This is a genomic window from Streptomyces sp. NPDC053076, assembly GCF_044546845.1.
GTDB lineage: Bacteria > Actinomycetota > Actinomycetes > Streptomycetales > Streptomycetaceae > Streptomyces.
The window spans coordinates 1-57,671 of sequence record NZ_JBITZL010000016.1 but is presented as its reverse complement, the minus strand read 5'-3'; the positions used below and the strand labels follow the sequence as shown (position 1 = coordinate 57,671).

The following is a 57,671-nucleotide window of genomic DNA, read 5'->3' as shown; positions in this document are numbered from 1 at the left end:
TCGGGCGCGATCCGGCCGACGGGGTCGACGGTGATGAGCTCGGCAGGGTCGGCGCGGGCCGGGCCGACGGCGGTGCACAGCAGGGCCACGGCTCCGAGGACCGTGGCGGCGACGGGGCGTACGGGCATGGAGCGCCTCCCGGTTCCGGGGGATCGAGGGCTTCCACTGGTACTCGCCGTCCGGGCCGGCGGGCGTGACCGTCACCCCATCGGTGGCGCGTCATGCCCCCGTCCGGGCCGGACTACGGCAGTACGGCGAACCCGTCCAGTTCCACCAGCGCCCGCTCGTCCCACAGCCGTACGACCTCCACGACGGCCATCGCGGGATAGTCGCGGCCCGCCGAATCCCGCCAGATCCGGCCGAGTTCGCGCGCGTGCACGCGGTAGGCGGCGACGTCCGTGGCGTAGACGGTGACCCGGGCGAGGTCGGCGGGGGTGCCGCCGGCCGCGCGCAGGGCGGTGAGGAGGTTGCCGAGGGCCTTCTCGAACTGCTCGGGCAGGGTGTCCCCGACGATCTTGCCGTCGGTGTCCAGGGCGGTCTGTCCGGCGAGGAACACCACGCGGGAGCCGGCCGCGACGACGGCGTGCGTGAAGCCCGTGGGCGGGGCCAGCCCGGGCGGGTTGACGCGCTCGCTGCTCACCGGTCCTCCTTCTGCGCCGTGGCGTACAACTCCTTGGCGATGATGCCCCGTTGGACCTCGCTGGCACCTTCGTAGATGCGGGGCGCGCGCACCTCGCGGTAGAGGTGTTCGAGGAGGTGGCCGCGGCGCAGGGCGCGCGCGCCGTGCAGCTGGACGGCGGTGTCGACGACGTACTGCGCGGTCTCGGTGGCGAGCAGTTTGGCCATCGCGGCGCGCCGGGGGACGTCGCCGGCTCCCGCGTCGTACGCCGAGGCCGCCGCGTACACCATCAGCCGGGCCGCCTCGGTGCGCAGGGCCATCTCGGCGACCTGGTGGGAGACGGCCTGAAGGTCCATCAGCCTGCCGTCGAACGCCTCGCGCCGGCGGGTGTGGGCGACGGTGGCGTCCAGCGCCGCCTGGGCCATGCCGACCGCGAAGGCGCCGACGCTGGGCCGGAAGAGGTTGAGGGTGCCCATGGCGACGGCGAAGCCGCGGTCGGCCTCGCCGAGCACATCGGCGGCGGTGACGGGCACGGCGTCGAAGTCCAGGGCGCCGATGGGGTGCGGTGAGAGCATCTCCAGGGGGCTGCCGGTGAGTCCTGGCCGGTCGGCGGGGACGAGGAAGGCGGTCACCCCGCGGGCGCCGGCGCCGGGCGTGGTGCGGGCGAAGACGGTGTAGACGTCGGCCTCGGGAGCGTTGGAGATCCAGCACTTGGCGCCGGTGAGCCGCCAGCCGTCACCGTCGGGCTCGGCAGCGAGGGCCAGCGCCGCCGCGTCCGAGCCGGCTCCGGGCTCGCTCAGCGCGAAGGCGGCGACCGCGCTGCCGTCGGCGACCGGGGGCAGCCAGCGCTCGCGCTGGGCCGGGGTGCCGTGGGCGTGCACCGGATGGGCGCCCAGACCCTGAAGGGCGAGGGCGGTCTCGGCCTCGGTGCAGGACCGGGCGAGGGACTCCCGCATCAGACACAGCTCCAGCGCGCCGGAGTCGAACAGACGTGCGAGCAGGCCCTGTCGCCCGAGTTCGGCGAGGAGCGGCCGGTTGACGCGGCCGGGCTCGCCCCGGTCGGCGAGCGGGAGCAGCCGCCCGGCGGCCAGCTCGCGCAGTTCGGCACACCAGGCGGTCTGCTCCGGTGCGAGTGAGAATGCGGACACGGCCGTCCTCCCTCCGGGGCGGCCGGACCGGCCCTCCCGTCGCCTTCGAGGCGGGCCCCTCCCCACCTGCCCTTCCGACGTTATCGCGCACAGTTGACTGCCGTCACCAACGCGATACGCTGGAGGTCCCCCCTTTGGGGGAGCGCGAGCCCACCAGGAAGCCCGTCCGGACGTCTGTCACGGCAAGGGGGCGGACCGCCATGCATCTCTCGGCCCATGTCGACACCTTCGCGCGCGACCATCTGCCCCCGCCGCACGAGTGGCCCGAGCTGCGGTTCGACCTGCCGGAGCTGCGTTACCCCGATCGGCTGAACAGTGCGGCGGAACTCCTGGACCGGGCCGACCCGGCCCGTCCGGTGTTCCACACCCAGGCGGGCCCCACCTGGACGTACGGCGAGCTGCGCGCACGGGTCGACCGGATCGCCCACGTGCTCACCGGCACCCTGGGCGTCGTCCCGGGCAACCGGGTGCTGCTGCGCGGCCCCACCACCCCCTGGCTCGCCGCCTGCTGGCTGGCCGTGCTGAAGGCGGGAGCCGTCGCGGTCACCGTGCTGGCCCAGCAGCGTCCGCACGAGCTGGTCACCCTGTGCGAGATCGCCCGGGTCGGCCACGCGCTGTGCGACATCCGGGCGGTGGACGACCTGGCGAAGGCCGGGATACCCGGGCTGCGGATCACGACGTACGGCGGTGACACACCCGACGACCTGCTGCGCCGCCCGGCTCCCGACAAACCCTTCCCGGCAGTGGACACCGCGGCCGACGACGTGGCCCTGATCGCGTTCACCTCCGGCACCACGGGTCGCCCGAAAGGGTGCATGCACTTCCACCGGGATGTGCTCGCGACAGCCGACACCTTCTCACGGCATGTGTTGCGCCCCCACGAGGACGACGTCTTCGCCGGCACTCCCCCGCTCGGCTTCACCTTCGGCCTCGGCGGGCTGGTGATCTTCCCGATGCGGGCCGGAGCCAGCTCCCTCCTCCTCGAACAGGCCGGACCCCGCCAGCTGCTGCCCGCGATCACCGAGCACCGCGTCTCGGTCCTGTTCACCGCGCCGACCGCCTACCGCGCCATGCTGGAGGACCTGGACGGCCACGACGTCTCGTCCCTGCGGCGCTGTGTGTCGGCCGGCGAGAACCTGCCCGCGGCCACCTGGCGGGCCTGGCACGACCGCACGGGCGTGCGCATCATCAACGGCATCGGCGCGACCGAGCTGCTGCACATCTTCATCTCCGCCGCCGACGAGCACATACGGCCCGGCAGTACGGGCGTGCCGGTGCCCGGCTGGCAGGCGCGCGTCCAGGACGCCGACGGCAAGCCCGTGCCCGACGGTGAGCCCGGCCTGCTGGCCGTCCGCGGCCCGGTCGGCTGCCGCTACCTCGCCGATCCGCGGCAGCGGCAGTACGTCCGGGGCGGCTGGAACGTCACCGGTGACGCCTACGTCCGCGAGGCCGACGGCTACTTCCGCTACGTCGCTCGCGCCGACGACATGATCATCTCCGCCGGGTACAACATCGCGGGCACGGAGGTGGAGGACACCCTGCTGCGCCATCCGGACGTCACCGAGACGGCGGTCGTCGGCCGCCCGGACGAGGTCCGCGGGCAGGTGGTCGTGGCCTACACGGTGCTGCGCGCCGGGGCCCGGCGCGACCCGGAGGCGCTGCGCGCGTTCCTCATCTCCGAACTGGCGCCCTACAAGTGCCCGCGCGAGTTCGTCTTCCTGGACGCGCTGCCCCGCACGGCCACCGGCAAGCTCCAGCGGTTCCGCCTGCGCACCGGAGGTGACCGGCAGTGATGCCGACGACCTAAAATGATCAACGTGTCCGAGCAGCACGCCCCCAGGTCCCTCATCGTCACGCTCTACGGCGCGTACGGCCGCTACATGCCCGGCCCGGTGCCCGTCGCCGAGCTGATCCGGCTGCTGGCCGCGGTCGGCGTGGACGCGCCCTCCGTACGCTCCTCCGTCTCCCGTCTCAAGCGGCGCGGCCTGCTGCTGCCGGCCCGCACGGAGTCCGGCGCGGCAGGGTACGAACCCTCCGCCGAGGCACGGCAGTTGCTGGAGGACGGCGACCGGCGCATCTACGCCGGCGCGCCCGTGGCGGACGAGGGCTGGGTGCTCGCGGTGTTCTCGGTCCCCGAGTCGGAGCGGCAGAAGCGGCATGTGCTGCGCTCCCGGCTGGCGGGTCTCGGCTTCGGCACCGCGGCCCCCGGGGTGTGGATCGCCCCGGCCCGCCTGTACGAGGAGACCGAGCACACCCTGCGCCGGCTCCGCCTCGATCCGTACGTGGACTTCTTCCGCGGCGAGCACCTGGGCTTCGCGCCCACGGCCGACGCGGTGGCCCGCTGGTGGGACCTCGCCGCCATCGCCAAGGAGCACGAGCGCTTCCTCGATGTGCACGCGCCCGTGCTGCACGCCTGGCAGCACCGTCCGGACACCCCGCCCGAGGAGGCGTACGGCGACTACCTCCTCGCCCTCGACTCCTGGCGCCATCTCCCCTACACCGACCCGGGCCTGCCCACCCACCTGCTCCCGGCCGGCTGGCCGGGCGTCCGCTCGGCGGAGGTCTTCCGGGAACTGCACGCGCGGCTGCGGGACGCGGGGGCGGCGTTCGCGGGTCTGTGACCGCCTGCCGGACGGTGCCGCCCCGGGCGCCGGGAGGGTGGATCTCAGCCGCTGAGCGTGAGCCGGGGCTTGGGGGCGTCGGTGCGCCCGGTCCGCGGGCGTCGGCTGCCCGCACGGTAGGGCGCGGGCCAGACCGCCCCCGGGCCCGTGTAGCCCTGCTCGACCGCCGCGTGCAGGGTCCAGTGCGGGTCGTACAGATGCGGTCTGGCCAGCGCGCACAGATCCGTACGGCCCGCGAGGATCAGCGAGTTGACGTCGTCCCAGGAGGAGATGGCGCCGACCGCGATCACCGGGATGCGGGCCTCGTGGCGGATCCGGTCGGCGAACGGGGTCTGGTACGACCGCCCGAACTCCGGCCGCTCCTCGGCCACCACCTGACCGGTGGAGACGCCGATGGCGTCGGCGCCGTGCGCGGCGAAGGCCCGGGCGATCCCGACGGCGTCCTCGACGGTCGTCCCGCCCTCCGCCCAGTCCGTGGCCGAGATCCGGACGGTCATCGGCCGCTCGGCCGGCCACACCGTGCGGACGGCGTCGAAGACCTCCAGCGGGAACCGCAGCCGCCTCTCGAACGAGCCGCCGTAGGCGTCGGTGCGCAGATTGGTGAGCGGGGAGAGGAAGCCGGAGAGCAGATAGCCGTGGGCGCAGTGCAGTTCGAGCAGGTCGAAGCCGGCCCGGGCGGCTCGCCAGGCGGCGGCGGCGAACTGCTCGCGGATGTCGGTGAGCTGGGCGCGGGAGAGCCGGCGCGGAACCTGGCTGGCCGGCTTGTACGGCAGCGGGGAGGCGGCGACGAGGGGCCAGTTGCTGGTGTCCAGCGGCTCGTCCATGCCCTCCCACATCAGCTTCGTGGATCCCTTGCGGCCGGAGTGGCCGAGCTGTACACCGATCGCGCTGCCCGGCGCCTGGCGGTGCACGAAGTCGGTGACACGCCGCCACGCCTCGGCCTGCCGGCCGGTGTAGAGACCGGCGCAGCCGGGGGTGATCCGGCCCTCCTCGCTGACGCACACCATCTCGGTCATCACGAGGCCCGCCCCGCCGAGGGCGCGGGCGCCGAGGTGGACGAGGTGGAAGTCGCCGGGGACGCCGTCGGTGGCGGAGTACATGTCCATCGGTGACACGACCACCCGGTTGCGCAGGGTCAGGCCGCGCAGCCGGAACGGCGTGAACATCGGGGGTGTGCCGGGCGAGCAGCCGAACTCGCGCTCCACGGCCCCGGTGAAGTGGGCGTCGCGCAGCCGGAGGTTGTCGTGGGTGACGCGACGGCTGCGGGTGAGCAGGTTGAAGGCGAACTGCCGGGGCGACTGGCCGAGGTACAGCCCCAGGTTCTCGAACCACTCCAGGCTGGCCCGGGCGGCCCGCTGGGTGGAGGCGACGACGGGCTTGCGCTCCTCCTCGTAGGCCGCCAGCGCCTCGCGCACGTCCGGATGTTCCTGGAGGCAGGCGGCCAGGGCGAGGGCGTCCTCCACGGCGAGCTTGGTGCCGGAGCCGATGGAGAAGTGGGCGGTGTGCGCGGCGTCGCCGAGGAGGACGACGTTGCCGTGCGACCAGCGGTCGTTGACCACCGTGCGGAAGCTGGTCCAGGCCGAGTTGTTGGAGCGCAGGGGGCGTCCGCGCAGGGCGTCGGCGAAGATCTTGGCGCAGCGCTCGACGGATTCCCGCGGGGTGATGTCGTCGAACCCCGCCGCCCGCCAGACCTCCTCGCGCATCTCCACGATGACGGTGGAGGCGCCGGATCGGTCCTGTGGCCCGGCGGGCCCCGTCGAGGGGTGGTCGTCGGCGGACGGGCGGGCATAGGGATAGCCGTGCAGCTGCATCACGCCGTGCTCGGTCTCGGCGATCTCGAAACGGAAGGCGTCGAAGGGGAAGTCGGCGGCGAGCCAGATGTAGCGGCAGCCGTGTTCGGTCACCTGGGGGCGGAACACCTGGGCGTATGTCCCACGGGTGGTGCTGTGGACCCCGTCGGCGGCGATGACGAGGTCGTACTCGGCGGAGAGGACGTCCGGGTGGGGGGCCTCGGTGCGGAAGTCGATCCGTACGCCGAGGGAGCGACAACGGTCGTGCAGGATCTCCAGGAGGCGACGGCGGCCGAGGGCGGCGAATCCGTGGCCGCCGGACCGGTGCGTGGCACCCCGGTGCACTATGTCGATGTCGTCCCAGCTGACGAAGTCGCGCCGCAGGGCGGCGTAGACGACGGGGTCCGCGTGCTCGATGCCGCCGAGGGTCTCGTCCGACAGGACGACTCCGAAGCCGAAGGTGTCGTCCGGGGCGTTGCGCTCCCAGACGGTGATGTCCCTCGCCGGGTCGAGTCGCTTCAGCAGGGCGGCCGCGTACAGCCCGCCGGGGCCGCCGCCGATGACGGCGATGCGCTGCGGCCGGCTGCTCGTGTGCGGCGGCTGCGGACGCCCTGTGGGCCCCCGCGCGGGTTCCGGCGCTCCTGAGGTCGGCATGGAAGCTCACCTCCCCCGCCACTTCGGCGGGCGTTTCTCCGTGAAGGCCGCGTGGAACTCCGCGTAGTCCTCGCCGTTCATCAGCAGGGCCTGGGTGGAGGCGTCCAGTTCCACCGATGCCGCCAGGGGCATGTCCAGCTCCGCGGTCAGCAGGGCCTTCGTCTGGGCGTGGGCCAGGGCGGGGCCGTCGGCCAGCCGGCGGGCCAGGGCCTGGGCGGCCTCGTCGGCCCCGCCCTCCTCCGTCAGCTCGCTGATCAGGCCGATGCGCTCGGCCTCGGGGGCCCGCACCGGGTCGCCGAGCATGAGCAGACGGGTCGCGTGGCCGAGGCCGACGACCCGGGGCAGCAGATAGGCCGCGCCCATGTCGCCGCCGGACAGTCCGACCCGGGTGAAGAGGAAGGCGAAGCGGGCCGAGGGGTCCGCGATCCGGAAGTCGGCGGCGAGGGCGAGCACCGCCCCCGCGCCGGCCGCCACCCCGTGCACCGCGGCGATCACCGGGAACGGACATTCGCGGATCGCCCGGACGACCTGCCCGGTCATCCGGTTGAAGTCGAGCAGCTGGGCGGTGTCCATGGACAGCGTGGCGCCGATGATCTCGTCGACGTCGCCGCCCGAGCAGAAGCCGCGCCCCTCGCCGGCCAGCACCAGGGCCCGTACCGAGCGCTCGCGGGTCAGTTCGGCGAGCAGGTCGCGCAGGTCGGCGTAGGCGCCGAAGGTGAGGGCGTTGAGTTTCTCGGGGCGGGCGAGGGTGACGGTGGCGACCCCGTCGTCGAGCCGCACCCGCAGGTGTGCCCAGTCGGCGGTGCGGGCGGCCGAGCCGGTGAAGGGACTCATGACGTGCGGACTCCTTGGGGGACGTGCCGTACGTTGCTCTGCCTCACGAAGTTATCACTTGTTTGTGACTGTCGTCACGGGCACGCGACATGCCGCCCCGGCCGGCCGGTCCGGGTCACATGGTCACCGGTCGTCGACAGGGCGGTAACAAGGGGCCCGGAGCGGCGAGGCGGGCGGCCGGGCGGGGTAAGCCGCCGGTACCGGGGCCGAGGGGGTCCCGGGCGAAGCCCGCCGACGGCCCTGAGGGGCGGGCCCGTACCATTCCTGTAGTCGAAAGCAGGACAGCCTGCTCCATGAACGGACTCGCCTTGCACGAACGCCCCGCCGACTCGGCCTCCTGGCGCATCGCGCTGCCGCACACCGCAGCGGCGGTGCCCGTGGCGCGTGCCCTGGTGCGCACGGCCCTCACCGAGGTGGAGCACCTGGCCGACTGCGACACGGCGGAGCTGCTCACCGCCGAGCTGGTGGCCAACGCGGTGGAGCACACCGCCGGGCGCGGCCCGATAGAGCTGGTGGTGGAGCTGCTGCCGACCGGCTGCCAGGTCGAGGTGCACGACCCGGACCCGGCGCCGCCCGGCCATCTGACCCGGCCGGTGATCGAGGAGCCGGACCCGTGGCAGGAGGGCGGGCGCGGTCTGCTGCTGATCCGCGCCCTCAGTTCCTCCTGCGGTCACCGCCCCACCCCGTCGGGCAAGGCGGTGTGGTTCAGACTGCCTGTGATTCCCGCTCAACGGCGTCCGGCGTGACGTCGACGGCCGGCGTGGCCTCGGCGGCCGGCCGCGCCAGCGTGGAGTGCCGGCGGCCGTAGGCGCCGTAGACCAGCAGGCCCACCACGAGGAACACGGCGAACTGCAGCCAGGTCTGCCAGCCGGTCTCGTACATCAGGTACAGGCAGAAGCCGACGCCCAGCAGCGGGGCCACCGGATAGAGCGGCACCCGGAAGCTGCGGGCGAGGCCCGGCTCGCGGCGGCGCAGCGCGATCACCGTGATGTTGACGACGGCCATGATGGCGAGCGTGCCGATGGTGCACAGGTTCATCACGGCGTCGAGGGAGGCGAAGGCCGCCGGGACCGCGAAGACGACGGCGACGATCAGCGTGCCGGCGACCGGCGTGGACGTCTTCGGGGACACCTTCTCGAAGACGCGCGGGATCAGGCCGTCCCGGGACATCGACATCAGGATGCGGGTCTGGCCGTACATCACGGCGAGGACCACGGAGGCGATGGCGACGACCGCGCCGAAGGCGATGACACCGCCGCCCACGGCGGAGCCGGTGACCTCGTTGACGACGTAGGAGAGGGCGGCGGGGCGGCCGGCGACCTGGTCGCCGCCGATGGCGCCGATCGCGGCGAGCGCGACCGCGCAGTAGAGCAGGGTGACCAGGCCCATGCAGACCAGGATCGCGATCGGGATGTCCCGGCGCGGGTTCTTGGCCTCCTCACCGGCGGTGGTGATCGCGTCGAAGCCGATGTAGGAGAAGAACGCGGCGGTGGTGCCCGCGCCGATGCCGCCGAGGCCGGCCGGGGAGAACGGGGTGAGGTTGCCGTCCTTGAAGGCGCTGTAGCCGATCACGCAGAAGGCGAGCAGGATCACGAGCTTCACCGCGGCCATGGCGGCCGTCGCCCGGGCGCTCTCCCGCACCCCGCGCACCAGCAGCAGCGAGGCCATGGCGATGACGATCACGGCCGGGAGGTTGACGATGCCGCCGTCGCCGGGGCCCGCGGACAGGGCGGCCGGGAGCTGCCAGCCGGTGAGGCTGTGCAGCAGCTCGTTGACGTACTGGCTCCAGCCGACCGCGACGGCCGAGATCGAGATGCCGTACTCCAGCAGCAGGCACCAGCCGACGAGGAAGGCGGTGGACTCGCCGAGGCCGGCGTAGGCGAAGGAGTACGAGGAGCCGGAGACCGGGATCGCGCCCCCCAGCTCGGCGAAGGAGAGGGCGGTGAAGACGCAGGTGAGCGCGGCGAGGACGAAGGAGACGACGACGGCGGGGCCGGCCTGGGCGACCGAGTCGGAGAGGCCGACGAAGATGCCGGTGCCGACGATGGCGCCGACGCCGAAGCAGATGAGCTGGAAGAGGCCCATGGTGCGCTTCAGGCCGTGGCCCTCGCGGTCGGCGCCTGATTCGGCGACGAGCAGATGCGGGGACTTGATGCGGGGAGCGGGCATGCGGGTGGTGCTCGTTTCTGGTGGTGCGGGCGCCTGTCGTGGTGGCGCGGCGACGGCTTCGGAATGGGTGGTTCCGGGCCGCCGGTCAGGATACGGCCTGGTGAGGCGGGTCAGGCAAGGATTTCCCGGCCGAGTGTGGCCACCAGCACCGCCTTGATGGTGTGCAGGCGGTTCTCGGCCTCGTCGAAGACGACCGAGTGGGCGGACTCGAAGACCTCGTCCGTGACCTCCAGCGACCGCAGGCCGTGTGTCTCGTGGATCCGCTGCCCCACCACGGTGCCGAGGTCATGGAAGGCCGGCAGGCAGTGCAGGAACTTCACGTCCGGGTTGCCGGTGGCGCGCAGGACGTCCATGGTCACGGCGTAGGGGCTGAGGGCGGCGATCCGCTCGTCCCACACCTGCGTGGGCTCGCCCATGGAGACCCAGACGTCGGTGGCGACGAAGTCGGCGCCCGCGACGCCTTCGGCGACGTCCTCGGTGAGGGTGACGCGGGCCCCGCTCGTGGCGGCGAGCGCCTGGGCGCGGTCGACGATCGCCTGGTCGGGCCAGTAGGACTTCGGGGCGACGATCCGGACGTCCATGCCGAGCAGGGCGCCGGTGACCAGGTAGGAGTTGCCCATGTTGAAGCGGGCGTCGCCGAGGTAGGCGAAGGTGATCTTCCGCAGCGGCTTGGCGCTGTGCTCGGTCATGGTGAGCACGTCGGCGAGCATCTGGGTGGGGTGCCAGTCGTCGGTGAGGCCGTTGTAGACGGGCACACCCGCGTACGCGGCCAGCTCCTCGACCTTGGCCTGACTGTCGCCGCGGTACTCGATGGCGTCGTACATCCGGCCCAGCACGCGGGCGGTGTCCTTCACGGACTCCTTGTGCCCGATCTGCGAACCGGACGGGTCGAGACAGGTCGTGTGGGCCCCCTGGTCGGCCGCGGCGACCTCGAACGCGCAGCGGGTGCGCGTCGAGGTCTTCTCGAAGATCAGCGCGATGTTCCGCCCGCGCAGATACCGGTTCTCGGTCCCGGCCTTCTTGGCGGCCTTCAGCTCGGCGGCCAGCTCCACCAGGCCGCGGAACTCCTCCTCGGTGAAGTCCAGCTCCTTGAGGAAGTGGCGGCCGGCGAGGGCGGTCGGGACTGTCGCCATGGCGGGCGCTCCCTATGTCGACTACAGCGGACCTTGGAAGTCTATACGATCCTTCACATTTCTATACAGCGTCTCGTTCCACGGGACAGCTCATGCACCGGGGACCGCCCCGGCCCCGGCCCAGCTCACTGCCCGGGATCTCGATCACCTCGATGCCCTGCTTGCGCAGGTGGGTGTTGGTGGTGGAGTTGCGCTCATAGGCGACGACGACACCCGGTTCGACGGCCAGGACGTTGCAGCCGTCGTCCCACTGCTCGCGTTCGGCGGCGTGCACGTCCTGGGTGGCGGTCAGCACCCGGATCTCCCCGAGGCCGAGCGCGGCGGCGATCGCCCGGTGCATGTGCTCCGGAGGGTGGTCGGTGACCTTCAGCTCCTGTTCACCGGCCCCCGGCTCGATGGTGTACGAGCGGAGCATGCCGAGCCCGGCGTACTGGGTGAAGGTGTCACCGTCGACCATGGTCATCACCGTGTCGAGGTGCATGAACGCACGCCGCTTGGGCATGTCGAGCGCGACGATGGTGCGCGCGGAGCCGGCCGCGAACAGCTTGTGCGCCAGCATCTCCACGGCCTGCGGCGTGGTGCGCTCACTCATTCCGATCAGCACAGCGCCGCCACCGATGACCAGGACGTCACCGCCCTCGATCGTGGAAGGGTAGTCGGCCTGCCCCCGGGACCAGACACGGAACGTTTCCGCACGGAAGAGCGGGTGGTGGCGGTAGATCGCCTCGAAGTGGACGGTCTCCCGCTGCCGGGCGGGCCAGCGCATGGCGTTGATGGAGACACCGTCGTAGATCCAGGCCGAGGTGTCACGGGTGAACAGGTGGTTGGGCAGCGGGCGGAGGAGGAAGTCGTCCAGGTCCATGACGTGGAAGCGGACGGAGGCCGGTTCCGCGTGGGCGTCCAGGAACTCCCGCTTGGTCATGCCGCCGACCAGGGCCTCGGCCAGCTCTTCCGGGGTCAGCCGGTCGAAGGCGGCGCGCAGGTGGTCGGTGGCGAGGGGGCCGTACTCCTTCTCGTCGAAGACCCGGTCCAGGACGAGCGTGCGGGCCTCGGGGAACGCCAGGGTCTCGGCGAGCAGCTCCCCGAAGAGATGGACGACCACCCCGCGGTCGCGCAGTACGTCGGCGAACCCGTCGTGCTCGGCGCGCGCCCGGCGCACCCAGAGCACATCGTCGAAGAGCAGGGCGTCCTTGTTGCTGGGGGTGAGCCTTTTGAGCTCAAGATCCGGCCGGTGCAGGATGACGCGGCGCAGCCGCCCGGCCTCGGAGTCGACATGGAATCCCATGCCTCCATCCTGACCATCGAGGCCCCGCTTCACCCTCCGCTCGGCCGTTTCCGCGCCCTCCGATTCTCGTCCCCATGACGACAAGTGGCCGCACGGGCACGGCCCACGGCCCACGGACGGCTCCGCCGCGCACAGCAGCGGAACGGAAGCGCTCCGGAAGCGGGCGGTGGCTGTCCGCGGAAGCGGGAGCCGATCTTTGCTGGAGACATGCCCAGTTCAGCCGACACCGGTCGGCCCGAGTGCCGGCCCGCGCTCGTCCACGCCGCGCAGGAACCCCTCGACCGCCGACAGGTCGGAACGCTCCAGGTCGTCGGCGCGCAGGACGACGCGCAGCTCGGGGCAGACCGCGGGGTCCTGGCCGAGGCTGCGGGTGAAGGTCTCGACGATCAGCAGCAGCAGCTGGGTGCGGTCGAGTTCGACGAGGCGGGACAGGCCCGCGCCGATCAGCGGTATGGCCACCGGTTTGAACAGGCCGTGCAGGGCGACCGACGGCCACAGGCGTTCCAGGCTCACCCGGAGGTCCGCCGGGGCGGACCGGGCGCGCAGGTCGTTGCCGAGCCGGGAGTAGGCGAGGGCGAAGACCCGGCGTTTGCCGACGGGCACCGCCACCGCCGTACCGATCGGGTAGCGGGTGCGCCGGCCGCGCCGCTTGTCCCGGACGCTCTCCGTGGCCAGCGGCACGAACTCCCTCAGCCCACGGCGCAGTTTGTCGTCCAGGAGCCGGTGCCGGCCCTCGAAGAGGCGGTCGACGAGCTGGCCCTGCACGCTCTCCCGGCTGATCACGACGTCGTCGGCGAAGGTGTCGAAGGTGTCGGAGAACCCGATGACCAGGTTGGCGTCCTCCTGGTCGAACAGGTCACCGCGCACCACGACGACGTCCACCCGCAGCCCGCGCAGGGTGTGGCGCAGCAGTTCGTCCCCGTGCCGCTCGCGCAGCCGGGCGTTCAGCCGGGCGAGGGTGGCGGCGGCCTCGGGGTCCTCGGGCCGTTCCCGCGCCGTCTGTTCGGCCACCGGCAGGGCGAGGTCGTAGCGGCCCAGCGCGGTGTGCCCGGCGATCAGTTCCCGCAGCGCGGTCTCCCTGAGCTGGGTGAGCCGTCGCACCGGTACGGTCGCGAACTCCTCGCCCTGCGCCTCGGCCAGCGGCGGGCCGCACCAGAGCCGCAGGGCGTCGCCCAGCAGCCGGACGGCCGAGGCCGGTGCCGCGCGCAGCGCGTCGCCCACCAGACGGGCGAACTCGAGGCTGTCCAGTTCGCCGTCGTCCAGGTCCAGTCGGTAGGTGCTCTCGGCTCCGCGCGCGGTCGGCAGCTGTCCGGTGCGCACGATCCGGGCACCGTGCCCCGGCCCGGCGAGGTCGAACGCGCGCCGCAGCTCCAGTATCCGCTTCTGCACCTCGTTGCGGTTGCGCAGATCCTGGTGCGGCAGCTGAACGGTCTGCTGCCAGACGTCCCGGTACAGCCGGCGCGCGGTCACGGCCTCGCCCTCGGCGGCGACCAGGCGGACCAGCAGCCGTGCCGTCAGCGGGGTGAGGCGTACCGGGGCGCCGTTGACGTCCAGCCGGAGCGGACCCAGGACGCTCACGCGTATGCGCGGGGTACGGGTCTGCACGCGCCTCGCCCCCTCCGCCGCGTGACGTCCCGTCAACAATGGTGTCAGGGTAGCAAGATGTCCTGGAGGCAATCATGCGATTGACCGGTCCGTCCGGACGCATCCGGCCCGCGCGGTCCCGGTTCGCACGGTCCTGGCGCGGACGGCGGGTGTTCGCGGGAAGCGCGCTCGTGGCCTTCGGCGCGGTGTCGGCCGTCGTGCAGTTCGTCGGCCAGCTGTTCCCGGGCACCGTCTCCCGGCCGGGGCCGGTGCTGGCCGGGTCGGTGGCCCTGTGCCTGGCCTGGGGGCTGGCCCGGGCCCGGCCGCAGGCTTCCGTACGGCAGGAGTTCGGGCGCCCCGGTATGACGGTGGTGGTCGAGGAGGGTGACCTGTTCGAGCAGGCCGGCCATCTGGTGGTGGGGTTCACCGACACCTTCGACACCCGGGTGGACGACGGTGGAGTCATCAACGACGGGAGTGTGCAGGGCCAGTTGCTGGCCCGTCGCTACGCGGGGGACTCGGGCCGGCTGGACGCGGAGCTGGCCGCCGCGCTGACGGGGGTGGCCCCGGTGTCGTGGGAGAGCGCACGGGACAAGCCGCGGGGCAAGCGGGCGCGGTATCCGGTCGGGACGGTCGCCGTCCTCGGTTCCCGGCCTGCGCTGGTCTTCGCGGTCGCCTACAGCCGGATGGGCAACGACTGCGTCGCGTCCAGCGGCGTGGAGGACCTGTGGCTCGGCCTGGACCGGCTGTGGGACGCCGTCCGCCGGCACGGCCAACTGGAGTGCCTCACCATGCCGTTGACCGGGGCGGGGCTCGCCCGGCTGCACGACCTCGACGAGGACAGCCTGCTGCGGCTGATCCTGCTGTCGTTCGTCGTGCACTCGTGGGAGCGGCGGGTCTGCCGCGAGCTGCGTGTGGTGGTCCGCCCCGGTGAGCTGGGGCGGATCGACCTGCCGGAGACCGGCGCGTTCCTGGCCGGGCTGGCGGCGGGCGCCCGGCGCCACGTCTGACCCCGGGCGGCGCCCCGGGTACGACGCCGAGCGGTACGGGCCCGTCCCCCGACCGTGACCGACCACCGGGCCCGTACCGCGGTTCAGCGGGTCGGCGGAGCTCCCCGCCCGGTGCGGCCGTACGCCGACAGGTGGCGGTACGGCCAGGTCTGCAGCCATTCGGAGCGGGTGTCGTCGACCGTGCAGCCCGCCAGCTTCAGCCGTTGGGCGATCTTGCGCAGGGCTGACTCCGAGCCGTCGAACCGGACGACGTTGCGGCCCGCGATGTCGGCGATCGTGCGCAGCTCGCCGACCTCCACCATCAGCGTGCGCTCCGGGTAGGCCATCAGCACCATGCCCAGCTCGATCAGCACGTTGGGCCGGGGCTGGCCGGTCGGCTCGGTCTCGTACGGCGGCTCGTTCGCGCCCCGCAGCTGAGGGTGCAGCTGGACGATGTCGTCCGGGGTGAGCAGCACGAGCGCGGCCTGGGCCTGCTCGGGAGCCTTCGCGACGACCTCGCCGAGGAAGGGCGCCGTCTTGCCGGTGGCCCTGACCAGGTCCTCCCACTCCAGCGGGCGCAGGTCGAGCAGGCGCAGCAGGTCGAACATCTTCGTGCGCACCTCCTCGTCCCGCCCGTGGACGACGAAGACGTTGCGGCGGCGGTCCGCGGACGGGCCCTCCCGGTCCGGGCGGGTGTCGGGGGCGGCGGCGGGAGGGCCGCCGTAGTGGTTCTGCGTGCCGGAGTTGGTGGTGTTGTGGTCACCGGTGACGAAGCTGTTGTTGCGCCCGAAGTCGTTCCTGCTTCCGTAGTCGCTGCTGTTGCCGCCCGTGGAGGTGTGCGTCATGCAGATCCCGCCCCCTTGCCGCCGGCCGAGCCGCCGAAGTTGTTCTGCGTGCCGGAGTTGGTGGTGTTGTGGTCGCCGTTCACGAAGCTGTTGTTGTGCCCGTAGTTGTTGAGGATGTTCGTCTGCCGGGCCTCGTGCTCCGCCAGGTCGACGTTGTGCTCGAACAGGAAGTCCCGCAGGACGTGCAGAAGTTGGCGCTCCACGATCTGCGTGTACTTGATCGTGTCCGTCTCCTGGAAGAAGACGTGGAAGCGGGTGCTGGTCGCCATCTCACGGACACTGGTGACCGCCCCGCGGTTCAGGACGGCGTCAGCGTAGCGGCCGAGGCCGAACTCGCTGGTGTCGGCCGGCTGCGGCACCCGGATCCGGTTCCTGGACCACGGCAGCTGCGGGAGCACGCGGGCACCGGCCGCCTTGGCGGCGGCCGACCGCAGGGCGGAGTGGGGCGTGCCGCGCAGGGTGTGCCAGGCCACCTTGAGCAGCACTCGCTCGTCCAGGGCGGCAGGAAGCCGGTCCACCAGCTGGAAGCTCTTCTCGATCGGCGCCAGCACGTACGAGTAGAACTCGGTGTGCAGGGTGTTCCCCTTGAGGTCGAAGCCCACGAAAGCCGTGGTGACCAGCTCCTGATTCCAGGACCCCACCCGGATGCACAGGTACTCGCGTCCCGCGTCGTAGACGTCGTCCCAGTGGCCGTCGAGCTGTTCGGGGGTCGGTTCCGCCACACCCCGGAGGGTCGTGACGGCTGTGCTGAAGGTGCTGCGCTCGACGGCGAGGCCCTCGATCCGCTGCGTCGGGCGTGCCTGGGCCCGCAGCCGGGCGGTCATGCGGTCCCCGACGTAGGCGGTCAGCTCCTCGACGGTGAAGGGCACGACCTCCTTGCGCTTGGGCTCCTGGCCGGTCGCTCCGGGTGCCGCGGCGTGCCCCGCGCCGGGCCGGTCGTCGAGCACGCCGACCGGCGCGCCGATCATCAGTTCCGCGTTGGACCAGCGGCGCACCTGCTTGCCCGCGCCGACGAACGGCTTGTAGCCGCCGTAGCGGATCACCGTGCCGTCCGAGGTCTGCTCCCGCTTGATCTTGTCGACCAGTTCGGGTGTCAGCTCGGGGTGGTCGGGGTACGACCCGTCGAATCCCCTCCCCCGGCGCGCGCCGCCGGTCGGGGCGGTCAGCCGACGCGAGAGCGTCTGCAGGGTGACGACCCGCCGCAGGAACGCGGTGACCCAGAGCAGCCAGAGCACCGCCAGCGCCGCGGTGAAGCCGTTCAGGGCGCCGACGACCATGAGAAGGAACGTGACGACGACGCCCGTGATGAGCACGGCCAGCCGGAGGCGCTGGAGCCGGCGCGCCGCCAGCGCGTGCGCCAGCACGGGAACCGCGTCGTAGCCGTACGACGGCGCCACCACCCGGTACTGGTGGGTCAGCAACTCGCGGATCACACCGGCCCGGTAGACGGGGTCGAGGTAGGTGCCCGCGCACAGCAGCCGGGTGGCGTTGCTCGTCGCGTCGGCGGCCGGACGGCCCGGGACCGGACCGTCCGGTTCCGGCGCTGGAGCGGGCACGGTGAGGAAGTCACTCGCCATTGTTTTCTCGCTCCGCTCTGTTCAGCCGGTGGGGCTCATGGAGGCGCCGGTGATGACCCCGTCGACCACGGTGTACCGGCCGCTGTACGACTTCTGCGTGCCGTCGGTCTGCTGGGCGAGGAGATGCACCCAGACCGCCTCGCCCTGGACGGAGTCGACGGTGACGTCGTCCCGTGCGGTGGTCGCGTAGCCCGACACGAAGGAGGTGTAGGACACGTCGAGGTTCTTGCCGCCCAGGTCCCAGGCGGTCTGGTAGTCGCGCTCGTTGATGGCTTCGAAGAAGCGGTTGACCGTCCCCTCGGGGCCGGTCGTGCCGTCGGTCGCCTCGGTGCTCGCGGCGCTCGCGGTGTCGGTCGGGATCGGGGCCGTGTCCGTGGCGTCGGCGCCGTAGCTGGGGTCCGAGGGCTCGGTGGTGTAGTACGCCGTGGAGGCGTCCGGTGCCGGCGCGTCCGCTGTCGACGGGTCGTATCCGCCGGAGTAGCCGCCCGAATAGCCGCCGTTGCCGTCGAAGGAGGGGGCACCGGAGCCGCTGCCGTCCTCCGAGCCCACATGGGGCACGATGGCCATGAGCAGGATCAACAGAAAGGGGACACCACCGATGATCAGCGCGTATGTCCGCTCCCTGCCGCCACTGGGTAACAGGCTCGGCGGCTCGTAGGTGTGGTTCATGGGTCCTCGCAACTCCCGGCAGAGCGCCGGGACGTGGCTTGTTCCGTCGGTATGACGACAGTCACTCTGCCCGACATCCGCCGCTCGGGAGCCGGTTTCGCGCTTCCGATGCGCTTCCGATCCGGTCGTGGGACGGGGCGGCGGCCCACCGGGGCTCAGATCGCCGTGCACGGGACCGGCCACCGCCGGACCCGCGGTGGCAGGGTCACCGCCCAGCCTCCGGCGGCCAGGACCAGCCGCTCGGCGGCCAGCAGGCCCAGCGCCTCGTGCCCGACGGAGTCCAGGGCGTCGACCGGTGTGGGCTCCAGGAGCCGCAGGAACGTGTCGTGGAGACCGGGATGGTCCAGGGTGAGCCGTGCGGCCGTGCCCCGCTCCCGGCGGTCCAGGACGGTGACGAAGTCCGGGCCGCGCCGGTGGTAGAGGGAGCCGTGCCGGTAGGCCGCCCGCCAGGCCGTCAGCTCTCCCGCATCAGGAGTGAGTTCGGCGGGCGGCGGAAGGTGGCGCAGCAGGGCCGGGTCGTACGACGGTGTGCCCGCCGCCCGCCAGCTCACCGGCAGTCCCAGGCCCTGGCACTCGCGCAGGAACCGCACCGCCTGCGCCGTCTCGTGGCCGGTTCCGCTGAGGTCCAGCGGCTCGGCCGTCTCCACCCGGCGGCCGGTGAGCCGATGCGGCACGGCTCCGGGCAGCCCGCTCATCCGGCCCCCTCGGGCAGCCGCACCGGCTCGCCCCAGGTGGGCAGCGAGACGTAGGTGGCGCCGTCGCGGAACACCAGGCCGAGCTCCCACGCCTGTGCGACCCAGGCGTGCAGGTCCCGAGCCGGCACCCCGTGACCGTCGGCGGTCAGCAGGCGGTGCAGTGCGGGCACGGTCCGGCCGTCCTCCAGGTGACGCAGGGCCTCGGCCCGCCAGCCGGTGAAGCGGTGAGTGGCGGGCGGACGGCCGTGCCGACGGTCGTGCACCAGCAGCTGTGCGCCGTCCTCCTCGAACAGCAGCCTGGAGTGCGCGTGGCCGGTCCGCCATGCGGCCACCGCCTCCTTCAGCCGCCGCTCGGACGGCCCGGCGACACCGGCGGGTTCGCTGTCGAACAGGTAGACCAGGTCGGTGAGTTCGTCCTCGGGCAGGTCGTAGACGTGCTGGTACATCTCGGCCGGGCGGCGCTTGCCGAAGCCGAGGCCGGGGTCGGTGAAGTGCGGGCTGAACCGCTCCAGCTGGATGCGGTGGGCGCCGCTCGGCGGCTGGAGGTGGACCAGCGCGGGGAGCTGGTCGATGACGGGCGTGTAGTCGTCGGCGGTCTCACCGGGGAAGCCGTACAGCAGGTTCCAGGAACAGGTGAGGGCGTGGTTCTCGCACTCGCGCAGGGTGCGGACGTTACGGGCGGCGGTGACGCCCTTGTCCATGAGGTCCAGGACACGGCTGCCGAGGCTCTCGATGCCGGGCTGGATGTGCACCGTGCCGGAGGCACCGAGGAGCCGGAGCTGGTCGGGGGTGAGGTTGGACTTGACCTCGTAGTGCAGCCGCAGGTCCCAGCCGCTTGCGACGACGCGGGGCAGGAAGTCGCGGAAGTAGGCCATGTCGATGATGTTGTCGACGGTGACCACGTCGAGCAGGCGGTGGCGGCGCACCAGCCGGTCGATCTCCGTCCACAGCCGCTCCCCCGGTTTGGCGCGGAAGGTCATCGCGGTCCCGTTCAGGCCGCAGAAGGTGCAGTGGTGCTTCTCGCCCCACCAGCAGCCGCGGGCGCCCTCCACGACCAGCTTCGGGTGGATGTACTCCCGCACCGGGGAGGCGTCCAGGGCGGCCTGCCACTGGTCGTAGTCGGGCGCGGGTATGTCTGCCGGGGCCACGGTCCGCCGGCTTTCCGTATTGGCCCGCGACACCGTGCCGTCCCACCAGCACAGGCCGGGGACGTCCACGGGGTCGGTGCCCGCGTCCAGGTGCCGCAACAGGCCCGGGAAGGCGTACTCGGCCTCCCCGCGGACCACGTGGTCGACGAATGGGTGGTTGCGGTGCAGCGCGTGACCCATCGGGCCGTCGCAGTTGCTGCCGCCGAGAACGACCGTCAACTCCGGTCGGCGCCGCTTGAGTTCGCGGGCCAGGGCGAGCGACGGCACGTTCTGCATGAAGGTGCTGGTGAACCCGACGACGTCCGGCTCGCCCGCCAGCACCTCGGTGGCACAGGCGTCGACGAAGGGCGCCGCGTACGGCCGCATCGCCATGGCCGTGTCGATGAAGACGTCCCGGCCGGCCGCGTAGTCCCGCAGCCGGGCCACACCCCAGCCGGCGTCGTCGTACAGGGCTCCGGAGAAGACCCAGTCGCCGAGGCCGTGGAAGATCGCGTCGCTGCCGACCTCCACGTAGTCCCCCGGCCGCAGCCGGCCGCCGGAGTGCTCCAGCAGGAACTCCGCCCAGCGCAGGGAGCCGTGGAACTCGGTGACCTCGTCGCCGGGGCGGGCCTGCCGCACGATCCGGTTCAGCAGCCCCAGTTGCAGGGAGGGCAGGTCGAGCGGATGCCACGGCATCGTGACCAGGTGGACGCGCATGCTCAGCGGGTCGGCCGCTTCTCCAGGATCGCCGGCCGGCGAGTGGTGCTCTGCCGGTCCTCGCGGACCACGATCTTCTTGATCTCCACGTCCGTCACTCCCCTCGCGGCATGCGAACACCCTTGTGCCGCACGGCCGTCCACCATATGGACCACAATGTGTGCGACACAAGGGTGTGGTGTGACCGAGGGAGTCACAGGCGCGGGTCGACCGGTTCCGACTCCAGTGCCAGCACCCCGAACACCGCCTCGTGCACCCGCCACAGCGGTTCCCCGCCGGTGAGCCGGTCCAGGGCCTCCAGGCCGAGGGCGTACTCGCGCAGGGCGAGCGACCGCTTGTGGTTCAGGAACCGCTGCCGCAGCCGGGCGAGGTTGTCCGGCCGGGTGTACTCCGGACCGTAGACGATCCGCAGGTACTCGCGGCCCCGGCACTTGACGCCGGGCTGCACGAGCCGGTTCTCGGCGTTGCGGACCAGCGCGCCGAGCGGTTTGACGACCATGCCCTCGCCGCCCCGGCCGGTCATCTCCAGCCACCAGTCGACGCCCGCGCGGACCGACTCCGGGTCACCGGTGTCGACGTACAGCCGCCGGGTGGTCCCCAGCAGTCCGCTGCCGTCGTGCTCCACCAGGCGGTCGATCAGGGCCAGTTGTTCGTCATGCGGCAGCACGGCAAGGTTGCGGCCCTGGGCGGCCAGCAGCTGGAAGGGGGCCAGCCGGACCCCGTCCAGACCCTCGGTGGTCCAGCAGTAGCGGCGGTAGGCGGCCGTGAACGCGGCGGCGTCCGCGGCCCGTTCCCGCTGCCGGCCGAGCAGGCCCGCAACGTCGGCGCCACGCGCGGCTGCCGCTTCCAGGGCGGCGAGCGCACCCGGGAACACCGCGCCGGCGGCGGCGCCCACGGCCGCGTACTGGCCGCGCAGCAGCCCCGCGGCCTTCAGTGACCACGGCATCAGTTCGGCGTCCAGCAGCAGCCAGTTGGTGCCGAGTTCGTCCCAGAGCCCGGCGTCCGTGACCGCCGAGCGCAGCCGGCCGAGGATCTCCTCCGTCATCCGCCCGTCGTCGAAGAAAGGCCGCCCGGTACGGGTGTACAGCGAGCCCGTCGGACCGTCCACGCCGAAGCGCCTGCGCGCCGCCTCCGCGTCCCGGCACACCAGGGCCACGGCCCGCGAGCCCATGTGCTTCTCCTCGCACACCACCCGCGCGACCCCGTCCCGGGCGTACTGCGCGAACGCCTCCCGCGGGTGTTCCAGGTAACCGTCCACCTGCGAAGTGGCCGTGGGCGCCATGGTCGGCGGCAGGTACGGCAGCAGGCGGGGGTCGGCGGCGAAGCGGCTCATGACCTCCAGGGCCGCCGCCGCGTTCTCCTCGCGGACCGCCACCCTGCCGGCGTGCCGGGTCTCCACGGCCCGGCGGCCGTGCACGTCCGCCAGGTCCAGCGGCCGGCCGTCGTGCCCACCGGGCGCCTCGGTGCGCAGCGGCTTCGCCGGCTCGTACCAGACACGTTCCGCCGGTACGTCGACCAGCTCGCGCTCCGGCCAGCGCAGCGCGGTCAGCTTGCCGCCGAAGACGGCGCCGGTGTCCAGGCAGATGGTGTTGTTCAGCCATGTGGCTTCCGGCACGGGCGTGTGGCCGTAGACCACCGCGGCCCGGCCGCGATAGTCCTCCGCCCACGGGTACCGCACCGGCAGCCCGAACTCGTCGGTCTCGCCCGTGGTGTCGCCGTAGAGGGCGTGCGAGCGGACCCGGCCGGAGGTGCGGCCGTGGTACTTCTCCGGCAGTCCGGCGTGGCAGACCACGAGCCGGCCGCCGTCCAGGACGTAGTGGCTGACCAGCCCGTCCAGGAACCGCCGCACCTCGTGCCGGAACTCCTCGCTCTCGCCCTCCATCTGCGCGACGGTCTCGGCGAGCCCGTGGGTGTGCTGGACGCTGCGGCCCTTGAGGTGGCGGCCGTACTTGTTCTCGTGGTTGCCGGGCACGCACAGGGCGTTGCCCGACTTCACCATCGACATCACGCGGCGCAGCACACCGGGGCTGTCCGGGCCGCGGTCCACCAGGTCGCCGACGAACACGGCGGTACGGCCCTCCGGGTGCACCCCGTCGGCGTAGCCCAGCTTCGTCAGCAGCGATTCGAGTTCGGCGGAGCAGCCGTGGATGTCGCCGATGATGTCGAAGGGGCCGGTGAGGTGGGTCAGGTCGTTGTACCGCTTCTCGGTGACGACGGTGGCGTGCTCGGCCTCGGCCACTCCGCGCAGGACGTGCACCTTGCGGAAACCCTCGCGCTCCAGGTGCCGGAGCGAGCGGCGCAGTTCGCGGATGTGGCGCTGGATGACCCGGCGGGGCATGCCGGCCCGGTCGGCGCGGGCCGCGTTCCGCTCGGCGCACACCTCCTCCGGCACGTCGAGCACGATGGCGATGGGCAGCACGTCGTGCTCCCTGGCCAGTTCGACGAGCCGGCGCCGGCTGTCCGCCTGCACGCTGGTGGCGTCCACGACGGTGCGGCGGCCGGCGGCCAGCCGTTTGCCGGCGATGTAGTACAGGACGTCGAAGGCGTCCGAGGTCGCGCTCTGGTCGTTCTCGTCGTCGCGGACCAGGCCGCGGCAGAAGTCGGAGGAGATCACCTCGGTGGGCTTGAAGTGCTCGCGGGCGAAGGTGGACTTGCCGGAGCCGGAGGCGCCGACGAGGACGACGAGGGAGAGGTCGGTGACAGGGAGGACTCGTCCCTCGTGCTGTGTCGCGGTCATGCCGTCCTCGCCTCCTTCTCGGTGCTCATGCCAGGTGTGTGCCGGGTGAGAACGGCCATCTGCGTGGGTGGGCCGACCTCCGGGTCGTCCGGTCCGACGGGTAGGAACTCCACGCTGTAGCCGTGGCGTTCGGCCACCGTCCGGGCCCATGCCGCAAACTCCTCACGGGTCCACTCGAAGCGGTGGTCGCCGTGCCGGGCGTGACCGGCGGGCAGGGACTCCCAGCGGACGTTGTACTCGACGTTCGGGGTGGTCACGATGACCGTGCCGGGACGGGCCGCGCCGAACACCGCGTACTCCAGGGCGGGCAGCCGGGGCGGGTCCAGGTGCTCGATGACCTCGCTGAGCACGGCGGCGTCGTACCCCTTGAGCCGGCTGTCGGTGTAGGTGAGCGATCCCTGGAAGAGCTTGACGCGTGCAGCCTGCCGCTCGCCCATGCGGTCCAGCTTCAGCCGCCGGGAGGCGATGGTCAGGGCACGCATCGACACGTCGACACCGATGACCTCGGTGAACCGCACGTCCTTGAGCAGCGCCCGCACCAGTTCACCCTGCCCGCAGCCGAGGTCGAGGACCCGGGTGGCGCCGGACGCCCGCAGCGCCTGGACGATGGCGTCCCGTCGCTGCACGGCGAGCGGGGTCGGTTTCTCCTCCGTCTCGGTCTCTGCCCTGACGGCGTTGTCGATGTCCTCGACCTCGCTGTCGTCGGCCTCCGCGAGCCGCACCAGCTCCAGCCTCTCCATCGCCTCGCGCGTCAGCGACCAGCGGCGCGAGAGATAGCGGCTGGTGATCAGCTTCTGCTCCGGGTGCTCGGCCAGCCAGCCCTCACCGGCCCGCAGCAGCTTGTCGACCTCGTCGGCGGAGACCCAGTAGTGCTTGGCGTCGTCGAGCACCGGCAGCAGGACGTACAGGTGGCGCAGCGCCTCGGCGAGGGTCAGCCGCTCCGACTCCAGCAGGAGGCGGACGTAGCGCGAGTCGCCCCACTCCGGGAACGCGGCGTCGAGCGGGACGGGGTCGGCGGTCACGGTCCAGCCGAGCGGCGCGAACAGGCGCCGGACGAGTTCCGGGCCGCCACGGGCGGGCAGCGCGGGCACCTCGATGCGCAGCGGCAGCGGGGCGGCGGCCCGCTCCGGGCGGGCGTCGCACATCCCGCGCAGAGCGCTGGAGAACACATTGCTCAGCGCGACCGCGAGCAGCGAGGAGGCCGCGTAGGGGCGGTCGTTGACGTACTGCGCGAGTGCCGCGTCGGGTGCGCCGCCGCGGCCCTTGCCCTTCCCCCGCCGGACGAGCGCGACGGGGTCGATCTCCAGCAGCAGGGCGGCCGTGCAGCGCTCGGCGTCCGCCTGGGGGTAGAACACGTGCGCCGTGCCGTACGAGGTGGAGAACGCCTGCGCCTTGCCGGGGTGCTTGTGCAGCAGGTACCCCAGGTCGGTGGCCGGGTGCCCGGCCGTACCGGTGGTGGAGATCGTCACGAACATGCCGTCGAGTCTCTCCGGCCGGGCCGCCGCCGACCACCGGTTTTCGGGGCGGCCGTGGCCGGCCAGGGACGTGCCCGCGGCCGGCCCTGCGCGCCCTGGCCGGCCGCGGGCGCGCCGGGGCGGCCGTCCGGGAGGCATCCGGGGGCACCCGGGGGGGCCGTCCGGGAGGCACCCGGGGGGCGTCCGTGAGGCACCCGGGGGGCGTCCGTGAGGCACCCGGGGCGGCCGTTCGGCTCATGACGCGTCGGCGATGATCTTCCGGGCGTTCGCGACGGCCTTCTCGTTCATGACGCGCCGTTCGTCCAGCGCCTTCCTGTTGCCGGCGATGGCGGTCTTCTGCCGGCTGCTCTCGGCGGCGTACGCCGCCTGGATGTAACCGGTGTCGAGTTTGCACCGGGCGTCCGCGGCGGCGGTCTTCTTCTCCTTGTCCGACGGTTCGCCGGTGCCGAACCAGTCGGTGTCGAGGGACGCCTCGTCCGGATCGGGGTAGTGGAAGCCCTTGTCCTTCATGCAGTCCGACCAGGCACGGTCGGCCTTCTTCCAGTCGGGTTCCTTCTTCGCCTGCTTGCGCGCTTCGGCCCACAGCTGCATGGCGACCGAGTAGTAGCCGGAGAGCTGCACGCCGCCGATCTTCGTCGGCTTCGGCTCGGGGCCGAAGATCTTCCGGGTCGCCTGGCCCAGGCAACCGCCCTCGGGGATGGGGTTGCCGTGCGCCCGGTGACTGTCGCCGGACTCGAAGGTACCGGTGAGGGCGGTGTGCTGGTCGGCGGGCCACTCCATGGGCTGGTCCGCGGATTCCTGTTCCTGCCGCTGCCGGTTGTGGTAGCCGTGCTCGGCCGCCAGATCGGGATCGTCCACCCCGTACGGGCTGTCGTCGCCGACCTTGCTGCTGCGGGAGAGGGTGCCCTGCCGCACCGGGTACGTCGACTCGACCGTCCTGAGGTCGAGCGTCGCGAAGCCGGTGAACCCGAGCTTGACCATGCACTGCTTGGCGAGCATCCACTGCGCCGTGCCGACGGCCTTTCCGTCACCGGACGTCGGGTCCGGTATGTACGCCTGCAACGGGAACGCCTTCATGGTGTTGAGGCGGTGGGCCCCGTCGTCGGCGTCGTCGTCGCCGACGAACTGGCATGCCGACACGGCGAGCAGGCCGGTGAGGGCCAGAGGGAGGAGTTTACGCACCGGGTCATACGATCAGTCCTGGATCACGCACGCTGTGATGGAACCCACAGTTCCGGCACACGGCGTCCACAGCACGGTCATGTGATCTCCGTTATGGCCGCCCGGGCCGTGGGCCTGATGGAGTGAGCCCCCGTCAACTGACCACTGACAGAAGGGGGAACCATGACCATCGGCCACGGAACCCGGACACGATCCAGAGCCGCCGTCGCCCTGACGGCCGGCGCCGTCCTGGGCGCGGGGGTCCTCGCGACCGCTCCCGCCCAGGCGGACACGGCACCGACCGCGGCCTCCTCGGCGCGCACCGCCACGGCGGCGCCGCAGGTGTCGGCGCAGGGCGCGTACGCCATGAACCCGGCCACGGGCAAACAGCTCTTCGGCAAGGCGCCGGACGGCCGGCTGCGGACCGGCTCCACCACGAAGATCATGACGGCGCTCGTGGTGCTGTCGCAGCGGAACGTGAACCTCGAGAAGAAGGTGAAGATCAAGAAGGAGTACACGGACTATGTCATCGACCCGGTGACACACGTCCAGCGCTACTCCAGCGCGAACCTGATCCTCGGTGACTCGATGAAGGTGCGCGACCTGCTGTACGGCCTGCTGCTCCCGTCCGGCTGCGACGCGGCCTACGCGCTGGCGGACACCTACGGCACGGGCTCGACGACGGCCCAGCGGACCAAGTCGTTCATCGGCAGGATGAACAGCAAGGCGCGCGAACTGGGCCTGGGGAACACCCACTTCGATTCCTTCGACGGGGTGTCCAACGGGAAGAACTACTCCTCGCCGCGGGACCTGGCCAAGCTGGCCGGGGTCGCGCTGAAGAACAAGACGTTCAAAAAGGTCGTCGGTACCAAGGTCTACGACGACATGCAGTCGTACCGGCCCGGTGGCGGCACGCACGCCATGGTGCCGTGGAACAACTCCAACAAGCTCCTCACCTCCTACCGGGGCGCGTTCGGCGTGAAGACCGGCTCCGGGCCGGAGGCGAAGTTCTGCCTGGTGTTCGCGGCCACCCGCGGCTCCAGGACGGTCGTGGGCAGCATCCTCGCGGACACGTCCGCGGACCAGCGATTCAAGGACGCGGCGAAGATCCTCGACTACGGCTTCACCCGGCTCGGCTGAGCCGGACCGGGGGGACCACCGGGTCCCCCCGGCTCTCCGGGCTCCCAACGGCGCTCCGGGCTCCCAACGGCGCTCGGACGTCCTCGCGGCCGGCATTCCGGGCCAGGGTGGCCAGGTTGAGGCCGGGGCCGAGCGTGTCGATCCAGAAGCGGGCGGGGCCGGCCGGGCCCACCGGTGGGCCCGGCCGCGGCGGTCACGACAGCTGGGACTGGACCTGGGCGGAGATCAGCTCCAGGTGGTCCAGGTCGCCGAGGTCGAGCAGTTGGAGGTAGATCCGCCGGGAGCCGGTCTCCGCGTACCGGCCGATCTTGTCGACGACCTCGGCCGGGGAGCCGGCCAGCCCGTTGGCCTTCAGCTCGTCCACCTCACGGCCGATCGCGGCGGCGCGACGGGCCACCTCCCGGTCGTCCTTGCCGACACAGACGATGAGCGCGTTGGAGTACGTCAGATCGTCCGCCTCGCGGCCCGCCTCCGCCGCCGCGGCCCGCACCCGGCCGAACTGCCGCTCGCTGTCCTCGATCGAGGCGAACGGGATGTTGAACTCGTCGGCGTACCGGGCGGCGAGCCGCGGGGTCCGGGTGGCGCCGTGGCCGCCGATGAGCACCGGGATCTTCCGCTGCGCGGGCTTGGGCAGCGCCGGCGACTCCGTGAGGTCGTAGTACGTGCCGTGGAAGTCGAAGGTCTTGCCGACCTCGGTCGCCCACAGCCCGGTGACGATCGCGAGCTGCTCCTCCAGACGGGCGAACTTCTCCTTGGGGAACGGGATGCCGTACGCCTTGTGCTCCTCCTCGAACCAGCCCGCGCCGAGGCCGAGCTCCACCCGGCCACCGGACATCTGGTCGACCTGGGCGACCTGGATGGCGAGCACGCCGGGCAGCCGGAAGGTGCCGGCGGTCATCAGGGTGCCGAGACGGATGCGCTTGGTCTCACGGGCCAGGCCGGCCAGCGTGATCCAGGCGTCCGTGGGGCCGGGCAGGCCGTCCGCGCTCCCCATGCGCAGATAGTGGTCGGAGCGGAAGAACGCGTCGAAACCGAGGTCCTCGGTGGCCTTCGCCACGGTGAGCAGGGTGTCGTAGGTGGCCCCTTGCTGGGGCTCGGTGAAAATTCGAAGGTCCATACACCCATCCTGCACGGCGACCGCCGCGTCAACCGCGCCGGCGTCGTCGGGCACGGCCGTCCCCGGTCGGGTGAAAGTCGTCCACCCTGCGCGCGGGCCTTGCCCCGGGCCGGTGACCGGACCTCGCGGTGATCGTTGGTCCGTCGGAGCCGGACCGTCCGGCGCCCGCGCCGGACGGTGGCCGCCGTCGCGCGTCACCGCGCCGGTCGTGCCGGGCCGGGGGCCGAGGAGGCCGTCTTGTCCGAAGAGTCCGTTCCCCAGCAGGGAGGCGCCGCCGGGCGGGCCGACGACTCCACCGGTCGTCCGAAGGGGCTGCCGGAGCAGATGGAGGAGCTGATGGCGGCGCTGAACGCGGATCTGTCGGCGCTGGCGGACCTTCGGTCCGCGGGCCCCGGATTCGACAAGGCCGACGAGACGGCCTGAATCGCACACCCCGCCCGCTCACCCGCCGGACACACTTCCTCGGGCACGCACGACGTCGAGCGGTCTCCCGCGGGCGTGCGCACACCGGGCGCTCTCCCCTCGCGGGGTCAGACGCCGAGTGGTCTGCTCTCGCAGGTCACAGGCCAGGCGGTCTGCTCGCGCGGGCTCATGCGCCGAGCGCTCTGCCCTCGCGGGGTCAAACGCCGGACGGGCTGTCGTGGGTGTCCTCCGGCAACATCTCCTCCCGCGCGGCCAGTTTGCGCAGCATCTCCCGGACGCGGTCGCGGGACTCGTCGGCCGCGTCGATCGCCTCCATGCACTGCCAGTACGTCGCCTCGTCGGCAGCGGCGCTGGCCAGGCCGACCAGGGCTATGCCGACCTCGCCGAGCAGGCCGCCGAGGCAGATCAGGGTCTCGCGGGCGTCGTCCAGCTCGGTGAGCTGGGCGGCGCGCAGGTCGCCGGGGTCGAGTTCGGGCGGGTCCAGGACTCCGCAGCCCCGGCCCGCCAGCTCGGTCAGTCCCAGCGCCTCGCCGCGCAGCTCCGGCGGGCCGGAGACCGCGAGGCGACTTCCGATCGCCTGTGCCAGGGCCTGCGCCTGCCAGACCTCCGCCATCATCTCCGCCGCGTCGGCACCGCCCGCCAGGGCTCGCCTGCCGGTGAGGATGAGCCGTATCGCATCCATGTGTTGCCCCCGTTCACCCGCCGCGTCATCTCGCACGGCCGCCTGAACTCGTTTGTTCACTACCCAGCGTGAGGGTCCATGGGGCGAAAAGCCAGAGGAAGCCCGAAATCTGTGGACAACAATTCGGATTCGGCCGCCGATTCGACTCCGGAGAGTGATAACGGAATCTATCAGTCCGCCTGTTGTCCCTCCGGGCCGCTGTCCCGGTGGCCCTGCGGACCGGTGTCCCGTCGCCCCTCGGGGCCGGTGCCCCGGTGGCCCTGCGGACCGGTGTCCCGCCACCCTTCGGGGCCCGGAACCGGGAAGCGCCGTTCGTTGCGGTCGATCTTGGCTGCCAGGGCGGCCAGCGGATCGATGCCGAGGACCTCGCAGAACTGGAGCAGATAGGCCAGCACGTCGGCGACCTCGTCCGTGACGCGATGCGCCGTGCCGGGGTCGTCCATCACCCGGGCGGACTCCTCCGGCGTCAGCCACTGGAAGATCTCCATCAGTTCGGAGGCTTCCACCGAGAGGGCGGCGACCAGGTTCTTCGGTGTGTGGTACGGCTGCCAGTTCCGCGCGGCGGCGAACGCGGCCAGCCGCTGCTGGAGTCGGGCCAGGTCGGGGTGTTCCGTCACGGGTTCAGGTGTACCACCGTGACGCCGGGGGTCCCGGCGGACCAGGAGGCGTCGCTCACCGCGGCCACGCAGCGGATGTGCCCGCGCTCGCCCATCCGGGCGGCCGTCCCCAGCAACTCCCGCCGCTGGGCGGGGTCCAGGCCGCGGTCGAAGCCGTCGGCGAGGACGGTGAGCGTGCGCAGGGCGTCGGGCACCTCGCCCGGGGCGTCCATGTCCAGCACGCCCGGTCCGGTCAGCAGTACCAGCGTCAGCGCGAGGTAGCGCAGCTCGCCGTCGCCGAGCCGGGCGATGCCGGTACGGAAACCGTCGCCGCGGTCGAGCAGCGCCCGCACCGTGCCGTCGGCCAGCGGTTCGGCGACCAGGTCGGCCACCCGGCCGACACACCCCGCGTGCAGCGCCTCGACCAGCAGGCCGTGCCGGCGACCGCACTCCGCGCGCGTGCGCCACAGCACGTCGGCGAGGTTGTCGCAGCCCGGCAGCAGCCGGCCGGAGCCGGTCGGGACGGGCTCCCGCATGCGCTCGGGACGGGGATCGCAGGGGAAGACCGAGCGCAGGGCCACGACCATCTGCTCCGCCGCGGCGAGCACATGACGCTGCCCGTCGGTCTTGCCGGCCACGCGCAGCGGCAGCAGGGCGGTGCCCAGGCGGTCGTCGGGCAGCGGGGCGCGGGTCACCGGGGCGGAACCCGCGGTGTGCCAGGCGGCCTGGACGGTGCGCCGCCCGGGGTCGCGCAGGGCGGTCTCCAGCAGGACGACTCCCCGTGCGGTCAGCCGCTCCCCCACGATCCGCAGATCCGGTTCGGCCTGCACGGCGAGGTCCAGCCGGACCGGGCCCTCCGCGCCGTCGGCCGTACACCCGATCCGGAAGCCCCGGCGCCCCTCGGTGTCGGGGCGCGCCCGCTCCGGAACGCAGGCGACCGGGTCCGCGAACGCCTCTTGGAGCGGGGCGCCGCCGCCGAGCCGCGCCAGCGCCTCGTACGCACCGAGCGCGGTCGTCTTGCCCGCCCCGCTGGGCCCCGCGAACACGGTGACCGGTCCCAGCGGGAACCCGGCCCGCCGGTGCCCGGCGAAGGCCGACAGCCGCAGCTCGGTGATCCGGGAGCGCAGGTCGAGGGGTGGGCGGGAGCGCGCGGGGACGGCCCCGGCGGACACGCCGGCCGCCGACGGCTCGGCCGGCACGGAGGGCACGGAGGGCACGGAGGGCACGGAGGGCACGGCCATATGCGGACCGTAGGACTCCGCCGACACGCCGAACCGTTTCGCCGTCGGGACGTTCCTACGATCGGGGGACGAGCGTGGTCCCGGCGCCCTCACCGGGACCGCCGCCGGCCGTCAGCCGCCCGAGATGCCCGCGCCCTCCATCAGCCCGCTGACCTCCGTACCCGGCGGAGTGAGGAGGAAGACGTTGCGGTCGACGCGGTGCATCCCGCTGCCCAGGCCGAAGACGACGCCCGTGCTGAAGTCGAGGACGCGCTTGGCGACGTCGCCCTCCGCACTGGACAGGTCGAGCAGGACCGGCACCCCGGCCATCAGGGTCTCGGCGACCTCCCGGGCGTCCGCGAAGACGTTGACACGCAGGACCACGAACCGGCGCCGGGTCTCGGTCTCCGCATCGGGCAGCGAGCGGTGGCCCACCGCGGACGGCCAGGCGTCCCGGCCCCGCAGCGGCACGACCTGGGCGAGCCCTTCCCACTGTTCATCGGTGACGTCGTAACGGCTCACCGGCTCCCCCCGACCTGACTCGCACTCAATCCCTGCACCAGCCAATTCTTACGCCAAGTCACCCGTCCGGCCCAACAGCGACACGGTGCGCGACCGGTCCCGTAGTCCTCTCCCGGTGCCATTTGGGCGCTTCGCTCCGAATAGGAAGTTTTTTACCGGGCTCGTACCCCGGCTTCTCACCGGCCGGGCCGCGCGGGAACCGGTCGCCGGAACGAAAGCGGAACCGGTCACAACCGCAAGAAGATAAACCTCACAGCCCGTTACCGGCCCCCTGTCCGACGGCCTGGCCTAGCATCCGAGCCATGACGGTCCTGCCTGACGACGGGCTCTCACTGGCCGCCGAGTTCCCTGACGCGACGCACGAGCAGTGGCAACGCCTGGTCGAGGGCGTGCTGCGCAAGTCAGGCAAGGAGCTTACCGGCGAGTCAGCTGAGGACGCCCTGTCCACGACGCTGGAGGACGGGCTGCGCACCCGGCCCCTGTACACCGCGCGCGACAGCGCGCCCGACCCCGGCCTGCCGGGCTTCGCCCCCTTCGTGCGGGGCAGCCGTCCGGAGGGCACCAGCACGAGCGGCTGGGACGTACGGCAGCGGCACACGGCGTTCGCCGACGGCACGGCGGACGCCGTGCTCGCCGACCTGGAGAACGGCGGCACCTCCCTCTGGCTGGTGCTGGGCGAGGGTGGCATCCCCGTCTCCGAGCTGGGCCGTGCCCTCGACGGCGTCTACCTCGACCTGGCGCCGGTCGTCCTGGACGCGGGCCGCGACACCGAGCGGGCCGCCGAGGCCCTGCTGCGGCTGTACGCGGACAAGGGCGTGGACGCCAAGGCCGTACGCGGCGGTCTGGGCGGCGACCCGCTCGGGTACGAGGCCCGCACCGGGACCCCGCTCGACTTCGCGCCGTACGCCGCCCTGGCCGCACGCTGTGCCGCGGAGTACCCGGGGCTGCGCGCGCTGACCGTGGACGCGCTGCCGTACCACGAGGCGGGCGGCTCGGCCGCGCAGGAGCTGGGCGCCTCGCTGGCCACCGGCGTGGCGTATCTGCGTGAGCTGACCGAGGCCGGGCTCGGCGTCGAGCAGGCCGTCGCCCAGCTGGAGTTCCGTTACGCGGCCACCGCCGACCAGTTCCTGACCATCGCCAAGCTGCGCGCGGCGCGCCGGCTGTGGGCGCGGGTCGCCGAGGTGTGCGGGGCGCCGGACGCGGGCGCGCAGGTGCAGCACGTGGTGACCTCGCCGGTGATGATGAGCCGCCGCGATCCGTGGGTGAACATGCTCCGCACGACGGTCGCGACCCTCGCCGCGGGGGTGGGCGGCGCCGACGCCGTGACCGTGCTGCCGTTCGACCACGCGCTCGGACTGCCCGACGCGTTCGCCCGGCGGATCGCCCGTAACACCTCCTCCATCCTGATCGAGGAGTCCCACCTGGCCCGGGTCATCGACCCGGCGGGTGGTTCCTGGTACGTCGAGCGGCTGACGGACGAACTCGCCGAGGCCGCGTGGAAGTTCTTCCGGTCCGTCGAACGTGACGGCGGCCAGGCGGCCGGCTTGCGCTCCGGCCGGATCCGCACCGACCTGGCGACGACCTGGGCGGAGCGGTCCAAGCGGCTGGCCAAGCGGCGTGAACCCATCACCGGGGTCAGCGAGTTCCCGCTGCTGTCCGAGAAGCCGGTGGAGCGCGTGCCCGCGCCCGAGCCGCCCTCGGGCGGGCTGCCGCGGGTGCGCCGCGACGAGGCGTACGAGGAGCTGCGCGCCCGTTCCGACGCCCATCTGGCGGCGACCGGCGCCCGGCCCCGGATCTTCCTCGCCACGATCGGCTCGGCCTCCGAGTACACCGCGCGCGCCACCTTCGCCGCCAACCTCTTCCAGGCCGGCGGCGTCGAACCGGTCACCGAGGGCCGCTTCGAGGACAGCGGTGCCACCGAGGCCGTGCTGTGCTCCAGCGACGCGCTCTACGCCGAGCAGGCCGAGCGGACCGCCGAGTCGCTGCGCGCGGCCGGTGCCCGCCATGTGTTCCTGGCCGGCCGGGGCGACCACCCCGGTATCGACTCGTACGTCTTCGCGGGCTGTGACGCCGTGGATGTGCTGTCCGCGACCCTCGACCGCATGGGAGTGTCCTGATGGGAATCCCCGACTTCTCCGGCATCGAGCTGGGGTCCCCGGTCTCCGACGGCGGCGACGGTGAGTGGCGCGCGGCCGTCGAGCGGGCCACCGGCGGCACGCAGCCGCTGTGGGAGACCCCGGAGGGCATCGGGGTCAAGCCGCTGTACACCGGCCGTGACCTGGAGGGCCTGGACTTCCTGGGCACCTACCCGGGCATCGCGCCGTACCTGCGCGGCCCGTACCCGACGATGTACGTCAACCAGCCCTGGACGATCCGCCAGTACGCGGGCTTCTCCACCGCCGAGGAGTCCAACGCGTTCTACCGGCGCAATCTGGCGGCCGGTCAGAAGGGCCTGTCGGTCGCCTTCGACCTGCCCACGCACCGGGGCTACGACAGCGACCACCCGCGCGTGACGGGTGACGTCGGCATGGCGGGCGTCGCCATCGACTCGATCTACGACATGCGGCAGTTGTTCGACGGCATCCCGCTGGACAAGATGACCGTGTCGATGACGATGAACGGCGCCGTGCTGCCGGTGCTGGCGCTGTACATCGTGGCGGCGGAGGAACAGGGCGTACCGCCCGAGAAGCTGGCCGGGACCATTCAGAACGACATTCTGAAGGAGTTCATGGTCCGCAACACCTACATCTATCCGCCGAAGCCGTCGATGCGGATCATCTCCGACATCTTCGCGTACACCTCGCAGCGGATGCCCCGCTACAACTCCATCTCCATCTCCGGCTACCACATCCAGGAGGCCGGTGCCACGGCCGACCTGGAGCTGGCGTACACCCTCGCGGACGGCGTGGAGTACCTCCGCGCCGGGCGGGAGGCGGGGCTGGACGTGGACGCGTTCGCCCCGCGCCTGTCGTTCTTCTGGGCGATCGGCATGAACTTCTTCATGGAGGTCGCCAAGCTGCGGGCGGCGCGCCTGCTGTGGGCCAAGCTGGTCTCCCAGTTCGAGCCGAAGAACACCAAGTCCCTGTCGCTGCGCACGCATTCCCAGACGTCGGGCTGGTCGCTGACCGCGCAGGACGTGTTCAACAACGTCACCCGTACCTGTGTGGAGGCGATGGCGGCGACCCAGGGGCACACCCAGTCGCTGCACACCAACGCCCTCGACGAGGCCCTCGCGCTGCCCACCGACTTCTCCGCGCGCATCGCCCGCAACACCCAGCTGCTCATCCAGCAGGAGTCGGGGACGACACGGGTGATCGACCCGTGGGGCGGCAGCGCCTACGTGGAGCGGCTGACGTACGACCTCGCCCGCAAGGCATGGGCGCACATCCAGGAGGTCGAGCAGGCGGGCGGCATGGCGCAGGCCATCGACGCCGGTATCCCGAAGCTGCGCGTGGAGGAGGCGGCGGCCCGCACCCAGGCCCGCATCGACTCCGGGCGGCAGCCGGTGATCGGCGTCAACAAGTACCGGGTGGACAGCGACGAGCAGATCGAGGTCCTCAAGGTCGACAACTCCTCCGTGCGCGCCCAGCAGATCGAGAAGCTGCGGCGGCTGCGGGAGGAACGGGACGAGGTCGCGTGCCGGGACGCGCTGGACGCGCTGACCCGGGCGGCCGACGGCAACGACAACCTGCTGGAGCTGGCCGTGCGCGCGGCCCGCGCCAAGGCGACGGTCGGTGAGATCTCGGACGCCCTGGAGAAGGTGTACGGCCGGCACGCCGGCCAGATCCGTACGATTTCCGGTGTGTACCGCAACGAAGCAGGCCAGTCCCCGTCCGTGCACCGCACCAGGGCCCTGGTGGACGCGTTCGAGGAGGCCGAGGGGCGCCGGCCGCGCATCCTGGTGGCCAAGATGGGCCAGGACGGCCACGACCGCGGCCAGAAGGTGATCGCCACCGCCTTCGCCGACCTCGGCTTCGACGTCGACGTCGGCCCGCTGTTCCAGACGCCCGAGGAGGTCGCCCGGCAGGCGGTCGAGGCGGACGTGCACGTGGTCGGGGTGTCCTCGCTGGCCGCCGGTCACCTCACGCTCGTCCCGGCGCTGCGCGAGCAGCTCGCCGAGGAGGGCCGCGAGGACATCATGATCGTGGTCGGCGGGGTGATCCCGCCGCAGGACGTGCCGACCCTGCTGGAGATGGGCGCCACGGCCGTGTTCCCGCCCGGGACGGTGATCCCGGACGCGGCCCACGACCTGGTCAAGCGGCTGTCGGCCGACCTCGGCCACGAGCTGTAGCGCCGATGGCAGTGATCGATCTCGACACGTATGTGAAGGGTGTGCTCGACGGGAAGCGGTCCCTGGTGGCCCGCGCCATCACGCTCGTCGAGTCGACCCGGCCACAGCACCGGGCGCTGGCCCAGCAACTGCTCACCGAGCTGCTGCCGCACAGCGGCCGGGCGCGGCGGATCGGCGTGAGCGGGGTACCGGGTGTCGGCAAGTCGACGTTCATCGACGCGTTCGGCACGATGCTGACCTCGCTGGGGCACCGGGTGGCCGTCCTGGCCGTCGACCCCTCCTCGACCCGTACGGGCGGCTCCATCCTGGGCGACAAGACCAGGATGGAGCGGCTGGCGGTCGACCCGGCGGCCTTCGTGCGGCCCTCCCCCAGCGCGGGCACGCTGGGCGGGGTCGCCAAGGCCACCCGGGAGTCGGTGGTGGTGATGGAGGCGGCCGGCTACGACGTGATCCTCGTGGAGACCGTCGGCGTCGGCCAGTCCGAGACCGCGGTCGCCGACATGGTCGACTCCTTCCTGCTGCTGACCCTGGCCCGCACGGGCGACCAGCTCCAGGGCATCAAGAAGGGCGTCCTGGAGCTGGCCGACGTGATCGCCGTCAACAAGGCGGACGGCCCGCACGAACGCGACGCCCGGGCCGCGGCCCGCGAACTGGCGGGCGCCCTGCGGCTGATGCACGGCAAGGACGCCTTCTGGACGCCGCCGGTGCTGCACTGCAGCGCCCGGGAGGCGGCCGGCCTGGACACCGTGTGGGAGCGGCTGGAGCAGCACCGGACGCTGCTGGACTCCACCGGGAAGCTGGCCGCCAAGCGCCGGGACCAGCAGGTCGGCTGGACCTGGGCGATGGTCCGCGACGAGCTGCTCGGCCGGCTGCACGCCGATCCGGCGGTGCGTGCGGCCGCCCCGGATCTCGAACGGCAGGTCAGGGAGGGCCGGTTGACGGCGACCCTGGCGGCGGAACGGATCCTGGCGGCCTTCGAGGGGCGTACGGCGCCCGCCGCCGGAAGCTGAGCTCCGTGGCCCCGCCGCGCTCACCGGCGCGACGGGGCACGAGCCGCCTTCCGGCGTGCGCCCCGCCGGAAGGCGGCTTGCCTACCAGGCGACGGGCAGCGACGTGACCCCGTGGATCAGCCGGCCGGAGGACCGCGGGACCTCCTCGGCCGGCATGTCCAGCCGCAGCGAGGGGAACCGGCGCAGCAGGCTCTCGAGCGCGATCTCCAGTTCCAGACGGGCCAGTCCCGCGCCGAGGCAGTAGTGGATGCCGTAGCCGAACGTCAGGTGCTGGGCGCCCGGGGCGCGGGTGACGTCGAGGGAGTCGGCATCGGTGAACTGTCCGGCGTCGCGGTTGGCCGAGGCCAGGGACGCCAGGACCGCGGTGCCCGCGGGCACGACGGTGTCGCCCAGCGTCACCTCCTCCGTGGCGATGCGCAGGGTCGCCTCGTCACCGGGGGGCACGAAGCGCAGCAGTTCCTCCACTGCGGCGGGGACCGTACCGGGGTCGCGGCGCACCGCCTCGAACTGCCGGGGGTGCGTCAGCAGCGCCAGGACACCGTTGGCGATCTGGTTGGTCGTGGTCTCGTGCCCGGCGATGAGGAGGGTGATGGCCAGGTGGAGCAGTTCCTCCTCGTCGAGCCGTTCGGCGTCCGCCTCGTGGATCGACACCAGGGCGGAGAGGAGGTCGTCGCCCGGCTCCTTCCGTTTGGCGGCGATGAGCCCGCCCAGGTAGGTCGCGAGACCCGTGTGGGCGGCGACGATCCGCTCGACCGGCAGGGAGACCGTCGACAGGACGGTGCCGGACCATTCGGCGATCTGCTCGCGTTCGTCGAGCGGGACCCCGAGCAGTTCACAGATGACGGTCACGGGCAGCGGGAAGGCGAGGGCGGGGACGAGGTCGGCCGGCGACCCGGTCCGCTCCATCGCGTCCAGCAGCTCGTCGGTGCGGCTCTGGATGCGCGGTCGCAGAGCCGCCACCCGGCGGGCGGTGAACTCCCGGGACACCAGCCGGCGGACGCGGGTGTGCTCCGGCGGGTCCATGCTGAGCAGGTTCTTGGCGTTCTGCGGCTCGGTCCCGATCCGGGGGGCACCGGGCCGGGCGGTGGCGGCGCGGCTGAACCGGGCGTCGGACAGCACCGTGCGCACCGACTCGTAGTCGGTGACGAGGAGGGCGTGGTCCCCGCTGGGCATCCGGATGTCCGCGACCGGACACGTCTCCCTCAGCCGCTTGTAGTGCGGGCACGGTTCGAGCGCGGTGGGCCGCTCGAACGGGTAGGCGAGGGTGTCTTTCTCGACCGGGTTGTCGGTCACGTGCGTACTGCCAATCTGTCGGGTGTGTGGGGGGGGAGCCGGCGGCCGGGCCGCCGCGCTCAGGCGGTGCGGAACCGGTTGATGGCCGGCTCGTGCCGCTCCCGCAGTTCGGGGTCGGTGACGCCCAGGCCCTCCCGCGGGGCCAGGCACAGCACACCGACCTTGCCGTGGTGGCGGTTGCGGTGGACGTCATCGACCGCCCGGCCGATGTCCGTGAGCGGGTAGGTGCGGGAGAGGGTGGGGTGGATGCGGCCCTTGACGACGAGCCGGTTGGCCTCCCACGCCTCGCGGTAGTTGGCGAAGTGGGAGCCGATGATCCGCTTGAGGTGCATCCACAGGTAGCGGTTGTCGAACTCGTGCCGGTAGCCGGAGGTGGAGGCACAGGTGACGATCGTGCCGCCCCTGCGGGCGACGTAGACCGAGGCACCGAAGGTCTCCCGCCCCGGGTGCTCGAACACGATGTCCACGTCCTCACCGCCGGTCAGCTCGCGGATCCGGTTCCCGAGGCGCTTCCACTCCCGGGGGTCCTGGGTGTGCTCGTCCCGCCAGAACCGGTAGTTCTCCGCGCTGCGGTCGATGATCGACTCGACGCCCATCGCGCGGCAGATCTCCGCCTTCTGCTCGCTGGAGACCACGCAGATCGGTATCGCGCCCCCCGCCAGCGCGTACTGAGTGGCGTACGAACCGAGGCCCCCGCCTGCGCCCCAGATCAGCACGGTGTCGCCGACCTTCATGCCGGCGCCGTTGCGCGAGACGAGCTGGCGGTAGGCGGTGGAGTTGACGAGGCCGGGTGCGGCGGCCTCCTCCCAGGTCAGGTGGCCGGCCTTGGGCATCAGCTGGTTGGCCTTCACCAGCGCCAGCTGAGCCAGCCCGCCGTAGTTGGTCTCGAAGCCCCAGATCCGCTGCTCGGGGTCGAGCATGGTGTCGTCGTGGCCGGCCGCGTCCTCCAGCTCGACGGACAGGCAGTGCGCCACCACGCGGTCACCGGGGTGCCAGCGGCGCACTCCCGGGCCGGTGCGCAGGACCACGCCGGACAGGTCGGAGCCGATGACGTGGTAGGGCAGGTCGTGCCGGGCGGCCGAGCCGCCGGTGCGGGCGTAGCGTTCGAGGAAGGCGAAGGTCGGCACGGGCGAGAACAGCGCGCTCCACACCGTGTTGTAGTTGACGGAGCTCGCCATGACGGCGATCAGAGCCTCGCCCGGGCCGGGCTCCGGGGTCGGTACGTCGTGGATGTGCAGGGCCTTGGCGGGTTCCCGGTCGCCGACCGGGAGGCCGTCGAACATGTCCTGCTCGTCCTTGAACAGCACGGCGGCACGGTACGACTCCGGTACCGGCAGGGACGCGAAGTCCCGGGTCTCCGCGTCGGACGACTCGATCGCGGCGACGAGATCGGCTATCACTGAGACTTCCTTTGTTCCAGAGGGCTGCGGAACCGTCAGGTGGTGGCCGCGCCCGCCACCACCTGACGGAGGGGCTACTGGTTGAGCTTCACCGGCAGTTCGGTCAGACCACGCATCACCAGCCCCGGCCGCCAGCGCAGATCGGCCGACGGGTCCAGGCGCTCCATCCGGGGGAAGCGCTCCAGCAGCTGGCGGAAGGCGATGTGGGCCTCCAGCCGGGCCAGCGGGGCGCCCAGGCAGTAGTGGATGCCGTAGCCGAAGGCCATGTGCTGGTTGGGGCTGCGTTCGGCGTCGAAGGTCATCGCGTCGGAGAAGACCTGCTCGTCGCGGTTGGCGGAGAGCAGGGAGATCAGCACCAGCTCGCCTTCCTCGATGGTCCGGCCGCCCAGTTCCAGGGTCTCGGTGGCGACCCGGAAGCTGGCGCCGGGCACCGGGCTCTCGAAGCGCAGGAACTCCTCGACGGCCGCCGGGATCGCCTCGTGGTCGGCGCGCAGGCGGTCGGCCAGCTCGGGCCGGTCCAGCAGCAGGGCCGTGCCGTTGCCCAGCAGGTTCACGGTGGTCTCGTAGCCGGCGATGATGAGCAGGAAGCACATCGAGGTCAGCTCGTGCTCGGCGAGCCGGTCCTCGTCGTCCCGGGCGGTGATCATCGCCGACAGCAGCTTGTCGTCCGGCTCGGCCCGCTTCTGCTCGACGAGGTCGCGGACGTAGTGGACGAACTCGGTGACCACCTCGACGGGGAAGTTCTGGGTGCCCACGCCCGCCAGGTAGGCGTTGGACCAGGCGCGGAAGCGCTCGTGGTCCGAGACGGGCACGCCGAGCAGCTCGCAGATCACCTGCATCGGCAGCGGGTAGGCCAGGTCGTGGATCGCGTCCGGCTGTTCCTGCACGGCCATCTTGTCCAGCAGGTCGCTGGTCATCTGCTCGACCATCGGCCGCAGCCGTTCGATCCGCTTGGCCGTGAACACCGAGGAGACCAGCCGCCGCAGCCGGGTGTGGTCGGTGCCGTCCACCCGGAGCATGTGGGTGCCCATGCTGGCCCGGATCTCGGCGGGCAGGATGTCCTGGGCGACGATGCGGGTGCCGATCCGGTTGGACAGCCGGGCGTCACCGAGCCCCGCCCGGCAGTCGGCGTACTGGGTGACGAGCCACAGCGGCACGCCGTTGGGCAGCTGGACCTGGAAGAGCGGGCGCTCCTCGCGCAGGCGCTCGAAGAGGTCGTGCGGGGACTTCACGCCGTATTCGGCGTAGAGGTCGGCGAAGGTGACCATGTACGTGTGCTCCTTGTGATGTCGGGGCTCGGTCGGGCGTGATGTCGGGGCTCAGTCGAGAGCCGGCTGCTTGGCCGGCGCGGGGGCGGCGGCGGGGGCCTTGAGGGCCGGGATGCCCAGCGCCACCACGCCGCCGAGCAGCAGGACCGCGACGCAGATCCACAGGCCGGGGATGACCGCGTCGGTGAAGGCCGCGGGCGAGGTGTAGCTGCCGCCGCGGCTGGTGAACACGGTCGTGAGGACGGCGATGCCGAGCGCGCTGCCGATCTCCCGGACGGTCGCGTTGGTGCCGGACGCCTTGCCGATGTCCTGGGGCTGGACGGAGCTGACGACGACCGTGGCGCTCGGCGCGAAGATCAGGCCGGTGCCGATGCCGCACAGCATGTACGGCGCCACCATCTGCCAGTCCGCGGTGCCGGGGTCGGAGATCAGCGCGCACCAGGCCAGACCCACGGCTGCCAGGCCGAGTCCGGCGGCGATCAGCCGGGCCGGGCCGACCTTGGGGATGAGCTTGCCCGCGTACGGGGCGCAGATGGTCGGCATGACGGCCCACGGCAGCGTCCACAGGCCGGCCACGAACGGCGAGTGGTGGCGGGCCACCTGGAGGTACTGGGCGAGGAAGAAGATCGAACCGAACAGGCCGAAGTAGACGGCCAGGGAGGAGATGTTCGTCAGGGTGAAGGCGCGGCTGCGGTAGATGCGCAGCGGCAGCAGCGGTTCGGCCGTGCGGCGCTCCCACAGCACGAACAGCAGCAGCAGGACCGCGGCCGCGGCGTACTTCCCGAGCACGCGGGAGGAGGTCCAGCCGTAGTCGCTGCTGTCCACGATCGCCCAGACGAGGGCGAGCACACCGGCCGCGCCGAGCAGCAGTCCGAGCAGGTCCAGTCCGGCGGCGGCGCCCCGGCTCTCGGCGTGCACGCGCAGCACCAGCGGTACGGCGATGAGTCCGATGGGAACGTTCAGCCAGAACAGCCAGTGCCAGCCGATGCCGGTGGTGATGGCGCCGCCGATCAGCGGGGCGATGCCGACGGCCAGACTGCTGATGCTGGACCACACGCCGATCGCCACGCCGCGCTTCTCCGGCGGCACGGCCACGGTCAGCATCGTCAGCGACAGCGGCAGGACGGCGGCCGCGCTCATGCCCTGCAGGGCGCGCAGGGTGATGAGGGCCTCGGTCGAGGTGGACAGGGCGCAGCCGACCGAGAACAGCACGAACAGCGTGAGCCCGGAGACGAAGACCTTGCGGCGTCCGTACCGGTCGCCGAGGCCGGCCGCGACGAGCAGCAGGCCGGCGAAGCCGAGGATGTAGCTGTTGGTGATCCACTGCAGGCCCTGGACCGAGGCGTCCAGGTCACGCCGTATGGACGCGAGGGCGTTGGTGACCACCAGGTTGTCCAGCGCGACCATGAACATCGGCAGGGACACGGCGAGGACGGTCAGTCCGAACGGCGGGCGTGCCGGGGCAGCCGCTTCGTTTGCCATTGCTCGTTCTTTCTGTTTCGGGGGGTGTGCCGGCGCCGGGGGCGCCGGAGGTGTGCGGTCAGTGGAAGCGCGCGAGGTCCTCGGCCAGCGCCCGGGCCACCTGGGCCTTCTGCTCGGCGAGGTAGAAGTGGCCGCCGGGGAAGCTGCGCAGGGTGAAGCCGCCCTCGGTGTGGTCGCGCCACTCCTCGGCCTCGGTGCGCGAGACCTGCGGGTCGTCGTCGCCGACGAACACACTGATCGGGCAGCGAAGAGCCGGTCCCGGCCGGTACTGGTACGACTCCACCGCGAGGTAGTCGCCGCGGATGGCCGGCATGATCATCCGGATGATGTCGTCGTCGAGGAGGAGCCGGTCGTCGGTGCCGTTCAGGCGGCGGATCTCGGCGATGACCCCGTCGTCGTCCATCAGGCGGACCTTGGTGTCGCGCAGGGTGGGCGGGGCGGTGCGGCCGGAGGCGACCAGTCCGAGCAGTTCGAGCGAGGAACCACGCTCGATCCGGCGGGCCACCTCGAAGGCCACACAGGCACCCATGCTGTGGCCGAACAGCACCAGCCGGCGCCGCGGCAGGGACTCCAGCACGGGGAGGATCTCGTCGGCGAGCCGGTCGACGGACGTGATCGGCGCCTCGGCGCGCCGGTCCTGCCGTCCCGGGTACTGCACGGACAGCACCTCGGCGACGGGCCCCAGGGCGGCGGCGAGCGGGCGGAAGTAGCTTGCCGAGCCGCCCGCGTGGGGGAAGCAGACCAGGGTCAGGTCGGTGTCCTGGGGGGCCGGTGGGAAACGGTGGATCCAGAGCTGTTGTGCAGTCAGGGCGTTGGTCATCCCCGTACCTCCGTGCGCAGCCAGGACGCGATGGCGTCGGCGGTTGTCCGATGGTGTTCGTCGAGCATCGAGAAGTGGTCTCCGGGTACGTCGACCACGTGGTGGGCGTACTCCCAGCCCGCCCCGCGTTCGCCCTGCGGCACGCCGGGGACCTCGGCGGTGGCGCGCAGCAGCAGCACGGGGGTGTCCAGGGGGTGCGGGGTCCACTCCGCGAAGGCCCGGAAGTAGCCGCCCATCGCCACCAGCCGCTGGTCGTCCAGGAGTTCGGCGGCCATGTCGTTCTCCAGCAGCTGCGAGACCATCAGCCGGGTGCTGGACCGGTCCGCGCTGCGGGCGAAGGTGTCGGCCAGGACGACGGCGGCGGCCGGCGTGCCGAGCGTGGCCAGGTGGGCGGCGACGGCGTGCGCGATCCAGCCGCCGGAGGAGCGGCCGAGCAGCACGGTCCGGCGGCCCGCGGCGAGTTCGACGGCGGTCTGCGCCTGCGCGGTGATCAGTGCCTCGGCCGAGCGGGGCAGCGGTTCGCCGGCCGCGAAGCCGGGGTGCGGCAGCGCCCAGACCTCTCCGGCCGCGCCGAGCGCCGAGCCGAGCCGCAGATACTCCTGCGGTCCGGAGACGGCGCTGAGCGAGGGGAAGCACAGGACGGCGAGGTCTCCCGTGCCGGCGGTGACACGGACCGGGGTGGGCCAGCGGTCCGCGTCGGCGCGCCGCTCGAAGTCCGGCCGTAGGGCCGCGGCGGCGGTCAGCAGCTGGAACCCCTCGGTCAGCCGGCCGGTGCGGTGGGCGTGCCGGAACAGGCCGGTCAGCGGGTCGCCGGCCGTCTGCCCGCCGGGCGTCTGCGCCAGGCACTCCGCGAGGTGGGCGGCCAGCGCGTGGACCGTGGGGTGGTCGAAGATCAGCGTCGCGGGCAGCGGCAGTCCGCTGGAGTCCCGGAGCCGGTTGCGCAGTTGCATGGCCGTCAGGGACTCGAATCCGAGTTCCACGAAGGACCGGTCCGGATCGACGTCCTGCGGCGTGGCGTGGCCGAGGACGGCGGCGGCGGCCGTGCGGACGTGGTCGGTGATCGCGGCGGCCCGCTCCTCGTCGTCGGCGAGGCGGGCGAGGATCGCCGGCAGCGCGTCGGTGTCCTCCTGCGCGGTGGGGGCGGGCGCGGGCGCGGCGGGCAGCGTCGCGGCGGGGGTGGACGCCAGCCAGAACGAGCGCCGCTGGAACGCGTAGCGCGGCAGTTCGACGCGCCGGGCGTCCGGGATGGCGGCGGTGAAGTCCACGGCGGCGCCGCCCACGTGCAGTTCGCCGGCCGACGCCAGGAAGCGGCCGAGGTGCCCCTCGTCGCGCACCAGTGAGCCGGTCACCGTGACGCGGCCGGCCCCGGTGGTCTCGGCCGTCTCCGTGATGCCGCCGACGAGCACGGGGTGCGGGCTCGCCTCCACGAAGTACCGGAAACCGTCCTGGACGAGCAGCCGTACGGTGTCCTCGAACCGCACGGTGCGGCGCAGGTTGCGGTACCAGTAGTCGGCGTCCAGCTCCGTTCCGTCGAGCGGGGTGCCGGTGACCGACGAGTAGAACGGCACGTCGGCGGGTTTGGGGGTGACGACGGACAACCGGGTCAGCAGTTCCTCGCGGACGGCCTCGACCTGCGGTGAGTGGGAGGCGTAGTCCACCGGCACCCGGCGCACGCGCACCCCGTCCGTCTCGCTCAGCGCCAGGAAGGCGTCGAGGGCGTCGGCGTCACCGGCGACCACGGTCGCGCCGGGGCCGTTGACCGCGGCGACCGCGAGCCGGTCCGCCCAGGGGGCGAGCCGGGGCGTCACCCGGTCCGCGGGCAGGGCGACCGACGCCATGCCGCCGCGGCCGGCCAGTCGGGTCAGGACCTGGCTGCGCAGGGCGACCACCAGCGCGGCGTCCTCCAGCGACAGGGCGCCGGCGACACAGGCGGCGGCGATCTCGCCCTGCGAGTGGCCGGCGACGGCGTCCGGCTCGATGCCGTACGACTGCCACAGGGCGGCCAGCGACACCATGACGGCGAACAGGGCGGGCTGGACCACGTCCACCCGGTCGAGGGAGGGCGCCTCCGGGTCGCCGCGCAGTACCCGGGTCAGCGACCAGTCCACGTGCGGGGCGAGCGCGTCCTCACAGGCCCGCAGACGGTTGTGGAAGACCGGGGAGGAGGCGGCGAGTTCGACGGCCATGCCGCGCCACTGCGAGCCCTGGCCCGGGAAGACGAAGGCGGTGCGGCCGGCCGTGCGGGCGGCGCTCGTGCCGCGCACCGTGCCCGGGACGTCCTGGCCGTCCGCCAGGGCGCCGAGCCGGGCGAGCAGGTCGTCGCGGCCGTCGGCGACGACGACCGCGCGGTGGTCCAGCGCGGCGCGGCCGGTGATCAGGGACCAGGCCGCGTCGGCGGCGGACTGTTCCGGGTGGTCGAGCAGGTGCGCGCGCAGCCGGGCGGCCTGGGCGCGCAGGGCCTGCGGGGTACGGGCGGAGAGCACCCACGGCAGGGGGCCACGAGCCGCACCGGCGGCGGCTTCCCCAGCCGAGACCGCACCGGCCACGGCTTCCCCAGCCAGGACCGCACCGGCCACGGCTTTCCCGGCCAGGACCGCTCCCGCCGCGGCTTCCGCAGCCAGGGCCGCGCCCGCGGCGACCCGTCCGGTCGGCATCCCGCCGGCTGCCGGTCGCCCGGCCTCGGTGGGCCGCTGCGCGGCGGCCGGCCCCGGCTGCTCAGCCGTGGCCGGCCCGGACCGCGCCGCGGCGGGTTCCCCGGCCGGGTCCCCGGGCTGTTCGAGGATGACGTGGGCGTTGGTGCCGCTCATCCCGAAGGAGGAGACGGCGGCGCGGCGCGGGCGGTCCGTGCGGGGCCAGGGCCGTGCCTCGGTCAGCAGCTCCACGGACCCCGCGGACCAGTCGATCTGCGGGGACGGGGCGTCGACGTGCAGGGTCTTGGGCAGGGTCCCGTGCCGCATGGCCTGCACCATCTTGATCACGCCGCCGACGCCGGCCGCCGCCATGGTGTGTCCGATGTTCGACTTCAGCGAGCCGAGCCGGAGTGGGCTGCCGGCCGGGCGGTGCTGGCCGTAGGTGGCGAGCAGGGCCTGGGCCTCGATGGGGTCGCCGAGCCGGGTGCCGGTGCCGTGTGCCTCGACGACGTCGACGTCCGCGGGGTTCAGGCGGGCGTCGGCGAGGGCCTGCCGAATCACCCGGCGCTGGGCGCGGCCGTTGGGCGCGGTCAGACCGGTGCTGGCGCCGTCCTGGTTGACGGCACTGCCCCGCACCACGGCCAGCACCGGGTGCCCGAGCCGGTGCGCGTCGGACAGCCGCTCCAGCAGGAGCAGGCCCACGCCCTCCCCCCAGGAGGTGCCGTCGGCCGCGGCGGCGAAGGACTTGCAGCGGCCGTCCGCGGCCAGGCCGCCCTGGGCGCCGAAGTCCGCGAACGCGCCGGGCGAGCTCATCACCGTCGCACCGCCGGCCAGCGCCATCGCGCACTCCTCGCGGCGCAGCGCCTGGGCCGCCAGGTGCAGGGCCACCAGGGAGGAGGAGCAGGCCGTGTCGACGGTGACGGCGGGGCCCTCCAGGCCGAGGAAGTAGGAGATCCGCCCGGAGGCGACGCTCCCGGAGTTCCCGGTGCTGAGGTAGCCCATCACCTCGGCGGGGAGGGCCTCGGCCCGGGTGGCGTAGTCGTGCAGGTTCAGGCCCGTGAAGACGCCGACCGGTTCACCGCGGGCGGCGGACGGGTCGAGGCCGGCCGCCTCGAACGCCTCCCAGGCCGCCTCCATCAGCAGCCGCTGCTGCGGGTCCATGGCCAGGGCCTCGCGCGGTGAGATGCCGAAGAAGTCGGCGTCGAACTCGTCCGCGCGGTGCAGGAATCCGCCGTGGCCCGTTCCGCCGGCCGGCCAGCCCCGGTTGTCCGGGAAGCCGGTGATGGCGTCCCGGCCCTGCGACACCAGCTCCCACAGGCCGTCCGGGTCGTCGACGCCGCCCGGGTAGCGGCAGCTCATGCCGATGATCGCCACCGGTTCGTGCCGGCGGTCGGTCAGCTCGCGCACCTGCCGGCGGGCCTCGCGCAGGTCGGCCGTCGCGCGCTTGAGGTAGTCGAGGTACTTCGCCTCGTTGGTCACAGGTTCCGTGCTCACGGCGACTCCAGTTCGGCGTCCAGCAGGTCGAAGATCTCCTCGGCGGTGGCGGACTCCAGGTCGGTCGCCGCCGGGCGGTCCACCGGCCGCTCCCGGGAGCCGGTGAGGGCGTGCAGCCGGGCGTGGATCTCCTCGCGTTCCGTGCCCTCGCCGGGCAGCGCGGACAGCAGCGCCTCCAGCCGGTCCAGTTCGCGGTGGAGTTCGCGGACACCGGACAGCTCGGCCGCGGCCTCCTCCGCCAGCCGCTCGGCGAGCGCGGCGGGGGTGGGGCAGTCGAACAGCACGGTCGGCGGCACCTGGAGGCCGGTGGCCGCCGTCACCTGGTTGCGCAGTTCCACGGCGGTGAGCGAGTCGATGCCGATGTCCTTGAACGACTGCGCCGGGTCCACGTCGTCGGGGCCGGCGTGCCCGAAGACCACGGCGGTGCCGCGGCGGACGATGTCGAGCAGCGTGCGGGCCCGGTCGTCCGGCGCCAGTGCGAGCAGCCTCTCCCTGGCCCCGGGCGCCGCGGCGGGCGCGGCCGTGACCGTGCGCCGGACCGGCGAGGACGCAGCAGCGGTGCGCTGTGCCGCCGGGCGGGGCAGGTCGGCCGGTACGGGACGCAGGCCCACGCGGTCCGCCGACGCGACCGGCAGTCCGTCCTGGTCGGTCAGCAGGAGGGACACCGCGTCCGGCGCGTCAGGCGCGGCCGGGGCGACGCGGACGCGGACGGTCGTGGCGCCGGTGGCGTGCACGGACACGCCCGACCAGGACACGGGCAGCAGGCCGACCGACCCGGTCAGCCCGAGCGGGTGCAGCGCGGCGTCCAGGAGGACGGGGTGGACGCCGTACCGGTCCGCGTCCTGCGCCTCGGCCGGCCCGAGGGCGACCTCGGCGAACATTTCCGCGTCGCGGCGCCACACGGACCGGACGGCCTGGAAGGCCGGTCCGTGGTCGAGTCCCGCCTGCGCGAGCAGCCCGTAGAGGTCCTCGGCCGCGGCCGGTCCGGCACCGGCCGGTGGCCACGCGGCCAGGGTGGTGTCCGGGGCGGGGCCGGTGGGGCGCAGGGTGCCGTGGGCGTTGCGGACCCATCCCCCGAGGCCGGAGTTCTCCTCGGGCCGCGAGTGCAGTTCGACGGTGCGCTCGTCACCGGACGGGCCGACGCTCAGCCGGAGCTGGACGCCTCCCCGGTCCGGCAGGACCAGCGGGGTGTCGAGGGTGAGTTCCTCGATGAACTCGAAGCCGGTCGCGTCCCCGGCCCGCAGGACCATGTCGAGGACGGCCGAGGCGGGCAGCACCGGCGTCCCGGCGACGGTGTGCTCGGCGAGCCAGGGGTGGGTGTCGGCGGCGAGCCGGCCGGAGAACACCAGCCCGTCGCTGCCGGGCAGTTCGATGGCGGCGCCCAGCAACGGGTGGTCCACCGCGCCGATTCCGGCCGCGCCCAGGTCCTCCGGCGGCGTCGACGGCGCGTCGAGCCAGTAGCGCTGCCGCTGGAAAGCGTAGGTGGGCAGCTCGGTGCGGGGCGGGCGGGGTCCGTCGAACGCCGCCGACCAGTCCACCGGGGTGCCGCAGAACGCCGGCCAGTCCACGGCCACGCCGTGCGCGTGCAGCTGGACCACGGCCCGGCTCAGGCTCTGCACCTCGCCGGTGCCGCCACGCAGACAGGGCACGAAGGGGACGGCTTCGGCGTCCGCCGGCAGGCAGTTGGGGCCCATCGCGGACAGCACCCCGTCCGGGCCGACCTCCAGGAAGGTGGTCACGCCGTCGGCCGCCAGGGCGGACACGGCGTCGTGGAAGCGCACGGGCTGCCGGACGTGCCGCACCCAGTATTCCGGGCTGCCGAGTTCCTCGGCCGTGACCGGACGGCCGGTCACGGTGGAGACGAACGGCGTGCCGGCCGGGGCGAACCGGACGCGGTGCGCCACCTCGGCGAAGCGGTCCAGCATGGGGTCCATGAGCGGTGAGTGGAAGGCGTGGCTGACCTCGAGGCGCTTGGTCTTGCGGCCCAGGGCGCGCAGCCGTTCGGCGATGCCGAGCACCGCCTCGGCGGAGCCGGACAGGACGACGGCGGACGGCCCGTTGACGGCGGCGACACCGACCTGGTCGGCCGCCTCGGCGACGAGGTCGAGCACTTCCCGCTCGGTGGCCTGTACGGCGACCATGGCGCCGCCCGCCGGCAGTTCCTGCATCAGCCGCCCGCGGGCCGCGACCAGGGCGGCGGCGTCGGGCAGGGCGAAGAGGCCGGTGACGTGCGCGGCGGCCAGTTCGCCGATGGAGTGCCCGGCGACGGCGTCGGGCCGGATGCCCCAGTGTTCGATCAGCCGGTAGAGGGCGACTTCCAGGGCGAAGACGGCGGGCTGGGTGTACCCGGTCTGGTGGAGCAGGGCCGCCTCGGGGCTGTCCTCGGCGGCGAGGACGATCTCCTTGAGCGGCCGGTCGAGATGCGCGTCCAGGGCGGCGCACACCTCGTCGAAGGCTGTGGCGAAGACGGGGTACGCGTCGTACAGCTCGCGGCCCATGCCGAGTCGCTGGCTGCCCTGCCCGGTGAACAGGACGGCGAGCCGGCCGGAGCGGCGGCGGCCCTCGGCGACTCCCGCGGCGGCCTCACCGGCGGCCACGGCGGCCAGGCCGCGCAGGAGTTCGGCACGTTCCTGGGCCACCACCACGGCCCGGTGTTCGAAGGCGGTCCGGGTGGTCAGCAGCGCGTGTCCGGCGGCGCCCAGGTCGAGCTCGGGGCGCTCGGTGACGAAGGCGTGCAGCCGCTCGGCCTGTGCGCGCAGCGCCGGCTGTGTCTTGGCCGATATCACCCAGGGGACCGGACCGAACTCCGTGTCGGGCACCGGTTCGGCCGCCGGGGCCTGTTCGAGGATGACGTGGGCGTTGGTGCCGCTCAGCCCGAAGGAGGAGACGGCTGCCCGGCGCGGCCGGCCGGCCTCGGGCCAGTCCCGCCGCTCGGTCAGCAGCTCCACCGACCCCACCGACCAGTCCACATGCGAGGACGGCGCGTCCACGTGCAACGTCTTGGGCAGCACACCGTGCCTGAGCGCCATCACCATCTTGATGACACCGCCCACACCGGCGGCAGCCTGCGCATGCCCGATGTTCGACTTCAACGACCCGAGGAACAGCGGCCGTTCGTCAGTGCGCTCCTGGCCGTAGGTCGCCAGCAACGCCTGCGCCTCGATCGGGTCACCCAACCGCGTACCCGTGCCGTGCGCCTCGACCGCGTCGACGTCCGCCGGGCGCAACCGCGCATCGGCCAACGCCTGCCGGATGACGCGCTGCTGGGAGGGCCCGTTGGGCGCGGTCAGGCCGTTGCTGGCGCCGTCCTGGTTGACGGCGCTGCCCCGGACCACGGCGAGCACCGGATGCCCCAGCCGCACCGCGTCCGACAGACGCTCCACCACCAGCACACCCGCGCCCTCGGCCCAGCCGGTACCGTCCGCGCCCTCCGCGAACGCCTTGCACCGCCCGTCCGGGGACAGTCCACGCTGCCGGCTGAAGTCCAGGAACGCCGCCGGTGACGACATCACCGTCACACCGCCCGCCAGCGCCATCGCGCACTCACCGCGCCGCAGCGCCTGCACCGCCAGATGCAGCGTCACCAGCGACGACGAACACGCCGTGTCCACCGTGACGGCCGGCCCTTCCAGGCCGAACGTGTACGACAGCCGCCCGGCTGCCACGCTGCCCGCGGTGCCGGTGCCGCGGAACGCCTCCAGTTCCTCGGGGACGGTACGCAGCCGGGTGAGGTAGTCGCGGTTCATCAGGCCCATGTAGACGCCGGTGCGGCTGCCGCGCAGCGAGGTGGGGTCGATGCCCGCCCGCTCGAACGCCTCCCACGACGTCTCCAGCAGCAACCGCTGCTGCGGGTCCATCGCCAACGCCTCACGCGGCGAGACACCGAAGAACCCCGCGTCGAAGTCCGCCGCCTCGTGCAGGAACCCGCCCTCACACGTGTAGACCTTCCCGCGCACCTGAGGATCCGGATCGTAGAGACCCTCCAGGTCCCAGCCACGGTCCACCGGGAAGCCGGAGATCGCGTCCGAACCGGTGACCACCAGCTCCCACAGGTCCTCCGGCGAACTCACCCCGCCGGGGAAACGGCAGCCGACACCCACGATGGCGATCGGATCGTCATCCGTGCCGGTGACGGGTCCGGCGGTGCCGGTGCTGTCGGTGGTGTCCTCCGCCAGGAGTTCCCGGCGCAGATACGCCGCCAGCGCGGCCGGGGTGGGGTAGTCGAAGACGAGGGTGGGGGGCAGGGCCAGTCCGGTGAGGGGGCCGAGCGCGTTGCGCAGTTCGACGGCGCTGAGCGAGTCGACGCCGAGGTCGCGGAAGGTGTGCTCGGCCCCGATGGCGTCGGGTGTGGCGTGGCCGAGGACGGTCGCGGCGTGGGTGCGCACCACGTCGAGCAGCACACCGTCGCGTTCGGTGGCGGGCAGCGCCAGCAGCCGGTCGCGCAGCGCCGCGGTGGGCGCGACCGCTGTCCGCGCGGTACGGCGGGAGGTGCGGATGACTCCGCTGAGCAGCGGCGGTATCTCGCTGCCTGGCCGCGGCGCGGTGTCGAGCCGCATCGGGAGCAGGGCCGCCCGGTCTGCGGCGAGGCAGGCGTCGAAGAGCGCCAGGCCGTCCTCGACGGTGAGCGGGGCGAAGCCGGCCCGCTCGATGCGGGCGAGGTCCGCCTCGGCCAGGTGGCCGGTGATGCCGCTGCGTTCGCCCCACAGACCCCAGGCGAGCGACAGGGCGCTCTGTCCGGCCGCGCGGCGGTGGGCGGCCAGGCCGTCCAGGAAGGCGTTGGCCGCCGCGTACCCGCTCTGTCCCGCGCCGCCGAACACCCCGGCGGCGGAGGAGAACAGCACGAAGTGCGCCAGGTCCAGGTCCCGGGTGAGTTCGTGGAGGTGGAGCGCGGCATCGGCCTTGGGCCGCAGCACCGCGTCGGCCTGCTCCGGAAGGAGGGATTCCAGGAGTGCGTCGGCGACGATCCCGGCCGCGTGGACGACGCCGGTCAGCGGGTGTCCGGCGGGGATGCCGGCCAGCAGTCCGGCGAGGGCGGACCGGTCGGCCACGTCGCAGGCGACGACCGACACGGTGGCGCCCAGCTCGCCGAGTTCGGCCGCCAGCGCCTCGGCGCCCTCGGCGGCCGGCCCTCGGCGGCTGGTCAGCAGCAGATGGCGGACGCCGTGTGCCGTCACCAGGTGCCGTGCGACGGCCGCGCCGAGGGTGCCGGTGCCGCCGGTGACCAGGACGGTTCCGTCCGGCCGGAACGCGGCGGCGCCGGTGGGGACCTCGGCCCGGGCGAGCCGGGCCACCGACCAGGTGCCGCCGCGGACGAGGAACTGCGGCTCGGTGCCGAGCACGGCTGCCGTGAGCGGCTCCGCGGGGCGGTCGGTGTCGACCAGGACGAACCGCCCCGGGTGCTCGGTCTGTGCGGAACGCACCAGGCCGTGCAGCGCGGCGGCGGCCGGGTGGGTGACCTGCTCGCCGGTCGCGCCGCCGGTGACGAGGACCAGCCGGGCGGTGCCGAAGCGCTCGTCGGCCAGCCATGCCCGCAGCAGCCGCAGGGTGCGGTGGACCGCTTGGTGGAGGTCGTCGAGCGCGGGCCGCTCGCGCACGACCACCACGTCGGGGAGGGCCGCACCGGCGTCGAGCGCGGCCGCGAGGGCCGGCAGGTCGGGGTAGTGGTCGTCCGTCGCGGGGCCGACGCCGGCCCAGCTGCCCGGGGCCAGCTGCTCCGCCGCCTCCACGGGGAGCCAGTCGAGCCGGTACAGGGCGTCCGCGGTGGCCGAGGTGCGCAGCGCCTCGGCCGTGACGGGCCGTACCACCAGCGACTCCACGGACGCCACCGGCAGTCCGGCCGGATCGGCCACCGTCAGGGTCATCGTGTCCTGGCCGGCCGGGGCCAGCCGCACCCGCAGGGTGTCGGCGCCGGTGGCGAACAGCCGCACCCCGGCCCAGTGGAACGGCAGCCGCGGCCGGCCCGCGCCGGCCGCCGGTTCGGTGAGGCTCCACACGTGCAGCGCGCTGTCCAGCAGTGCCGGGTGCACGCCGTACCCCTCGGCCGGCTCCTCGGACAGGGCGACCTCGGCGAAGACCTCGGCGCCGCGTCGCCAGGCCGCGCGTACGCCACGGAAGGCCGGGCCGTAGTCGAGTCCGGCGGTGGCGAGGTCGTCGTACAGCGTGTCCACCGGGAGGGCGTGGGCGCCCTGCGGGGGCCAGTGCGCCAGGTCCGGGCCCGGTGCTTCCACGGCGTCGTCGGCGGTCAGGGTGCCGGTGGCGTGCCGGGTCCACGGCCGGTCGGGGAGGCCGTCGGGCCGGGCGAAGACGGTCAGTGCGCGCCGGCCCTCCGGGTCCGCGGCGCCGATGGCCACCTGGATCTGGACGGCGCCCTGTTCGGGCAGGACGAGCGGGGACTCCAGGGTCAGCTGCTCGAGCGTGCGGCAGCCGGACAGGTCGGCGGCGTGGAGCGCCAGGTCGACGAAGGCGGTGCCCGGCAGCAGCACCGTGCCGCCCACCGCGTGGTCCGCGAGCCACGGCTGGGTACGCGCCGACAGGCGTCCGGTGAGCAGGAGTTCGTCGGCGCCCGCCACCGACACCGCAGCGCCCAGCAGCGGGTGGTCGGCGCCGCGCAGACCCAGCTCGGCCGGCCGGGCGGAGCCGGCGGCCGGGGAGTCGGCGAGCCAGTAGGAGGCGCGGTCGAAGGCGTACGTGGGCAGCTCGGTACGGCGCGGACCGAGGTGGCCGAAGACGGCGTCGGCGTCGACGTCGATGCCGCGTACGTACAGATGGGCCAGGGCGGTCAGCAGCGTGTCGGGCTCCGGGCGCCCGTCGGCCAGGGTGGGCAGCAGTACCGCGTCACTGTCCTCGGCGAGACACTCGCGTCCCATCAGGGACTGCATCGCGACCGGGCCGAGCTCCAGGTAGGTGCGGACGCCGTCGGCCTCCAGGGTGCGCATCCCGTCCAGGAACCGGACGGCGCCACGGACGTGGCGGCCCCAGTACTCCGGGGAGCAGAACTCGTCGGGGTCCGCCAGCCGGCCGTCCAGGCAGTCGATGACGGGGATGCGCGGCCGGCTGAAGTCCAGTGCGCGGACCGCGGCCACGAACGGTTCCAGGACCGGTTCCATGTGCGCGGAGTGGAACGCCCGGCCGAAGGACATCCGGTGGGTCCGCCGGCCGGCGGCCTGCCACTCGTCGCCGATCCGCGCGACGAGTTCCTCGTCACCGGAGACGACCACCTGCCGCGGGCCGTTGACCAGGGCGATGTCGGCCGTGCCGGAGCGGCCCCGCAGGGAGGCGCGGACCTCGTCCTCGGACGCCTCGATCGCGACCATCGTGCCGCCGGGCGGCGTCCGCTGGAGCAGCCGGCCCCGCGTGGTGACGAAGGCGGACGCGTCCGCCAGCGACAGGGCACCGGTCACGTGCAGCACCGCCGAGTCCCCGTTGGAGCCGCCGAAGACGACGTCGGGCCGGATGCCCCAGTGCTCGACCAGCCGGTAGAGGGCGACCTCCAGGGCGAACACCGCCGGGTGACCGTAGTCGGCCTGGGCGAGCAACGCGGCCTCCGGACTGCCCTCGGCGGCGAAGACGATCTCCTTCAGCGGCCGGTCGAGATGCGCGTCCAGGGCGGCGCACACCTCGTCGAAGGCCGCCGCGTAGAACGGGTACGCCTCGTACAGCTCACGGCCCATGCCCAGGCGCTGGCTGCCCTGGAAGGTGAACAGGAAGGCGAGCTTGCCGTCGCCGCGTGCGCCCCGCACCACGTGGGCCGCGGGCTCGCCGGCCGCCACGGCGGCGAGCCCGGCCAGCAGCTCGGCGCGGTCCCCGGCCAGGACGACGGCCCGGTGCTCGAACCCGGAACGGCGGCGCAGCAGCGAGTACGCCGCGTCGACCAGGTCGAGTTCCGGCCGCTCGGTGACGAAGGCGTGCAACCGCTCGGCCTGTGCGCGCAGCGCCGTCTGAGTCTTGGCGGATATCACCCAGGGCAGCAGTGCGTACGGCCGGTCGGGCGCCGCCTCCGGTTCGGCCGCGGGGGCCTGTTCGAGGATGACGTGGGCGTTGGTGCCGCTCAGCCCGAAGGAGGAGACGGCTGCCCGGCGCGGCCGGCCGGCCTCGGGCCAGTCCCGCCGCTCGGTCAGCAGCTCCACCGACCCCGCCGACCAGTCCACATGCGACGACGGCGCGTCCACGTGCAACGTCTTCGGCAGCACACCGTGCCTGAGCGCCATCACCATCTTGATGACACCGCCCACACCGGCGGCAGCCTGCGCATGCCCGATGTTCGACTTCAACGACCCCAGGAACAGCGGCCGTTCACCGTCCCGCTCCTGGCCGTAGGTCGCGATGAGCGCCTGCGCCTCGATCGGGTCACCCAACCGCGTACCCGTGCCGTGCGCCTCGACCGCGTCCACATCTCCGGCACCGAGCCGGGCGTCCGCCAGGGCCTGCCGGATCACCCGCTGCTGCGAGGGCCCGTTGGGCGCGGTCAGACCGTTGCTGGCGCCGTCCTGGTTGACCGCGCTGCCCCGCACCACGGCCAGCACCGGATGCCCCAGCCGCACAGCGTCCGACAGACGCTCCACCACCAGCACACCCACACCCTCACCGAAGCCGGTGCCGTCCGCGCCCTCCGCGAACGCCTTGCACCGCCCGTCCGGGGACAGTCCACGCTGCCGGCTGAAGTCCAGGAACGCCGCCGGTGACGACATCACCGTCACACCGCCCGCCAGCGCCATCGCGCACTCACCGCGCCGCAGCGCCTGCACCGCCAGATGCAGCGTCACCAGCGACGACGAACACGCCGTGTCCACCGTGAGGGTGGGGCCCTCCAGGCCGAAGGTGTACGCGATGCGCCCGGCCGCGATACTGCCCGCGGTACCGGTGCCGAGGTGGCCCTCCAGATCCTCGGGTACACCGCCGGCGTGAACGGCGTAGTCGTGGTACATCAGGCCCATGTAGACGCCGGTGCGGCTGCCGCGCAGCGACGCCGGATCGATGCCCGCCCGCTCGAACGCCTCCCACGACGTCTCCAGCAGCAACCGCTGCTGCGGATCCACCGCCAACGCCTCACGCGGGGAGACGCCGAAGAACCCCGCGTCGAACTCCGCCGCCTCGTGCAGGAAGCCGCCCTCTCGGGCATAGACCGTCCCGCGCACCTGAGGATCCGGATCGTAGAGACCCTCCAGGTCCCAGCCGCGGTCCACCGGAAAACCGGAGATCACGTCCGAGCCGGTGGCCACCAGCTCCCACAGGTCCTCCGGGGAGCGCACCCCGCCGGGGAAACGGCAGCCGACACCCACGATGGCGATCGGCTCGTGCGCCTTGGCGTCGACGTCACTGAGCCTCTGGTTCGCCTGCCGGAGGTCGGCCGTCATCCGCTTCAGGTACTCGAGGAGTTTTTCCTGCTCTGCCATCGCCTTGCCCAATGCCTTTCGAAGATCACGTAGGAAGTGCCGTTCAGCGCCTTGAAGCGGCCCGTGTCACACGGATCCGAATTCCTTGTCGATGAGGCCGAACAGCTCGTCGGCTGTGGCCGAGGCGAGTTCCTGGTCGATGCCCGCGCTGCCACCGCCGGTGCCGGCGACCTTCGCGGCGAGAGCGCGCAGCCGGGACGACACCTGCTCCGGGTCCGGGATCAGGGACAGGGAGGAGAGCAGGGCGGACTCGAGCCTGTCCAGCTCCGCCAGGACCGCGGCCGAGTCCGGGTCCGGGCCGTCGTCGAAGAGCTCGCTGCCGAGGTGGTCGGCCAGGGCGGCCGGGGAGGGGTGGTCGAACACGACGGTCGGCGGAAGCTTCACACCGGTCGCCGCACTCAGCTGGTTGCGCAGCTGGACGGCGGTGAGCGAGTCGAAGCCCAGTTCCTTGAAGGCGTGGTCCGCCGTCACCGAGCCGGATCCCGAGTGCCCGAGCACCGCGGCGGCATGGGTGCGGACGAGGTCCAGCAGGGCTGTCCGGCGCTCTTCCTCGGGCAGCCCCAGGAGTTGCTCCCGAGCCGAGGCGGACGTGGACCGTGCGGTGCCCGGCCCGGCGTGCGCGGGGTTGCGCACCTCGTGCCGGAGCACCGGCGGTACGTCCTGGCGGCGGAGCTCCGCGTGGTCGAGGCGGATCGGCACCAGCACGGGCTCTCCGGAGTTCCGCGCGGTGTCGAAGAGGCCCAGCGCCTCCTCGGAGGACAGGCCGAGGACGCCCGACCGGCCCGCACCCTCGCCCTGCGTGTCGGAGAGCGACGCCGTCAGCTCACTGCGCTCGCTCCACAGGCCCCACGGCAGGGACAGCGCCGGCAGTCCGGCCGCGGCGCGGTGGGCGGCGAGGGCGTCCAGGAACACGTTGGCCGCCGCGTAGTTGCCCTGGCCGGGGGTGCCGAGCACACCGGCCGCGGAGGAGAAGAGGACGAATGCCTTGAGGGGGTGGTGGCGGGTGAGCCGGTGGAGGTTGAGCGCGGCGTCGACCTTCGGACGCAGGACGCGGTCCAGCCG

38 protein-coding genes and 1 pseudogene (1 of these 39 running past the window's edge) are annotated in these 57,671 nt (G+C 72.9%); 9 read left to right on the top strand and 30 right to left on the bottom strand.

The window, feature by feature from the left end; translation table 11 throughout:
• From ACIGYR_RS37640 to ACIGYR_RS37630, 3 genes are all read right to left on the bottom strand, one after another.
• Positions 1 to 128, bottom strand: the beginning of a protein-coding gene (locus ACIGYR_RS37640) for a DUF6299 family protein (protein WP_399608343.1). The gene continues 298 nt to the left of window position 1, outside the view; only the first 128 of its 426 coding nucleotides appear in the window; its start codon is at positions 126 to 128; its stop codon lies off the left edge, out of view.
• Between the two features lie 113 nt (positions 129 to 241).
• A complete protein-coding gene (locus ACIGYR_RS37635) occupies positions 242 to 640 on the bottom strand; it encodes a RidA family protein (protein ID WP_391847572.1) in 399 nt (132 codons plus the stop codon).
• Entirely contained in the window at positions 637 to 1,767 is a 1,131-nt protein-coding gene (locus ACIGYR_RS37630; RefSeq protein ID WP_399608346.1) for an acyl-CoA dehydrogenase family protein, read from the bottom strand. The genes ACIGYR_RS37635 and ACIGYR_RS37630 overlap by 4 nt, the downstream gene beginning before the upstream one ends.
• A gap of 200 nt (positions 1,768 to 1,967) precedes the next feature.
• Here ACIGYR_RS37630 and ACIGYR_RS37625 point away from each other — a divergent pair, with 200 nt between their 5' ends.
• Together ACIGYR_RS37625 and ACIGYR_RS37620 are read left to right on the top strand one after the other, a co-directional pair.
• Positions 1,968 to 3,560 (top strand): AMP-binding protein, encoded by a 1,593-nt coding sequence (locus tag ACIGYR_RS37625; RefSeq protein ID WP_399608349.1) that lies wholly within the window; start codon positions 1,968 to 1,970, stop codon positions 3,558 to 3,560.
• A gap of 15 nt (positions 3,561 to 3,575) precedes the next feature.
• Positions 3,576 to 4,388, top strand: coding sequence for a PaaX family transcriptional regulator C-terminal domain-containing protein (locus ACIGYR_RS37620; protein WP_391847569.1), 813 nt, complete (start codon positions 3,576 to 3,578; stop codon positions 4,386 to 4,388).
• Between the two features lie 44 nt (positions 4,389 to 4,432).
• Here the strand turns inward: ACIGYR_RS37620 and ACIGYR_RS37615 are convergent, their stop codons facing one another.
• Positions 4,433 to 6,832 carry a bifunctional salicylyl-CoA 5-hydroxylase/oxidoreductase gene (locus ACIGYR_RS37615; RefSeq protein ID WP_399608354.1) on the bottom strand — a complete coding sequence of 800 codons (2,400 nt, stop codon included), beginning with the start codon at positions 6,830 to 6,832 and terminating at the stop codon, positions 4,433 to 4,435.
• 6 nt (positions 6,833 to 6,838) lie between these two features.
• Complete coding sequence (locus ACIGYR_RS37610) at positions 6,839 to 7,666, bottom strand: enoyl-CoA hydratase family protein (RefSeq protein WP_391847567.1); 828 nt, start codon at positions 7,664 to 7,666, stop codon at positions 6,839 to 6,841.
• Positions 7,667 to 7,959: 293 nt separating this feature from the next.
• Here ACIGYR_RS37610 and ACIGYR_RS37605 point away from each other — a divergent pair, with 293 nt between their 5' ends.
• The gene (locus tag ACIGYR_RS37605) at positions 7,960 to 8,412 is read left to right on the top strand and encodes an ATP-binding protein (RefSeq protein WP_391847566.1); all 453 of its coding nucleotides are present in this window, start codon (positions 7,960 to 7,962) and stop codon (positions 8,410 to 8,412) included.
• Here ACIGYR_RS37605 and ACIGYR_RS37600 read toward each other — a convergent pair.
• The 4 genes from ACIGYR_RS37600 to ACIGYR_RS37585 form a co-directional block, all read right to left on the bottom strand.
• The gene (locus ACIGYR_RS37600) at positions 8,372 to 9,835 is read right to left on the bottom strand and encodes an amino acid permease (protein WP_399608358.1); all 1,464 of its coding nucleotides are present in this window, start codon (positions 9,833 to 9,835) and stop codon (positions 8,372 to 8,374) included. The genes ACIGYR_RS37605 and ACIGYR_RS37600 overlap by 41 nt on opposite strands.
• Positions 9,836 to 9,945: 110 nt before the next feature.
• Entirely contained in the window at positions 9,946 to 10,968 is a 1,023-nt protein-coding gene (gene argF / locus ACIGYR_RS37595) for an ornithine carbamoyltransferase (protein ID WP_399608360.1), read from the bottom strand.
• Between the two features lie 61 nt (positions 10,969 to 11,029).
• The gene (locus ACIGYR_RS37590; RefSeq protein WP_391847563.1) at positions 11,030 to 12,253 is read right to left on the bottom strand and encodes an arginine deiminase; all 1,224 of its coding nucleotides are present in this window, start codon (positions 12,251 to 12,253) and stop codon (positions 11,030 to 11,032) included.
• A 216-nt stretch (positions 12,254 to 12,469) separates the two neighbouring features.
• Positions 12,470 to 13,858, bottom strand: a complete 1,389-nt coding sequence (locus ACIGYR_RS37585; protein ID WP_399608365.1) for a macro domain-containing protein — start codon at positions 13,856 to 13,858, stop codon at positions 12,470 to 12,472.
• Positions 13,859 to 13,932: 74 nt separating this feature from the next.
• Between ACIGYR_RS37585 and ACIGYR_RS37580 the strand changes: the two genes are divergently transcribed.
• Complete coding sequence (locus tag ACIGYR_RS37580; RefSeq protein ID WP_399608368.1) at positions 13,933 to 14,847, top strand: macro domain-containing protein; 915 nt, start codon at positions 13,933 to 13,935, stop codon at positions 14,845 to 14,847.
• 83 nt (positions 14,848 to 14,930) lie between these two features.
• On the opposite strand, the gene ACIGYR_RS37575 is transcribed toward ACIGYR_RS37580, so the two are convergent.
• The 8 genes from ACIGYR_RS37575 to ACIGYR_RS37540 all read right to left on the bottom strand — a co-directional run bounded on the left by ACIGYR_RS37575 (position 14,931) and on the right by ACIGYR_RS37540 (position 25,850).
• Positions 14,931 to 15,671, bottom strand: coding sequence for a TIR domain-containing protein (locus tag ACIGYR_RS37575; RefSeq protein ID WP_391847560.1), 741 nt, complete (start codon positions 15,669 to 15,671; stop codon positions 14,931 to 14,933).
• Positions 15,668 to 17,248 (bottom strand): hypothetical protein, encoded by a 1,581-nt coding sequence (locus ACIGYR_RS37570; protein ID WP_391847559.1) that lies wholly within the window; start codon positions 17,246 to 17,248, stop codon positions 15,668 to 15,670. The genes ACIGYR_RS37575 and ACIGYR_RS37570 overlap by 4 nt, the downstream gene beginning before the upstream one ends.
• 21 nt (positions 17,249 to 17,269) lie before the next feature.
• Positions 17,270 to 17,917, bottom strand: coding sequence for a hypothetical protein (locus ACIGYR_RS37565; RefSeq protein WP_399608371.1), 648 nt, complete (start codon positions 17,915 to 17,917; stop codon positions 17,270 to 17,272).
• Positions 17,918 to 18,072: 155 nt separating this feature from the next.
• On the bottom strand, positions 18,073 to 18,612 hold the full coding sequence (locus ACIGYR_RS37560) for a DUF5825 family protein (RefSeq protein WP_399608374.1): 540 nt from the start codon (positions 18,610 to 18,612) through the stop codon (positions 18,073 to 18,075).
• Positions 18,609 to 20,456, bottom strand: coding sequence for a RiPP maturation radical SAM C-methyltransferase (locus ACIGYR_RS37555; protein ID WP_399608377.1), 1,848 nt, complete (start codon positions 20,454 to 20,456; stop codon positions 18,609 to 18,611). The genes ACIGYR_RS37560 and ACIGYR_RS37555 overlap by 4 nt, the downstream gene beginning before the upstream one ends.
• Before the next feature lie 193 nt (positions 20,457 to 20,649).
• Entirely contained in the window at positions 20,650 to 23,193 is a 2,544-nt protein-coding gene (locus tag ACIGYR_RS37550) for a polynucleotide kinase-phosphatase (RefSeq protein ID WP_399608379.1), read from the bottom strand.
• Positions 23,190 to 24,668 (bottom strand): 3' terminal RNA ribose 2'-O-methyltransferase Hen1, encoded by a 1,479-nt coding sequence (locus tag ACIGYR_RS37545; protein ID WP_399608381.1) that lies wholly within the window; start codon positions 24,666 to 24,668, stop codon positions 23,190 to 23,192. Before ACIGYR_RS37545 ends, ACIGYR_RS37550 begins: the two co-directional genes overlap by 4 nt.
• Before the next feature lie 234 nt (positions 24,669 to 24,902).
• Complete coding sequence (locus tag ACIGYR_RS37540) at positions 24,903 to 25,850, bottom strand: hypothetical protein (protein ID WP_399608384.1); 948 nt, start codon at positions 25,848 to 25,850, stop codon at positions 24,903 to 24,905.
• 162 nt (positions 25,851 to 26,012) lie between these two features.
• Here ACIGYR_RS37540 and ACIGYR_RS37535 point away from each other — a divergent pair, with 162 nt between their 5' ends.
• The gene (locus tag ACIGYR_RS37535; RefSeq protein ID WP_399608386.1) at positions 26,013 to 26,969 is read left to right on the top strand and encodes a D-alanyl-D-alanine carboxypeptidase family protein; all 957 of its coding nucleotides are present in this window, start codon (positions 26,013 to 26,015) and stop codon (positions 26,967 to 26,969) included.
• A gap of 193 nt (positions 26,970 to 27,162) precedes the next feature.
• Here ACIGYR_RS37535 and ACIGYR_RS37530 read toward each other — a convergent pair whose 3' ends face one another.
• The gene (locus ACIGYR_RS37530; protein ID WP_391847551.1) at positions 27,163 to 28,086 is read right to left on the bottom strand and encodes an LLM class F420-dependent oxidoreductase; all 924 of its coding nucleotides are present in this window, start codon (positions 28,084 to 28,086) and stop codon (positions 27,163 to 27,165) included.
• A gap of 237 nt (positions 28,087 to 28,323) precedes the next feature.
• Between ACIGYR_RS37530 and ACIGYR_RS37525 the strand changes: the two genes are divergently transcribed.
• On the top strand, positions 28,324 to 28,509 hold the full coding sequence (locus ACIGYR_RS37525) for a hypothetical protein (RefSeq protein WP_391847550.1): 186 nt from the start codon (positions 28,324 to 28,326) through the stop codon (positions 28,507 to 28,509).
• Positions 28,510 to 28,705: 196 nt separating this feature from the next.
• Here the strand turns inward: ACIGYR_RS37525 and ACIGYR_RS37520 are convergent, their stop codons facing one another.
• From ACIGYR_RS37520 to sepF, 4 genes are all read right to left on the bottom strand, one after another.
• Positions 28,706 to 29,191, bottom strand: coding sequence for a DUF6099 family protein (locus tag ACIGYR_RS37520; protein ID WP_391847549.1), 486 nt, complete (start codon positions 29,189 to 29,191; stop codon positions 28,706 to 28,708).
• 170 nt (positions 29,192 to 29,361) lie between these two features.
• Positions 29,362 to 29,808: a nucleotide pyrophosphohydrolase gene (locus ACIGYR_RS37515; protein ID WP_399608390.1), complete on the bottom strand. Its 447-nt coding sequence runs from the start codon at positions 29,806 to 29,808 to the stop codon at positions 29,362 to 29,364.
• Entirely contained in the window at positions 29,805 to 31,028 is a 1,224-nt protein-coding gene (locus ACIGYR_RS37510; RefSeq protein WP_399608392.1) for an AAA family ATPase, read from the bottom strand. The genes ACIGYR_RS37515 and ACIGYR_RS37510 overlap by 4 nt, the downstream gene beginning before the upstream one ends.
• A 111-nt stretch (positions 31,029 to 31,139) precedes the next feature.
• Entirely contained in the window at positions 31,140 to 31,529 is a 390-nt protein-coding gene (gene sepF / locus ACIGYR_RS37505) for a cell division protein SepF (protein WP_391847547.1), read from the bottom strand.
• A 302-nt stretch (positions 31,530 to 31,831) separates the two neighbouring features.
• Here sepF and ACIGYR_RS37500 point away from each other — a divergent pair, with 302 nt between their 5' ends.
• From ACIGYR_RS37500 to meaB, 3 genes are read left to right on the top strand one after another with little or no spacing between them, the layout of a single operon-like run.
• On the top strand, positions 31,832 to 33,646 hold the full coding sequence (locus ACIGYR_RS37500; RefSeq protein ID WP_399608395.1) for a methylmalonyl-CoA mutase family protein: 1,815 nt from the start codon (positions 31,832 to 31,834) through the stop codon (positions 33,644 to 33,646).
• Positions 33,646 to 35,820: a methylmalonyl-CoA mutase gene (scpA, locus tag ACIGYR_RS37495; protein ID WP_399608398.1), complete on the top strand. Its 2,175-nt coding sequence runs from the start codon at positions 33,646 to 33,648 to the stop codon at positions 35,818 to 35,820. Before ACIGYR_RS37500 ends, scpA begins: the two co-directional genes overlap by 1 nt.
• A 5-nt stretch (positions 35,821 to 35,825) precedes the next feature.
• Positions 35,826 to 36,830, top strand: a complete 1,005-nt coding sequence (meaB, locus tag ACIGYR_RS37490; protein ID WP_399608400.1) for a methylmalonyl Co-A mutase-associated GTPase MeaB — start codon at positions 35,826 to 35,828, stop codon at positions 36,828 to 36,830.
• Positions 36,831 to 36,911: 81 nt separating this feature from the next.
• On the opposite strand, the gene ACIGYR_RS37485 is transcribed toward meaB, so the two are convergent.
• The 8 genes and pseudogenes from ACIGYR_RS37485 to ACIGYR_RS37450 all read right to left on the bottom strand — a co-directional run.
• Positions 36,912 to 38,123 (bottom strand): cytochrome P450, encoded by a 1,212-nt coding sequence (locus ACIGYR_RS37485; RefSeq protein WP_399608403.1) that lies wholly within the window; start codon positions 38,121 to 38,123, stop codon positions 36,912 to 36,914.
• 59 nt (positions 38,124 to 38,182) lie between these two features.
• A complete protein-coding gene (gene ccrA / locus ACIGYR_RS37480) occupies positions 38,183 to 39,520 on the bottom strand; it encodes a crotonyl-CoA carboxylase/reductase (RefSeq protein ID WP_399608418.1) in 1,338 nt (445 codons plus the stop codon).
• 77 nt (positions 39,521 to 39,597) lie between these two features.
• On the bottom strand, positions 39,598 to 40,791 hold the full coding sequence (locus ACIGYR_RS37475; protein ID WP_399608406.1) for a cytochrome P450: 1,194 nt from the start codon (positions 40,789 to 40,791) through the stop codon (positions 39,598 to 39,600).
• A gap of 51 nt (positions 40,792 to 40,842) precedes the next feature.
• Entirely contained in the window at positions 40,843 to 42,273 is a 1,431-nt protein-coding gene (locus ACIGYR_RS37470; protein WP_399608409.1) for an MFS transporter, read from the bottom strand.
• A 58-nt stretch (positions 42,274 to 42,331) separates the two neighbouring features.
• Complete coding sequence (locus tag ACIGYR_RS37465; RefSeq protein WP_399608412.1) at positions 42,332 to 43,093, bottom strand: thioesterase II family protein; 762 nt, start codon at positions 43,091 to 43,093, stop codon at positions 42,332 to 42,334.
• Positions 43,090 to 47,199: pseudogene (locus ACIGYR_RS37460) on the bottom strand (type I polyketide synthase); the annotation flags it as partial. The gene ACIGYR_RS37465 and the pseudogene ACIGYR_RS37460, both read right to left, overlap by 4 nt.
• 14 nt (positions 47,200 to 47,213) lie before the next feature.
• Positions 47,214 to 56,609 carry a type I polyketide synthase gene (locus ACIGYR_RS37455; protein ID WP_400014450.1) on the bottom strand — a complete coding sequence of 3,132 codons (9,396 nt, stop codon included), beginning with the start codon at positions 56,607 to 56,609 and terminating at the stop codon, positions 47,214 to 47,216.
• A 66-nt stretch (positions 56,610 to 56,675) separates the two neighbouring features.
• Positions 56,676 to 57,671 (bottom strand): beta-ketoacyl reductase (locus tag ACIGYR_RS37450; protein ID WP_399608415.1); only part of this gene is annotated, 996 nt, incomplete at its 5' end.

Excerpts from the sequence above, each read along its gene's own strand:
- ACIGYR_RS37455 (WP_400014450.1), bottom strand. The coding sequence starts at position 56,609 with ATGGCAGAGCAGGAAAAACTCCTCGAGTACCTGAAGCGGATGACGGCC.
- ACIGYR_RS37465 (WP_399608412.1), bottom strand. The coding sequence starts at position 43,093 with ATGACCAACGCCCTGACTGCACAACAGCTCTGGATCCACCGTTTCCCA.
- ACIGYR_RS37580 (WP_399608368.1), top strand. The coding sequence starts at position 13,933 with ATGCGATTGACCGGTCCGTCCGGACGCATCCGGCCCGCGCGGTCCCGG.
- ACIGYR_RS37625 (WP_399608349.1), top strand. The coding sequence starts at position 1,968 with ATGCATCTCTCGGCCCATGTCGACACCTTCGCGCGCGACCATCTGCCC.
- ACIGYR_RS37610 (WP_391847567.1), bottom strand. The coding sequence starts at position 7,666 with ATGAGTCCCTTCACCGGCTCGGCCGCCCGCACCGCCGACTGGGCACAC.
- ACIGYR_RS37565 (WP_399608371.1), bottom strand. The coding sequence starts at position 17,917 with ATGAACCACACCTACGAGCCGCCGAGCCTGTTACCCAGTGGCGGCAGG.
- ACIGYR_RS37570 (WP_391847559.1), bottom strand. The coding sequence starts at position 17,248 with ATGGCGAGTGACTTCCTCACCGTGCCCGCTCCAGCGCCGGAACCGGAC.
- ACIGYR_RS37620 (WP_391847569.1), top strand. The coding sequence starts at position 3,576 with ATGATCAACGTGTCCGAGCAGCACGCCCCCAGGTCCCTCATCGTCACG.
- ACIGYR_RS37590 (WP_391847563.1), bottom strand. The coding sequence starts at position 12,253 with ATGGGATTCCATGTCGACTCCGAGGCCGGGCGGCTGCGCCGCGTCATC.
- ACIGYR_RS37605 (WP_391847566.1), top strand. The coding sequence starts at position 7,960 with ATGAACGGACTCGCCTTGCACGAACGCCCCGCCGACTCGGCCTCCTGG.
- argF (WP_399608360.1), bottom strand. The coding sequence starts at position 10,968 with ATGGCGACAGTCCCGACCGCCCTCGCCGGCCGCCACTTCCTCAAGGAG.
- ACIGYR_RS37550 (WP_399608379.1), bottom strand. The coding sequence starts at position 23,193 with ATGACCGCGACACAGCACGAGGGACGAGTCCTCCCTGTCACCGACCTC.
- ACIGYR_RS37555 (WP_399608377.1), bottom strand. The coding sequence starts at position 20,456 with ATGCGCGTCCACCTGGTCACGATGCCGTGGCATCCGCTCGACCTGCCC.
- ACIGYR_RS37500 (WP_399608395.1), top strand. The coding sequence starts at position 31,832 with ATGACGGTCCTGCCTGACGACGGGCTCTCACTGGCCGCCGAGTTCCCT.
- ACIGYR_RS37510 (WP_399608392.1), bottom strand. The coding sequence starts at position 31,028 with ATGGCCGTGCCCTCCGTGCCCTCCGTGCCCTCCGTGCCCTCCGTGCCG.
- ACIGYR_RS37545 (WP_399608381.1), bottom strand. The coding sequence starts at position 24,668 with ATGTTCGTGACGATCTCCACCACCGGTACGGCCGGGCACCCGGCCACC.
- ACIGYR_RS37615 (WP_399608354.1), bottom strand. The coding sequence starts at position 6,832 with ATGCCGACCTCAGGAGCGCCGGAACCCGCGCGGGGGCCCACAGGGCGT.
- ACIGYR_RS37560 (WP_399608374.1), bottom strand. The coding sequence starts at position 18,612 with ATGAGCGGGCTGCCCGGAGCCGTGCCGCATCGGCTCACCGGCCGCCGG.
- ACIGYR_RS37575 (WP_391847560.1), bottom strand. The coding sequence starts at position 15,671 with ATGACGCACACCTCCACGGGCGGCAACAGCAGCGACTACGGAAGCAGG.
- ACIGYR_RS37530 (WP_391847551.1), bottom strand. The coding sequence starts at position 28,086 with ATGGACCTTCGAATTTTCACCGAGCCCCAGCAAGGGGCCACCTACGAC.
- scpA (WP_399608398.1), top strand. The coding sequence starts at position 33,646 with ATGGGAATCCCCGACTTCTCCGGCATCGAGCTGGGGTCCCCGGTCTCC.
- ACIGYR_RS37475 (WP_399608406.1), bottom strand. The coding sequence starts at position 40,791 with ATGGTCACCTTCGCCGACCTCTACGCCGAATACGGCGTGAAGTCCCCG.
- ACIGYR_RS37535 (WP_399608386.1), top strand. The coding sequence starts at position 26,013 with ATGACCATCGGCCACGGAACCCGGACACGATCCAGAGCCGCCGTCGCC.
- meaB (WP_399608400.1), top strand. The coding sequence starts at position 35,826 with ATGGCAGTGATCGATCTCGACACGTATGTGAAGGGTGTGCTCGACGGG.
- ACIGYR_RS37520 (WP_391847549.1), bottom strand. The coding sequence starts at position 29,191 with ATGGATGCGATACGGCTCATCCTCACCGGCAGGCGAGCCCTGGCGGGC.
- ACIGYR_RS37600 (WP_399608358.1), bottom strand. The coding sequence starts at position 9,835 with ATGCCCGCTCCCCGCATCAAGTCCCCGCATCTGCTCGTCGCCGAATCA.
- ACIGYR_RS37470 (WP_399608409.1), bottom strand. The coding sequence starts at position 42,273 with ATGGCAAACGAAGCGGCTGCCCCGGCACGCCCGCCGTTCGGACTGACC.